Source organism: Blautia sp. CGZ-1-C1, from assembly GCF_056504575.1.
Genome location: NZ_JBWLUT010000080.1, coordinates 1 through 54582, shown reverse-complemented (window position 1 = coordinate 54582; position 54582 = coordinate 1). Strand labels below are relative to the sequence as shown.

The window sequence follows — 54582 nt, the reverse complement described above, 5'->3', positions numbered from 1 at the left end:
AAGGCTGCCGCCATGTCAGGTCAGTTGACAGAAGCGCAGAAAGCTGTCAGAAGCGATAAGATGCTTGCACTAAATGAAGAACATGCAAGAGAATATGAGGAATCCATGATTGGCAGTGAACTGAAAGTTCTTCTTGAGGAAGAAGTAGAGATTAATGGAGAACAGTGGTATATCGGTCACAGCAAGGAATATATTAAAACAGCAGTAAGAAAACAGGATGCTTATGGAGTAAATGACATAATTACTGTAAAAGCTGAGAGATTTCTGAAAAATCATACATTGACCGGAGGAGTACTGTGTACGGAATAGGGTACAAAGCGAACAGTAACTGTTAACTTGCTAATGACTGCAACAAATTTGCGGTTGCAGAATAGATGGAATTATATTAAAATATAGAAGAATATATGTGTATTGTATACGAAATTTGCAATACATAGCAGAAACGATGAATTATTGCGAAGTGCGTGAAGGTACGAGATAATGCGATAACTGAAAGGTTCTGCGAAAATAAATCAGGTAAGGACGTGAAAAAAATGGCAGAGAACAATCTGGGTAATACCCAATATTTCAGAACAAAACCAGACCAGGAGCTTCAGGTAAAAGAGGTACTGGACCTCGTTTACACAGCAATGGATGAGAAAGGATATAATCCGGTCAATCAGATCGTTGGATATATTATGTCCGGAGATCCTACTTATATTACCAGCCATAAGGGCGCAAGAAGCATGATCATGAAAGTAGAGCGTGATGAACTGGTAGAGGAACTTTTAAACGAGTATATTAAGAATAAATCCTGGGAACGCTGATATGAGAATCTTGGGATTAGATTATGGCTCAAAAACAGTCGGTGTGGCAATCAGTGATCCGCTGGGAATCACCGCGCAGGGAGTGGAGACAATCTGGCGCAAGCAGGAGAATCACCTGCGCCAGACACTTGCCCGTATAGAAGAACTTATTTCGGAGTATCAGGTGGAACGGATCGTACTTGGATATCCGAAGAATATGAATAATACGATTGGAGAACGTGCCCAGAAATCACTGGAGTTTAAGGAAATGTTGGAGAGACGGACAGGTCTGGAAGTGATCATGTGGGACGAGCGTCTGACTACAGTAGAAGCCAATCGTACTTTAATGGAAGCCAGTGTGCGCAGAGAGAATCGTAAACAGTATCTGGATCAGCTGGCAGCTGTTTTTATTTTGCAGGGATATCTGGATTCCCTGTCCTGTTAGGAGATTGATAAAATGGATAAGATTAAATTTCAGCTCGAGGACGGAACAGAAGCGGAGTTTTATGTAGAAGAGCAGACCAGAATCGGAGGAATCGCATATCTTCTGGTATCTGACTCTATGGATGATGAGGCGACTGCCTATATTTTTAAAGATGTGTCAGAGGATGACAGTCAGGAAGCCTGCTATGAGATGGTCGAGGACGAGGACGAACTGCAGGCAGTTTTTAAAGTATTTGAACAGATGTTAGATGACGTAGACCTTGAAATGTAGCCGGGAGGTGTAATGCTTGAATAACGAAAATAACAACCAATATAATAACGAAGCACGTGAAAATCATGAAGGACAGTCCGGTCATGGTCAGAGAAGACCATATAACCGACCGAAGAATTATAAATATAAACCGCAGCACAGAAACACTCATGGAAGAAAACCGATACAGGATCGTAAAGCTGTAACGGATAAAGAGAAGAGCGGAAAGCCGGTACCATTTAAGAATCCGGTAAAGAGTGTTCCACGTAAACCAAAGAAACCGACATCCAGATTAAAGATCATTCCACTTGGCGGTCTGGAACAGATCGGAATGAATATCACAGCATTTGAATATGAGGACAGCATTGTGGTAGTAGACTGCGGACTTGCTTTCCCGGAAGATGATATGCTGGGAATTGATCTTGTCATTCCGGATGTGACTTATCTGAAAGAAAATATTTCCAAGGTAAAAGGCTTTGTGATCACACATGGACATGAGGATCATATCGGTGCGCTGCCGTATGTTCTTAAAGATGTAAACGTTCCGGTTTACTCTACAAAGCTTACCATTGCCCTGATTGCAAATAAGCTGAAAGAACACAATATGACCCGCACCACCAAATTAAAAGAAGTAAAACATGGACAGGTCATCAATCTTGGAGATTTTTCTATTGAATTTATAAAGACAAACCATAGTATCCAGGATGCATCTGCACTGGCAATCTATTCACCGGCAGGTATCGTAGTGCATACAGGTGACTTTAAAGTGGATTACACACCTGTATTTGGAGATGCTATTGATCTGCAGCGTTTTGCCGAGATCGGCAAGAAAGGTGTACTGGCACTGATGTGCGACAGTACAAATGCTGAGAGAAGTGGATTTACGATGTCTGAGCGTTCTGTTGGACATGTATTCGATAATCTCTTTAATGAATATAAAACAAACAGAATCATTATCGCGACTTTTGCGTCTAATGTAGACCGTGTACAGCAGATCATCAATACAGCATATCGATTTGGCCGTAAGGTTGCAGTGGAAGGCCGCAGCATGGTAAATGTTATTACTACTGCAGCAGAACTTGGATATCTCCGCATTCCGGATCAGACCTTGATTGAGATCGATCAGGTTAAGAATTATCCGGATGAGCAGGTAGTGCTGATCACAACAGGAAGCCAGGGTGAATCTATGGCTGCGCTTTCCCGTATGGCAGCGAATATCCACAAGAAAATCGTGATTAAACCGAATGATACGATTATTTTCAGTTCCAATCCGATTCCTGGAAATGAGAAAGCGGTATCCAAGGTTATCAATGAACTTTCCATGAAGGGTGCAAAAGTTATCTTCCAGGATGTTCATGTTTCCGGACATGCATGCCAGGAGGAAATCAAACTGATCTATTCTCTGGTTAAACCGAAATATGCAATTCCGGTTCATGGTGAATACAGACATCTGACAGCCCAGAAGAATGTAGTAGAAGAACTGGGAATTCCGAAAGAAAATATCTTTGTTCTTGCATCCGGAAATATTCTGGAGCTTGACAACCAGAGCGCACAGATAACAGGAACCGTACACACAGGTGCGATCCTGGTTGACGGACTTGGAGTAGGAGATGTAGGCAATATCGTTCTTCGTGACCGTCAGCATCTTGCAGAAGACGGAATCATGATTGTTGTGGTAACCTTAGAGCGTCACAGCAATGTAATTCTTGCAGGACCGGACATTGTTTCCCGAGGTTTCGTATATGTAAGAGAGTCCGAGGATCTGATGGATCACGCAAGAGAGGTAGTAGAGAATGCACTGGATTCTTGTCTGGAATGTAATATTACAGATTGGGGCAAGATCAAAACTGTTGTAAAAGATGCGCTCAGCGAATTCTTATGGAAACGTACCAAGAGAAGTCCGATGATCCTGCCGATCATTATGGAGGCATAAAATGAAACCAAATACAATAGATGAAAATATCAGCAGCCTTCTGGAAGCCTTTAAGGAGAGTCCTGAATATGTGGAGTTTCAGAAGCAGAATGAGATTTTGAAGCAAAAACCTGAACTGAAGAAAAGAGTGGATGCTTTCAGAGGAGATAACTACAGAGTTCAGAATGAATGTGGCTCAGATAATCTGTTCGATGTTGTAGAACAGATGGGAAAGGAATCTGCAGAGCTTCGCAGACATCCGGAAGTAAATGCATATCTGGATGCAGAGCTTGCTCTCTGCAAAATGATGCAGAAGATTTGCGTAAAACTGGCAGAAGGCATCGACATGGATATCCCTGGTGCACTGTAAATTACAGGAAATCATCCGACAGGTGGTATCCTGCACAGTAGCGTAAGTAGTAACTGTCTGTCAATCTGGATTTGTGAGAGTACGGAACAGTTGCTGTAAACATTAGAATTGCAGAAAGGAAATAGTTTATGAGTGATACCAAAGAACGTGCAGGTGCGGCTGGCGTTGTTGTAGCCGGCGTGTTTTTTAAAATCGCGCTTTATGTTTGTGTGGTAGTGTTGCTTTTCTGGATCGGGAAGTCTTCTTTTCAGTTTGGGCATAATGTATTTAATCAGCATGCAATGAGTCCTGGAGAGGGACAGGAAGTTACCGTGGTAATTAAGGAAGATGATTCTTTATACAAAATTGCCAAAACTCTTCAGAAAAAAGGACTGATCGAGAGTGCTCCTGTATTTTATGTGCAGGAGAGGCTTTCTACCTATCATGGTCAGCTTCAGCCGGGAACTTATCTCTTGAGTACAGCATATACACCGAACCGTATCATGGGAATTCTGGCAGGAGATGATGAACAGGAAGGGGTAAGTGATTCGTGATAGTTGACGAGCGAATGCGTACCTATATCAATTCACTGGATATGGGAAATACACCGTTCCTTGAGAATCTGGAACAGTATGCCATAAAGGAACGTGTACCGATCATCCGGAGAGAAATGCAGAGTTTTATGAAAATGTTTCTGGCTTTAAACCAGCCGAAGCGTATTCTGGAGGTGGGGACAGCCATTGGCTTCTCCACACTTCTTATGTGTGAATATGGAACAAAGGATCTGGAAATTGTGACAATAGAGAATTATGAGAAAAGGATTCCTATTGCAAAAGCGAACTTCAAAGAAGCCGGTCGTGAATCACAGATTACTCTGCTGGAGGGAGATGCCGGACAGATATTAAAAGAACTGGATGGTTCTTTTGACATGATTTTTATGGATGCTGCAAAAGGACAGTATATTAACTGGCTTCCGGATGTAATGCGTCTTATGCGAAAGGGCAGTGTTCTTATTTCTGACAATGTGCTTCAGGAGGGGGATATTATAGAATCCCATTATCTGGTGGAGCGCAGAAACAGAACTATATATAAACGGATGCGGGAGTATCTGTATGAACTGAAACATAATCCAGCCCTGATAACTTCGATCATTCCTCTGGGAGACGGAGTTACGGTCAGTGTGAAACAGGAGTAAACAATATGAGAAAAATAGAATTGCTGGTTCCGGCAAGCAGCCTTGAGGTGTTAAAGATTGCTGTTATTTTCGGAGCAGATGCTGTATATATCGGTGGAGAAGCCTTTGGACTGAGAGCTAAAGCCAAGAATTTTTCCCATGATGATATGAAAGAGGGAATTGCCTTTGCCCATGAACATGGAGTAAAGGTTTATGTAACTGTAAATATTCTGGCTCATAATTATGATCTGGCGGGAGTCAGAGAATATCTGACAGAGCTGAAAGAACTGAAACCGGATGCCCTGATCATTGCTGATCCGGGAATCTATATGTATGCAAAGGAAATCTGTCCGGAGATTGAGCGACATATCAGTACACAGGCAAATAATACAAACTATGAAACCTATCGTTTCTGGTATAATCTGGGTGCGAAACGTGTAGTAACAGCCAGGGAACTTTCCCTTGCGGAGATCAGAGAAATCAGAGAACATATTCCTGATGATATGGAAATTGAGACATTTATTCATGGTGCTATGTGTATTTCCTATTCAGGAAGATGCCTGCTCAGCAATTATCTGGCTGGTCGTGATGCAAATCAGGGTGCCTGTACCCATCCATGCCGCTGGAAATATTCCATCGTTGAGGAGAAACGCCCGGGAGAATATATGCCGGTATTTGAGAATGAGAGAGGAACCTACATTTTCAATTCAAAGGATCTCTGCATGATTGAGCATATGGATGATGTGATCAACAGCGGAATTGACAGCCTGAAGATAGAGGGACGTATGAAAACTGCTCTTTATGTTGCGACAGTTGCCAGAACCTACCGCAAGGCAATTGATGATTATATGGAGAGTCCTGAGAAATATCAGGCAAATATGCCATGGTATCAGGAGCAGATTTCCAACTGTACTTACAGACAGTTCACGACCGGATTTTTCTATGGAAAACCGGATGAGAATACACAGATTTACGATAATAATACTTATCAGAAAGAATATACTTATCTGGGATTTGCAGAAGCTGTTGATGAACGTGGCTATGCGCAGATCACACAGAGAAATAAGTTCTCAGTAGGTGAGACGATTGAGATCATGAAACCGGACGGACAGAATGTATCTGTTACTGTAAAGGGAATTTATGATGAAGATGGCAATCCGATGGAGAGTGCACCTCATGCACAACAGAAGCTGTTCGTAGATCTGGGAACAGAGATTGATGTTTATGATCTGCTTAGAAGAGCTGAATAGAGATAGATACAGTAAACGCAGCCAACAAAATTAACGTTGGCTGCGTTTACTGCATTTGAGGAAAAAGTCCGCGAAGTTTCTGCAAGGCATTTTTTTCGATTCTGGAGACATAGGAACGGCTGATGCAGAGTTTTCGGGCGATTTCGCGTTGCGTTTCTTCTTCCATGCCAAACAAACCGTATCGATAACAGATTACCTGGTATTCTTTTTCTGACAGGATTTTTTTCAGGGATTTCAGAAGATAAGAAGTGTTTTCTCTGATGTAACAATCCTCTACAATATCTACAGGTGTACTCTCTATCACATCAAGCAGATTAATTTCATTTCCTTCTTTGTCTGTGCCAATAGGCTCATATAGAGACACTTCCCTCGAATGCTTTTTCTTAGAACGAAAGAACATCAGAAGCTCATTTTCTATACATCTGGCAGCATAAGTAGACAGGCGTGAAGCTTTCTGTGGATCAAAGGTTGTGACTGCCTTGATCAGCCCAATCGTGCCGATAGAAATCAGGTCGTCTGTATCTTCACCGGTTCCCTGGTACTTTTTTACTACATGAGCCACCAGCCGGAGATTATGTTCAATCAGGATATTCTTAGCCTGAGAATCACCCTCCTGATATTTTTGAAGATAATATTTTTCCTGCGATATGGACAAAGGTTTCAAAAAAGCCTTCAAATTCTTACCTCGAAGGGGATTTCTATATAGTTTATGTAATGGACAGGGGGTCTGTGCTTTTCCCAGAAATGATTTGACGGGAATTGGATAAAACGATAGAATAGAAAACGATAATTGTAGAGAAAACGTATATAGTAATTGTTGATTGTTTACCTTTGTTTGCATGAATGAGCTAAAATGTTGCAGAGTGCAGTAGTCAGCATTATACAGATGAGTATATAAAAATATAATAAACAGGAGAAACACATGAAAATATATTTAGCTCCACTTGAGGGAATCACAGGATACACATACAGACGTGCACTTCATCAGTGCTTTGGAGGATTTGATAAATATTTTATTCCATTTATTCTTCCGAATCAAAAAGGTCATCTCAGCACAAGAGAGAAGAAGGACATTGCGCCTGAGAACAATGAAGGGATGTATGCAGTTCCGCAGATTCTGACAAAGAATGCAGAAGATTTTATTCGGACAGCGGAAACGCTGCAGGAATATGGTTACAATGAAGTAAATCTGAATCTCGGCTGTCCATCAAAGACTGTTGTAACGAAAGGCAGAGGAGCAGGTTTTCTGGACAGACCGGATGAACTGGATAAATTTCTGGATGAGATATTTCGTAAATGCGATGTGAAGATTTCCATAAAAACCCGTCTGGGAATGGATGCGCCGGATGAATTTGAGGACTTGCTGACAATCTATAACAAATATCCTCTGGAGGAATTGATCATTCATCCAAGAGTGCAGAAGGATTATTATAAAAATACACCGCGTCTTGAAACATTTGGGGAGGCACTGGAACATTCAAAGACCCCAGTGTGCTATAATGGAGATATCGTCACAGCAAAGGACTATCTTAGCCTGAAAGAACGTTTTCCAGCGCTAGAATGTATCATGACAGGCAGAGGAACACTAAGAAATCCTGCACTTGCCAGAGAAATACGTGGTGGTGCGCCTGCCTCAAAAGAAGAAATCCGCAGATTTCATGATATTATGTATAATGAATACTGTGAAGATCTGTCCGGGGACAGAAATATTCTATTTCGCATGAAAGAGTTGTGGTCTTATCTGATACCGATGTTTACAAATAATAAAAAGTATGCCAAGAAAATAAAAAAAACTGAGAAATGTGTTGTATATGAAAGTGCAGTCAGGGAATTGTTTAGCTGCGAGCAGTTGATTGATAGCAATGATGATTCAGAAAAAATCACCGGAACATTATAATGAATAGGTAAAATAAGACAGTTATTCGGTGTAGAATCACATAGCGAAAGCAGATTGTGAGTATCCGTTTGATAAACGGTAAAAAAAGCGACTATACAGGAATATTATATTCTTGTATGGTCGCTTTCGATATTATCGTATTCTTTTCTTTATCATCGGTCCAATGATCATAGCAATAATCATTTTTATCAGATCGGCAGGAATAAATGGGATTACACAGACTGCAAGAGCTGCTTTAAAAGTGTAATCTGCAACGATACAGAACCATATTGTTCCGAAAAGATAACATACAATAGTTCCGACAATCATGCCGATAAGCTGTATCCATGGTTTGTGACAGTTATCTATCACCAGTCCGGCAATGACTGCCATGACGATAAATCCAATGATATATCCACCTGTAGGACCTGCCAGCTTCGCAGGACCGCCAGTGAATCCGGAAAATACCGGAAGTCCCACGAACCCCATTAACAGATAGATCAGATAACTGACGGTTCCCTTTTTCCATCCAAGAAGATACAGAGACAGATATATTGCCAGATTAGTGAATGAAATCGGAACTGGACCGATTGGAATAGATAGTGGGGCAAGAATACAGGTAACGGCTGCCATCAGTGCGGTCATGGTTATATCGTAAGTTTTACTATGAGGCACGGTAATATTTTGGGTCTGGTTCATGTCAGAATAATCTCCTTTTATATCGTAAGTTTTTGGCGCGGTCGATTAGTGTATTAAGTTCATCATTCGGGGTGTTTAAAATAGCGATAGCCTCTTCTCTGGAGAGAACAGGTACTTCTTCATAAAATTTAGAATTCATAATAGTGATGTCCTTCCTGCGATTTTTGTGTATGGATATTACTTTAACATATAAAAGGACAAAATGTCAACTGAATATAAAGAAAGGTTTACGATCTGCGCTGGGTACGGAGTGAGCAGTAATTCTACATTTTATGATTTATTTGATAGTATGAGAAGTATGATGTAAGAGCATTCGGAAATACACATATATAGTATTAAAAACTATATTAAATAGTTTTTCTTGACAAGAATGGAATTTATGATATACTTTGAATATCAAAATATTTTAAAGACAAATAAAATATCAAAACAAGAACAGGAGAAAAACAGATGAAGAATTTTAAAATAGGAGATAAAATCACAAGAATTCCACTGATTCAGGGTGGAATGGGAGTTGGCATCAGCCTGGGAAGACTTGCCGGATCTGTTGCGAAAGAAGGCGGTGTTGGTATTATATCTACGGCGCAGATCGGTTACAGAGAAGCAGATTTTGATAAAAATCCGGCAGCAGCTAATGAGAGGGCAATCGGCAGTGAGATGAAAAAAGCCCGTGCAATTTCACCGGATGGAATCATAGGATATAACATTATGGTCGCATTGAAAGAATATTCATCCCACGTAAAAGCAGCTGTAAAGGCAGGCGCAGATATCATCATATCCGGTGCAGGGCTTCCTACAGAGCTTCCGGAACTGGTCAAGGGCAGTCTGACAAAGATTGCTCCTATTGTTTCCACAGATAAATCTGCAAAAGTAATCCTGAAATATTGGGACAGAAAATATAAAAGAACAGCAGATCTGGTAGTTATCGAAGGACCGCAGGCAGGCGGCCATCTTGGTTTTCATAAAGATGAACTGGAAAAATATACAGAAGAATCTTACAGCGAAGAGATAAAGAAAATAATTGCAACGATAAAACTCTATGCAGAGAAATATCAGACAGAAGTTCCCGTAATTGTAGCCGGTGGAATCTGCGATAAAGAAGACGTGCAGAAAGTAGCTGCGTTGGGAGTGGATGGAGTCCAGGTAGCTACCCGTTTTATAACAACAGAAGAATGTGATGCAGATATCCGGTACAAAGAAGCGCACTTAAATGCCAGAAAAGAAGATATTGCCATTGTAAAAAGCCCTGTAGGAATGCCTGGACGTGCAATTATGAACAAATTTATGAAACGTGTGATGAGCGGTGAACAGATATCACACAGCCCATGTCATGGATGCCTGGTAAAATGCAGCCCAAAAGAAATTCCATATTGCATTACAGATGGCCTGATCAATGCAGTAAAAGGAAATGTGGATGATGGATTGTTGTTCTGCGGTGCGAAAGCATGGAAAGCAGACCGGCTGGAGACAGTGCAGGAAGTGATTAGTGAGTTGTTTTAACCGAATCAAGTAAGTCCCCTGCTTCAATTGCGAGAAGCAATAAGCAGTGGGTGGGACTTGCTTGTATCGAGGAGGAGTGCAAGCTCCTTCTGATAAACTGCGGAGCAGTTATTCGGTTATGAGCAAGTAGCGAAGCGGATTGCGAATATCCGCTTGACTCTGTGTTTACGAGTCCGGCAATTACCCATTTGTAATTTTATTTATAAAGACTGACAATAACTTGTTTTGCCTGTTGCTTCATGTTAAACTAAATAAAATGAGTAACGGATAGACGAGAAGTCTGCCTGATACATGGTTTTCAGATGGAGGTGATCACTTTGAGACAGACGGTATCCCTGGGAGCGCAGGATTTTGCATACATCAGAGAAAATAACTGTTTTCTTGTAGATAAAACTGGAATTTAAAGTATGCGAAGCTGGAGAACCTACATTGGAAGACACTGTAAAAGCGGCAAAAAAACAAATACAGGATAAATATTATATTAGTGAACTGGAGGCAAGAGGAATAAAACAGGAGAGAATACGGTGCTACGGTTTTGCTTTTCAGGGGAAAAAGGTATTAATAGGTTAAAAAGAACTCCATGACATGACAGTAGGAATCATAGGAAACCGTAAGATTGGTGAGACAGTAATTTGGAATCTGTCTGGTCTTGGTTGTAAGATATTACCAAAGGAATACAAAAGGAGAAGATGAAGTATGAAAGCGGTAATTGCAATCGATTCTTTAAAAGGAAGCTTAAGCTCTATGGAAGCTGGCTATGCCATTGCTGACGGAATCCGCAGAGTTCATGGACAGGATGCGGAAATCGTAGTAAGACCTCTGGCAGACGGAGGAGAGGGAACTGTCGAGGCATTGGTAAGCGGTATGAGTGGAGTTACACAGAATGTAATGGTAACAGGACCTCTTGGAATTCCGGTAAATTGTGAGTATGGAATCATTGAAAGCAGTCATACAGCAGTAATTGAAATGTCAGGCGCAGCGGGAATCACCCTTGTTCCGGATGAAAAAAGAAATCCGCTTTACACGACGACTTATGGAGTTGGTGAAGTGATCAAAGATGCGATTGCCAAAGGATGCAGACGCTTTATCGTAGGAATTGGCGGCAGTGCGACCAATGATGGTGGAGTTGGAATGCTTCAGGCGTTAGGATATGGATTTCTTGATAAAGAAGGAAAACAGGTTCCTTTTGGGGCGAGAGGACTTGAGGTATTGGAAGAGATTACAGATGAATATGTACTTCCTGAATTGGCAGAATGTGAGTTCCGGGTTGCCTGTGATGTCACCAATATTCTTTGCGGAGAGAATGGCTGCAGTGCTGTGTATGGACCACAGAAAGGTGCAACTCCGTCTATGATCATGCAGATGGATAACTGGCTGAAACACTATGCCAAACTGGCTGAAAAGAAATTTACAAAAGCCAATGCAAATCAGGCGGGAACAGGTGCAGCAGGAGGACTCGGTTTTGCATTCTTAAGTTTTACAAATGCGGTTCTGGAGTCGGGAATTAAGATTGTGTTAGAAGAAACCTGTCTGGAAAAATATATGGAAAATGCAGATATTGTAATTACAGGAGAAGGCAGATTAGACGGACAGACAGCGATGGGAAAAGCCCCTGTCGGAGTAGCGCGTCTTGCAAAAAAACATGATATTCCTGTCATTGCTTTCGCAGGAAGCGTTACAAAAGAAGCAGTTGCATGTAATCAGAACGGAATCGATGCCTTCTTCCCGATTCTCAGAGGGGTGGTAACATTAGAAGAAGCCATGAAACCTGAAAATGCAAAAGCTAATATGACAGATACTGTGGAACAGGTATTTCGTCTGATGAACATGGGGGAGGAAGTAAAGTAAAAAAGTTTCGGAGAACCTGGGCGACAGGTTTGTCCGAAACTTTTTTTGATGCTTAGATTGTAATTACGTAAGCTCTGTTTCCTTTATAATAAGGGCGTCCGTCCACGCCGCTTAGATCATAGCTCATTCGATAATATCTTTCAATATTTCCGGTGCCCTTGGCCCAGTTTGGATCACAGACTGCGCCTTTTATTTCTGCCCATCCATGTCCGCCGGAGGAAATAACTTTGGCTTCGAATCCAACAGCATTTGCAAGGTAAGCGAATGCGGATGCGAAAGCAAAGCAGTCGCCATGTCCTCGATAGAACATATCCTCTGCATAGCTGACATCCCAGTTTGAATAATAATAGCGGAAATCATAGTCGTTGCCGGTTCCGCCGTATCCGTAGCTGACTGCCTTCAGATAGCATCTCCACAATTTTTCCGGTTTGGACATATTTTTCTTTGTCACATGATGCATTACCTGATTGGCGGTAACCATGAGATTTAGTTTTCGTTTTTCTTCACTGTTATAGCGGGCCTTTCCACTTTTTGTAAGATAAATGCCATTAACACGCTGGGAAGTTACCATGGAAGCAGCACTTCCGCTGCGAATCTGGAAGAAATAATAGTCGCCTTTTATTTTCTGCCAGCCATTCTGCTGGATTCCTTTTTCATTAAAGTAGTATTTCTTTCCGCGGATCGTGACGAATCCCTTTACAGTATGTCCGTTTTCATCATAATAGTAGATATTTCCACTGGGCTTGCGGTTGAACTTGTCGCGGTATTTCGATGCTGCAAAAACTGAAGCTGAAAAGAAAAGGGAGCAGCAGATAGCAATAAAAATTGCAGAGATTGAAAATACTTTTAGCTTTTTCATAAGATACCTCCGTTGTCTGAGTGATTAAGTGGACCATTTCGCCCGCCTGTATGAAACAGGTTTTTGACGCGCTTGTTTCTGATAAAACAGATTATTTCAGAAGAATTACTTGTCTCAATTATAAGATATAAACTATTATATAAGACAATTTGGCTTCGTGCAATAATAAATAAAATAACGGCTGCTATTTGCTGTGTATCCGGTAACGAATAAAAATTATTCATGAAAATCCCAAGGTGAGGGCTGTTGCGCGGATACAGTTTGTGGTGTATAATTAAACGCAATAGGCTTTGTGACGTTACTGGTACATCATTTTCAAAATAACTATGTATTGGTCATAAAGCGAACAGCAGCTTAGTAATTTAAGCAAGGATATAAGGTGGACAATTTTGAAAAAGACGATAGAAGAACTATTAAGCGGAAAATTCAGACATGAGCAGCCACAGCTCCTTTTTTCACAGGATAAGATAGAAGTAACGCTGAAAGCGGGAGAAGTGTATAAAGGAGAACTGTATTTCGGAACAGAGGATAACGAAAAGATCAGAGGATATATTACTTCTTCCAACAGGCGTGTTGTACCTGGAACAGAGAAGTTTTCGGGGACGACTGTGAGACTGCAGTATGGGATTGACGGTATGGGAATGCGTCCTGGAGAGAGACACGAAGGATGGATTTGTTTTACTACGAATATTGGAGAATATAAGCTTCCATTTGTGATTCAGGCAGAGAAAACAGAACTTAAGAGCATAGCCGGTGAAATACCGGATATGGATACGTTTGTCAATATTGCGAAAGACGATTTTAAAGAAGCATACCGTATTTTTACAGATCATAAATTTGAACTTCTTTTAAAAGATGCCGGCAGGAAGGAGAAAGCCCTTTATAAAGGACTTTCCAAACAGCCTGTGACATTTCAGAATGTAGAGGAATTTCTTGTTGCGACGGGCAGGAAGGAAGCTGTAAAAATTGAATTAAAGGCAGACCATAACAGCTTTTATGATATTAATGAATCTGTACGTGAATCATTTGCTGTAAGAAAGAACGGATGGGGACATCTCAGACTGGACGTTGAGGCAAAGGGAGATTTTCTGGAAGTTACCAGACATGTGGTTACAGATGAAGATTTCATTGGCAGCTACTATCAGGTAGAATATGTGATACACAAAGAGAAGCTCAAAAAAGGATGCCAGTTTGGTGAGATCATTGTAAAGAGTCCTTATCAGCAGCTGGTCTATCAGATTACCGCATCAATGGAGCCGCAGGTGCAGCTTAAGACAGAGATTCATGTCAAACGCCACAAGCTGGAACTGATGCGGGATCTGTTGGAATATTCCTGTAAGAGAATGGATGGTAAGACCTGGATCGGCAGTAGCAGATTTGTACTTAATCAGCTGAAGGAAGAGGGCTGTGATTATCCGGAATACCAGATGTATGAAGCATATATTCTTCATATGGAAGGAGAGGAAGAACAGGCAAAGGAAATCCTTAAGAAATTTAAACATCAGAATTTTTCCAGGGAGAATCTGGAACTGGCAGGAGTATATCTCTACCTTTGCGTTCTTACCGGATTGCATAAAGACAGAGAACAGGCGGCAAGACGTCTGCGCAGCTTTTTTTTACAGAAAGAGGATAGTTTCCTGCTCTTTAAACTCTGGCAGGAAGTAACTGTTGAAGAGAAAGGTTCTTCATCAAGACTTGTATTTATGATGGAAGAACTTTTTGAGAAGGGATGCAGAAGTCCTTTCCTGTATCTGGAAGCATGGAATTACATCAGCAGTGATACTTCACTTCTCCACAGAATGAGCAGTTTCTGGACACAGGTGTTCTTGTTTGCAGGAGAGAAAGGTCTTCTGACGGAAGAACTTGTGATGAGATTTGCCTATCTTACAGGATATGAGAGAGAGTTTAACACAAGTATGTACAGAGCACTGGCGATGGGTTATGATGCTTTTGAATCAGATGATACCCTGGAAGCTATCTGCAGATATATCATGCTTGGAAACCCAAGAAAACAAGAGTATTTCAGATGGTTTTCACTGGCAGTGGAGAAGGGAATCCGCCTGACGAGATTATATGAGTATTATGTGGAGACTATGGACACTTCCTATCAAAGAGAACTCCCGAAACCTCTTTTGATGTATTTCACATATAATAACACATCACTTGGTGATGATAAAAAAGCATTTATTTATGCAAGTATCGTGGGTAACAGAGGACGTCAGCCACAGACATATGCGGATTACAGCGATCACATGAAGGTCTTTGCCATGCGTAAGGCAAAAGAAGGAAAGATGAATGAGAACTATGCGGTTCTTTATCAGGAATTTTTAAGTAATCCAAAAACAGAGGGACAGGCCTCTCTGATTGCCGGAAAGATGTTTACGAACAGACTTTACTGTGATGACAAGAAAATACGATATGTGATCGTACGTCATGAGCAGCTTCGGACAGAAGAAATCTATCCATGTATGCAGGGTGTGGCATATCCGAGAATTTATACGGATGATGCTGTGATCCTGTTTCAAGACGCAAACCAGAGACGATATGCTTCAACAGTAGATTATAATATCAAGAAACTGTTTGATGAACGGGAATTGATAGATAAGGTTCTTGCCTTTGATATAGAAGAACCGGGACTGGTGCTTCACTGTAGTGAGAATACCGAAGCCAGTCAGGATAATCTGAAAGCATTCCAGAAGATTCCGGATACAGAGGAATTCTCAGACGAATACCAGAGAGCTGTCAGAGAGAAACTACTTTCTTACTATTCAGAACATATCAAAGATGATGTGACGGATGAGTATCTGAGAGAAATGGATTACGAAAAATATGCCCAGGTGGACAGAACAGGGCTTCTGGAAGTGCTGATCGCAAAGGGACTGTATCAGCAGGCAATGGTGGTTGTTTCTAAATTTGGATACGAGGGAATCCGCGTAGAAAGTCAGTTGAAGCTTATCAGCAGAATGCTGACACGATGTGAGATGAAAGAGGATGATGAACTGATTGCACTTGCATCTGATGTTTACAGATATGGAAAATATGACGAAGTGATTCTGAAATATTTGATGGATTACAGATATGGTCCGATAGATGAGCTGATATCTGTCTGGAAAAGTGCACAGGGCTTCGAGATGGATACGTATGAGCTTGAGGAAAAACTCCTTCAGTTACTGATGTTTACAGCTGATTACCGTAAAGAAGGAGAGAAAATCTTTGAAGATTACGTACATCACAGCGGAAAAGAAAACATAGCAGGGGCATATCTTACACAGGTGGCATTTGGAACATTTGTAAGAGAATATCCAATGAGCATTTTCGTGAGAAGTCAGCTGGAGAATGCATATGAACAAAAGAGTCCGGTTGATTTTGTATGCAGTCTTGCACTGTTGGAGGCATATTCAAAGGAGAAGAACCTGAAAGAAAAACAGCTGGAAAATGCCAGAGAAATCCTGCAGGAATGTATAAAAAAAGATATGTGCTTTGCGTTCTTTAAGAAACTTCCGGTATCTATTCTCAGTCCATATCAGCTGGATGACAAGACTTTTGTGGAGTATCATGCAGACCCATCTGCAAAAGTAACCTTATATTATGCATTTGATGCAGGGCTTGGAAATCAGGTGAAATACCAGACAGAGCCGCTCCGCAATCTGTATGAAGGTATTTTTGCGAAGGCGTTCACTTTGTTTTATGGCGAAACTCTGAGATATTATTTCAGATCAGAAGTGGGAGATCAGGTAAATGAAACACAGGAACGCGTGATCACTATGAGTAAGGTTGAGGGTGCTCCTGTGAGCAAGTATCATATGATTAACCAGATGCTTTCTGCACGAAGACTGGATAAGAGTAAGGAAGTGCTTTCTCAGGTAAAGAATTATCTTCGCCAGGAACAGTACGTACAGAATATGTTCGTGATCGAAAAAGAAGAACAGGAACAGATAACCCTGAAACCAGGAGGAACAGATGAACGAAATTCGTGATTTAATCGTTGGAATTGATTTTGGTAAAGAATATTCTCAGATATGTTATTATGACCGCAAGGGAGAAGAGGCAAGATCTCTTTCCATGAAGGCTGGCGGAAATCAGTATGAAGCCCCAAGCTGTGTATGTTACAGACCTGAACAGAAGGATTACTGTGTGGGTTTGGAGGCTGAATACTTTGCCCGCGAAAAGGGCGGAATCATGATTGATGATGTCTATGGAATCTGCGAGAAAAAGGATTTCGTATTGTCAGAAGGAAGAAAGCTTGCACCATGGGAAATTCTTGCACAGTTCTTGCAGGGAATGCTTAAGTTTCTTGGAGTAGCAGATCTGGTCAAGAATATAAAATGTGTGGCAGTGACACTGCCACATCTGACAGAGATTCAGGTAGAGAATTTCCAGAAGGCATTTGAATCGCTGGGATTTCCACATGAGAAATATATGCTTCTGGATTACGGGGAAAGTTTCTATTACTATGTGTTATCCCAGAAAAGAGAAACATGGAACCGCAGTGTTGCCTGGTATGCATTTAAACCGGACAGCGTATCTTTCCGTAAGATGACGATGAATGGTGCGACAAAACCGGTGACTGTAAAGCTGGAAGAGGCTGTGGAAACAACACTTCCTGCTGACGGACAGGAAAGAGATTCTGAATTCTGTAAATTCGTCCAGAAAACACTTGGAAAAGATTTGTTCTCCAGTATTCAGATCACAGGAGAGGGATTTTCCCAGGACTGGGCAGAACAGTCTGTCAGACTGTTATGTTATCAGAAGCGAAAAGTTTTCTATGGAAATAATCTTTTTGCAAAAGGAGCGTGCTCTGCCGGCAAAGAGAGAACGGAGAATAAGGCATTGAAAGGTTATCGTTTCTTAAGTGATAACCTTGTGATGGCCGATGTCGGAATGGAAATGAGAGTAATGGGATCTCCGACATATTATCCGATGATCGAGGCCGGGAATAACTGGTATGACAGTAAATCATCCTGTGAAATTATTCTTGATGATACAGAGGAACTGGTGTTTACGGTAAGCACTTATGACAGACCGGAGAAGAGAAAAGTAGGTATGATGCTGCCTGGTATTCCTCTGCGCCCGAATAAAACGACCAGACTTTTACTGGAATTACAGTATATTTCAGCAACAGAATGTAAAGTGACAGTAACCGATCTGGGATTTGGAGAATTGTTCCCTTCCAGCGGTAAGACCTGGACAGAGACAGTGGAATGGTAAAGGAGATGGACGAATGAGCGGATATATTTTATGCCAGACAAAAAAAGCAGAACGTCCTTATTATATAGAGAACATCAGTATGAATATCTATTCTATAGAGGAACTGTGCTATTATCTTTATCATAATCTTTACCTGGCTGACCATACGATATTTAATGAAGAATTATGCAGCTGGATCCGGGACGAACTGGAACTTCCACATCTGGCAGCGAAACTGAAACAGAATCTGGAGAGAAATGTAAGTATAGAAGATATGGTTTATCCGATTTTCAAAGAAATCAATTATCTGACATACGAAGAGATGAAGAGTTTTAACATCTGTCTTGCAGATTTTGGAAAAGAACGCCAGGCAGTCCGGCAGAAGAGAAAAGGAGATGCTCTGGTAGAGAATGGAATGTATGTAAATGCAATCCAGGTGTACCAGAAGATTCTGGAAAGAGATGACCTGAATCAGCAGAGAAAAGGTTTTGCGGCTGCAGTGAGATATAACCTTGGCTGTGCGTACAGCTACCTTTTCCAGATGGAGAAGGCACAGGAATGTTTTTTGCAGGCATATAAAGAGAGCCAGTCGGCAGAAGCGCTGAAGGCGTATGTGACAACGTATGCCAGCATTCACGATAAGACGGACTATGATAAAGTCATGGAAGAACTTGGCGTGGATGATAAAGTAAAGAAAGATATCAAAGAGGAAATCCAGGAGTCTATGAAGACGTTTGCAAGTGTACCCGAGAAGAAGATAGATGAAGAAAATCTGGATGCACTTCTGGAGAAACTTATGAAAGAATATCACAGAAGTACGGGATCGTGACAGGCAGTGCTTTCAATGACTGAGAATCATCCTTTGTACAATAATGATGTAAGGTGAGATAATGAAAAGTGCCAGTAACGTTACTGTTCACAGGTAGTATCCCGCGAGGTGTTTTTTGTGAGCGAAGGTCACAGAAAACCCGAGACATACCGCGCGAATTTATGCGAATAGCATAAATTCTGTGCATCGCGAAGCGTGTTACTGAGAACACAGTGAACAGTAACCCAGTAACTTGCGCTTGACAGGAGTGGATGGGTGTGTTAGGATTAAAACATACTTTCACATGGTAGAGTGGCTGTGTGGTAAATAACAAAACAGATGAAGAGGAGATATTTATCATGAAAAAGAGATCTTTAGCAGTACTCATGGCAGGAGTTATGGCAGCTTCTATGATGACAGGTGTTGTTTCTGTATATGCAGATGCTGACAGCAAGACATTAACTGTAGGATTTGACGCAGAGTATCCTCCTTTCGGATATAAAGACGATAATGGAGATTATGTTGGTTTCGACCTCGATCTTGCACAGGAAGTATGTGACAATCTCGGATGGGAACTTGTAAAGAAACCAATCAACTGGGATTCTAAGGATATGGAGCTGAATTCTGGTTCTATCGACTGTATCTGGAATGGATTCACAATCAATGGACGTGAAGATGATTATACATGGTCTGATCCATATCTGAATAATGAGCAGGTTATGGTTGTAGCTGCTGATTCTAAGATTGAGAAATTAGACGATCTGGCAGGCAAGAATGTTGTTGTTCAGGCAGCTTCCGCAGCACTGGATGCTTTAAACAGCGATGATAATAAAGATCTGACAGCAAGCTTTGGATCACTGACAGAGAACCCTGATTATAATACAGCATTTATGAATCTGGATTCCGGTGCGGCAGATGCGATTGCAGTTGACATCGGTGTTGCCAAATATCAGCTTTCTCAGAGAGAAGAAGGTAAATACTTAATCCTTGATGAGCCAATCCAGAGCGAGCAGTACGGAATCGGCTTCAAGAAAGGCAATGATGAACTGAAAGACACTGTATGGGCTGAAGTTCTTAAACTTTATGACGCTGGCGAAGTTGACAAACTGGCAGAGAAATACGAAGTTGCAGATATGCTTTGCATTGGAAGTGATGATGAAGAATCCGCAGACAAGAAAGATGATGCAGCAGAGGAAGATACTTCTGAGGCTGAGACTTCTGAAGAAGATACAGCAGAAGATGCGGAATAAAAAATATTGTTCATGAAGTGAATGATAAAGGTGATTGTTTACGGAGTGAATGGTAGCTGATAAAGATACAAGAGGACAGACTTGTACAGAGCTGTCTGTATTATAAAAGGAATGGAGGGTACATTTTGTGCACCCTCTTTTCTTACTGTACATGAGAAATTTCTTAGGAGGAAAAGATATGTCTTTAAGTGTAATGCTGCAGCAGCTTGCCAGTGGTATGGTAGTTTCTGTGGAGATCTTTGTAGTGACATTGATTTTTTCACTTCCACTGGGACTTCTGATCTGCTTTGGCAGAATGGCTAAGAATCCGGTGATTCGTGGAATCGTGTCTGCCTACATATCTGTTATGAGAGGAACGCCGTTAATGCTGCAGTTGATGGTTGTATATTTCGGACCGTATTTTATTTTTGGAATCCGTATTTCTATGGGATACAGCCTGATCGCTGTATTTATCGCGTTTAGTATTAACTATGCTGCATATTTTGCAGAAATCTACAGAGGTGGAATCGAATCTGTCTCGGCAGGACAGTATGAGGCTGCGAAGATTCTTGGATACAGTAAGGTACAGACTTTCTTCAGAATTATTCTGCCGCAGGTGATAAAGAGAATTCTTCCGTCTGTGACAAATGAGGTTATCACATTGGTAAAGGATACGTCCTTAGCTTTCGTTGTGGCGGTCGCCGAAATGTTTACGATTGCAAAGCAGATCGCAAGTGCGCAGACAACGATGATGCCATTTGTGATCGCGGCAGTTTTCTATTTTATCTTTAATCTTCTGGTTGCAATCGTGATGGATAAGATTGAGAAGAAGTTAAACTATTATCGCTGATCAGAAAGCTTACCTGTTCATAGGAAACCTTTCTGAATCACCGGGCGCGGAGTGAACGTTACTGTTCACTCCGTTCTCAGTAACGTAGCCAAAATTCATTCCAAATTGCCTGCGGCAATGGAATTTTGGCTTGTATGTCTCGGGATTTTGGCATTTTCATGCCAAAACACCTCGCGGGATAGTAGCGTGTGAACAGTTACGAGTGAACAGTAATGAAGTATCATATTTGAGAGGAATACTTGACATGGTATTATTTGAAATGAAACACATAAAAAAGAGTTTTGGAAGTCTTGAAGTGTTAAAGGATATTTCGCTTCAGGTAGAAGAGGGAGAAGTATTAAGTATTATCGGTCCGTCAGGTTCCGGTAAATCTACACTTCTTCGCTGTGCAACAGGACTCGAAACACCGGATAGTGGTGAGATCGTCAAGCAGGGAGATGTGGGACTGGTATTCCAGAATTTCAATCTTTTTCCACACTTTTCCGTATTAAAAAATATTACAGATGCGCCGATCAGAGTACAGAAGAGAAAGAAAGAAGAAGTATATGCGCAGGCAAGAGTGCTGCTGAAACAGATGGGACTTGCCGACAGAGAAAATGCATATCCATTCCAGCTTTCCGGTGGACAGCAGCAGCGAGTTTCCATTGCGCGTGCATTATGCATGAATCCAAAGATTCTGTTTTTTGATGAGCCTACATCGGCGCTTGATCCGGAGCTTACAGGAGAGATTCTTAAAGTTATCAAGGATCTGGCGGCAGAGCACATTACTATGGTAATCGTTACCCATGAGATGACATTTGCGAGAGATATTTCCGATCATATTATTTTCATGGATAAAGGACTGATCGCTGTTGAAGGAAGTTCGCAGGAGGTATTTGCGTCAGAACATGCCCGAATGAAAGAATTTCTTGGCAAATTCCATCAGGGATGAGTTTTTTGTGGTTGCTTTTAGAAGAATGATGTTATATAATTTCAACGTACGCAGTGAAAAAACTTAAAGCTGTGTATTGAAGCGAAATAAAAAGGATAAAAATCCTATTAAGAAACAGGAGAGTGAAGATGAGTACAGACAGATATGTAAGTCCTTTATCAGAACGTTATGCCAGCAAAGAAATGCAGTATATTTTTTCTCCGGATATGAAATTCCGCACATGGAGAAAACTCTGGATCGCACTTGCCGAGACAGAGAAAGAGCTTGGTCTTAACATTACACAGGAGCAGATCGATGAACTGAAAGCACATGCAGAGGATATCAATTATGACGTTGCCAAAGAACGAGAACGTCAGGTACGTCATGATGTTATGTCTCACGTATATGCATACGGTGTACAGTGCCCTAAGGCAAAAGGAATCATCCATCTGGGAGCAACCTCCTGTTATGTAGGTGATAATACAGATATTATTGTAATGACAGAGGCATTAAAGCTTGTTCGCAAGAAACTGGTCAATGTTATTGCTGAACTTTCTGCTTTCGCTGATAAATATAAAGAACAGCCGACTCTGGCTTTCACACATTTCCAGCCTGCACAGCCGACAACAGTTGGTAAACGTGCAACACTCTGGACACAGGAATTTCTTCTTGACCTGGAGGATCTGGAGTATGTTCTTGGAACAATGAAACTTCTCGGATCTAAGGGAACAACCGGAACACAGGCAAGTTTCCTGGAACTCTTTGACGGAGATCAGGAGACTATCGATAAGATTGATCCGATGATCGCGAAGAAGATGGGATTCAAGGAATGCTATCCGGTATCCGGACAGACATATTCCCGTAAGGTAGACACTCGTGTGGCTAATATTCTTGCAGGAATCGCAGCAAGTGCGCACAAGATGTCAAATGATATCCGTCTTCTCCAGCATCTGAAAGAAGTAGAAGAACCATTTGAAAAATCCCAGATCGGATCTTCTGCAATGGCTTATAAGAGAAATCCGATGAGAAGTGAGCGTATTGCGTCCCTTTCACGTTATGTGATGGTAGATGCCCTTAATCCGGCTATCACATCCGCTACTCAGTGGTTTGAGAGAACTCTGGATGACTCTGCAAACAAGCGCCTGAGTATTCCAGAAGGATTCCTTGCAATTGACGGAATTCTGGATCTCTGTCTGAATGTTGTAGATGGACTGGTTGTTTATCCGAAGGTTATCGAGAAACACATGATGGCTGAGCTTCCGTTTATGGCTACAGAGAATATCATGATGGACGCTGTAAAAGCAGGTGGTGACCGTCAGGAACTTCATGAGCGTATCCGTGAGCTTTCTATGGAAGCAGGTAAGACTGTAAAAGTAGAGGGTAAGGATAACAATCTGCTCGAACTGATCGCGGCAGATCCTGCATTCAACCTTTCTCTGGAAGATCTTCAGAAGTCCATGGATCCTAAGAAATACATCGGACGTGCCAAAGAGCAGACTGAGAGATTTGTGAATGAAGTAGTTCAGCCGATTCTGGATTCCCATAAAGAACTTCTGGGAGTTAAAGCTGAGATTAATGTCTGATATATAGACACGATCGTAATAAAAAAGATAAAATGTTGCTGTGCCGGGATCTTTATGACCCCGGTGCTGTTATGCAAAAAACAGGAGGAAAATATATAATGGTAAAAGCAGTTGTTGGTGCTAACTGGGGAGACGAAGGTAAAGGTAAGATTACCGATATGCTCGCTGAAAAAGCTGATATTATCGTAAGATTTCAGGGTGGTGCAAACGCAGGCCATACAATCGTAAATAACTATGGTAAATTTGCTCTTCATACTCTGCCATCAGGTGTATTCTACAATCACACTACAAGCGTGATCGGAAACGGTGTTGCACTGAATATTCCGGTATTTTTTAAAGAGTACAATGAAGTAGTAAGCAGAGGTGTTCCGGCTCCGAAGATTCTTATCTCCGAGAGAGCGCAGATGGTTATGCCATATCATATCCTTTTTGACCAGTATGAAGAAGAGCGTCTGGGTGGTAAATCTTTCGGATCTACTAAATCCGGTATTGCTCCTTTCTATTCTGACAAATATGCAAAAATCGGTTTCCAGGTAAGCGAACTTTTTGATGAAGAACATCTGAAAGAAAAACTTACAAGTGTATGCGAAACAAAGAATATTCTTCTTGAGCATTTATATCACAAACCACTCCTTAAGGTGGATGAACTGTTTGCAGAACTGATGGAATATAAGAAAATGGTTGAGCCATATGTATGTGATGTTTCCCTGTATCTGTGGAACGCATTAAAAGAAGGTAAGGAAGTGCTTCTTGAGGGACAGCTTGGTTCTCTGAAAGACCCGGATCACGGAATTTATCCGATGGTTACTTCTTCCTCCACCCTGGCAGGATACGGTGCAGTAGGAGCTGGTCTTCCACCATACGAGATCAAACAGATCGTTACTGTATGTAAAGCATACTCAAGTGCAGTAGGAGCAGGTGCATTCGTTTCTGAGATCTTTGGTGAAGAAGCAGATGAACTGAGAAGACGCGGTGGTGACGGCGGTGAATTCGGCGCTACTACAGGTCGTCCGAGACGTATGGGATGGTTTGACTGTGTTGCTTCTAAATACGGCTGCCGTCTTCAGGGAACAACAGATGTTGCTTTCACAGTTCTGGATGTTCTTGGATACCTTGATGAGATTCCGGTATGCACAGGATATGAGATCGACGGTAAAGTAACTACAGATTTCCCGACTACTACACTGCTTGAGAAAGCAAAACCGGTTCTGGAAACTCTTCCGGGATGGAAATGCGATATCCGTGGAATCAAGAAATATGAAGATCTCCCGGAGAACTGCAGAAAATATGTTGAGTTCGTAGAGGAACATATCGGATTCCCGATTACAATGATTTCTAATGGTCCGGGACGTGACGATATTATTTACAGAAATAAATAAAAATGACTATACGCCGGGGAGTTTCTCCGGCGTGTATTTTATACAGAGATATGTGGCAAAGAGGATTGCCAGTATTTGTTTGAGATAAATCAGGAGGATTATGAAGAAAGATAATAACAAATTAAAGAAAGCAGGTGCATGGATTGCAATCGTAATCCTGCTTCTTGCCTGCTGTTTACCAATGTTTTTTGCATTTGGAAGCGGGGAGAATTCCCAGAACTATTTTAAAGCCTCTCTTGCAGTGGCTATCATGGTTCCCATACTTGCCTATGCAATATGGATGGTGTATAAGCTATTGAATAAAAATAAGAAAGTGGTGGAATCTGATATGGAAAATATTATTTTTGATGTAGGTAAAGTTCTTGTAAAATTTGAATGGGAAAAATATCTGGACAGTTTTGGATTCCCGAAAGAGAAAAGAGACAAGATTGCGAAGGCGGTTTTTGAGAGTGAAACCTGGAATGAAAGAGACAGAAGCAGTGAAGATGAGCAGTATTACGTGGATAAGATGATAAAAGATGCACCGGAATATGCAGATGATATCCGTGAAGTAATGCGCCGCTCCGGTGAAACAATTGAGAGAATGGATTATGCGGAAACCTGGGTACGATATCTGAAAGATAAGGGATATCATGTCTATATTCTTTCAAACTATGCAACTTATACACTGGAAAAAACAGAGGAAGAACTTACATTTCTCAAATATGTAGACGGAGCAGTATTCTCCTGCCAGGTGAAACAGATCAAACCGGAGCCGGATATCTATCAGACACTCATCAAACGTTATAATCTTGATCCGCAGAAATCTGTATTTCTGGATGACAGAAAAGAAAACTGTGAAGCAGCACGTAAACAGGGAATTCATGCGATTCAGTTTGAGTCTTTCAAACAGGCAGCAGCAGAACTGGAGAAGCTGGGCGTGAAATAAAATTCACCAAAAATACAAAGAATATGGTTTGTATTTTTATGAAAAAGATGGTATAATAATAAAGCTTGTGAGAGGAAAATTTTCCACATGTTTCCACACAGGCATAATACCTATGAAATATTGGAAAAGAGGATTAAAGGAAATGAGCGATAAAACAATCTTAGAGCAGTGGCGTTCCATCGCCTATGATCAGCAGGCAGACCGTAATAAACTTCAGAGATTTTGGGCAAATTATTTTAATATTGAAAAAGGAATTTATGAGCAGCTTCTTACTAATCCGGACGAGGTAGTAACCGGTACAGTTAAAGAACTGGCTGAGAAATATGGACAGGAAGTTCTGACAATGGTTGGTTTCCTTGATGGAATCAATGACAGTTTAAAGATTCCGAACCCGATCGAGACAATGGATGAGAACACAAAAGTTTCTCTGTGTTTCGACAAAGAACTTCTTTACAAGAACATGGTAGATGCAAGAGCTGACTGGCTGTATGAACTGCCACAGTGGGATGCAATTTTCACACCTGAGAAGAGAAAAGAACTGTATCTTGAACAGAAGAAATCAGGAACAGTTGTAAAAGCTAAGAAAATCGGACGTAACGATCCGTGTCCATGCGGAAGCGGTAAGAAATATAAATACTGCTGCGGAAAGAATGCGTAAGCATCCGAATCTGGAATATATTATCGTGCTTGGTGCCCATGTAGAAGGCACTCGGCTTACATTAGCCCTTCTGGAACGCACCAGGAGGGCTTTGCAATATCTGGAAGAGAATCCTGATACGAAAGCTGTATTATCAGGTGGAAAAGGTGAGGGAGAAGCAATTACGGAAGCTCAGGCAATGTGTAATTATCTGACAGAGCATGGAATTACCAGAGACCGTCTGATCTTAGAAGAAAAATCCACCAGTACGACAGAGAACCTGAGATTCAGTCTGGCATTGATCGGTCTGGATCATTCAGTGGGAGTTGTCACGAATAACTTTCATGTATTTCGCGGAACAGCTATCGGCAGAAAATGTGGATGCAAAGAAATTTATCCGATTCCTTCCAGATACCGTTCCTGGAGACTACTGATATATATTCCAAGGGAAATTCTTGCAATTATAAAAGATAAAATAATGGGAAATATGTGAATTTAGAAAATTCAGAGGTAAAATAATACGGAAAAAACAGTGTAATAGTTAATTGAAAAACGTCATAAAATGATATTATCCCTAATCGGAGTTTATATCATTTTATGACGTTTTTTATCTTTAAAAACTGCTATATTTCAAAACAAAATGAAATATATAAGAATCATGTTTCTATTAGACGATTTTTATAGCCTATAATAAAAAGGATTATTTTACAGAAAAATATTTTTCTTTAATGATGGAAACAGGCATATCCTGTCCTGTCCAGATTTTAAATGCTTTTGCACCCTGGTGAAGAAGCATATACATTCCGTTGAAAGTTTGGCAGCCGGCAGCCTTGGCCTCCCTGAGAAGTCGGGTTTCCTGCGGCTCATAGACAACATCAGCTACTACAAGTCCCGGACGGAACAAAGATGTGTCTTTGATGATTGTATCGTCAATATCAGGAACCATACCCACAGAAGTTGCATTGATCAGCAGATAACTCTGTGCGATGGAATCCTTCAGAGCTGTATGATCGTCATTGTCGAAAAGACAGACCTGGCATCCGGTTTTGGCTGTGAGATTCTCAGCAAATTTCTGAGTACGGTTCCAGTATCTGCTGGTACGGCGTGCGAAGATATGTACGGAACTGGCACCATCCAGAGCAGACTGAGCACAGATTGCCATAGAAGCTCCACCTACGCCCATAACTGTGATATTTTTATTTGTTACATCATGCCCTGCATCACGTACAGACTGCATGAATCCATAGCCATCTGTATTATATCCGATCAGCTTCCCGTTATCGTTTAATACAGTATTTACAGCCCCGATCAGCTGAGCTTCAGGGGAGAGTTCATCAAGAAGTTCTACAATCTTATTCTTATTCGGCATGGTAAGGTTAAAGCCTCGAATGCCGCAAGTCCTTAATCCTGCAACTGCCGCAGGAAGTGTCTCTTCATTTACATCAAAACACAGATATACATAGTCAAGCTCGAGAAGTCTAAATGCCTCATTGTGCATTAAGGGCGAAATACTGTGTGCCACAGGGCTTCCTAAAAGCGCAGTAAGACCTGTATGACCTGTAATTGTACTCATGTTAAAATCCTCCGTTTTATTTTAATATCATAAAAATCACCCATGTAATACATAGAAATTATCTATCATTTTATTCTAAGTTAAATCATATGTCAAGAAAACCAAAGAGAAAATTTCGTCGATTTAATGCGATAAATTATAAGCCTCAGATACACTCTTTTGACAAAATTCGCACAGATGATTCCGTATAATGAGTAGTACTTACCGAAGTAAAGGAGAAGCCGGAAAATGAAAATAGACAGATTGCATTAGACAGCAGGGGAATGTGGCTGGCGCGAGAAAGAAACAGTATCGGACGGAGGCAGGAAATGCGTTACGAAATATACATAGATGTGGTTTTCTTTACAAATCTCCTGATAGATTACATATTGCTCAGATTTATAGGAACGTTATTCAAATGCGCGGGAAACAGAAAGCGTGCATTTGCAGGTGCTGTTATGGGGGCGTTATTTTCCTGTGGTATCATATATCTTCGTTTTTATCTGAAGTCTGAAATTTACCTTCCGGCGTTGGTACTGCTGCATGGTGGCTGTGCTGCGGGGATGCTGGTGATCGGATGTAATCTGAAAAAAGGTGGTTTGCTGCTAAAGGCGATTCTTACATTATACTTTGCTGCATTTTTATGCGGAGGATTTTGGGAAGTGATTGCCGGAGAGAATCTGACACCTAAACTGTTTCTGATTCTTGGCACAGCTACATGGTTTGGAAGCGCAGCATGGTCATATCTGGCTGATTCTATAAGAATACGGACAAAGAATATCTACCCGATAACAATATTTTACAGCGGAAAAGGATATTCCTTCTATGGATTTTATGATTCCGGAAATCTTCTCATAGATTCTGTGAGCGGAAAACCGGTATCTGTAGGTACGACAGAGATTTTGTCTGAAATATGTTCAGAAGAAACAGTAAACTGTTTAAAACATCTGAAAGAAAATCCGGAGGAATTAAAAGAAGCCGAAACTGTCGGCCTGAATCCTCATTTTCTATTTTTTTCACAGTATAGGCAGGGAACATGGGATGATGCTGGCTGTCACATTGGAAAAGCTTTGTATTCAGACTCCGACGGAAGTTATCTGTGTGGACAGACCAGTATTTGCGTTTTCATTTGAAACATCCGCTTTTGGTAAGGAATATGACGTACTTTTGAATTCCAGATTACTTTAACGGGAGGGGTTGTGACTATGGGCTGTTATCCATTTCAGGTAGTGTCAAGAATGGTAATGAACCGTTCAGGAGATGTTTTTTATACTGGCGGGAATGATGTGTTACCTGCACCGCTGGAGCCACAGCGTGAGGCATTTGTACTTCAGAAACTTGGAACAGGGCAGGAGGAAGAAGCCAAGTCTGTTCTGATCGAGCATAATTTAAGACTTGTCGTATATATCGCACGAAAATTTGACAATACCGGGGTTGGGGTAGAAGATCTGATTTCAATTGGGACGATTGGACTGATCAAAGCAATCAATACGTTTAATCCTGTTAAGAATATTAAGCTTGCTACCTATGCTTCCAGATGCATTGAAAATGAAATTCTGATGTACCTTCGGCGCAACAGCAAGACTAAGATGGAAGTATCTATAGATGAGCCGTTAAATGTTGACTGGGACGGAAATGAATTGCTGCTTTCTGATATTCTGGGAACAGACGAAGATGTAATTTCCAAACGTCTTGAGGATGAGGTAGAAATCACTTTGCTTGCGAAAGCCATTGGTAAGCTCTCTCCAAGGGAACAGACTATCATACGTCTGAGATTTGGACTGGGAAAGGATAATGGCATGGAGAAAACGCAAAAAGAAGTTGCGGAATATTTTGGGAATCTCTCAGTCGTATATTTCACGACTGGAAAAAAGAATCATGAAAAGATTGAAAAAAGAAATCGTAAAATATGAATGAAACCGCATTGCATATTTTGACACCTGACATTGTCTGTTTGATGTAGTATACTTATTACGAGTATCATTACACAAAGGACGAGAGAATATGGAAATATTAAAAGATTGCTGCCTGTGTCCAAGAAAGTGTCATGCGGATCGGACAGCAGGAAAAACAGGATATTGCGGTATGGATCAGACTGTGCGCGTGGCAAGGGCTGCTCTGCATATGTGGGAAGAGCCTTGTATTTCTGGCAGAAGAGGTTCCGGGGCAGTCTTTTTTACAGGATGTAATCTGCGCTGCTGCTTTTGTCAGAATCGTGATATTGCCATTGGTGACAGTGGTCTTGAGATCACAATAAACAGACTGGCAGAGATATTTCTGGAACTTCAGGAGAAAGGAGCAGCCAATATAAATCTGGTGACAGGAACACATTATATTCCACAGATTATTGCCGCATTGAAAATTGCAAAGGAAAAGGGAATGAATCTTCCTGCTGTTTATAATTGCGGTGGATACGAGAGTGTAGAAGCATTGAAAATGCTGGAGGGATACATAGATGTATATCTGCCAGATTATAAATACGCGCAAAGTGAACTGGCACGAAAATATTCCCATGCGTCGGATTATCCACAAACAGCATTGCGTGCAATTGGTGAAATGCTACGACAGACAGGAAGTGCGCAGTTTGATGAGAATGGTTATATCCGGCGGGGAACGATTGTCCGACACCTTATATTGCCGGGACATACGAAGAATTCAAAAGAAGCGTTGACAGTTCTGCACCAGACATATGGAAACCAGATTTACATCAGTATCATGAATCAATATACACCAATTTTCAAACAAAAGGAGTATACGGAATTAAACAGGCGTGTGACAAAAAGAGAGTATGAAAAAGTTCTGGATTATGCGTTTGAAATTGGAATTGAAAACGGATTCTTTCAGGATGGGGAAACTGCCAGAGAGAGTTTCATTCCGGCATTTGATTATGAGGGAGTCGAAAAAAAACTGTAAAATAAAAAAACTCCCATAAATGGAAGGAGGCCGGTACTTTCGTACCGGCGCGTATGAAAAAGAAAAATATTTATAAGAAAGACTCATCGTCTTTCTAAACATTATTATATCTAATAAATGTGAAAAAAATGTGAACATAATGTAAAAAGAAAAAATATTTTCTCGATATAACTCGCACATCATAAAAAACAATGTATTAAAATTTCCTCCAAGTATCTCTTACAAATAATAACAGCAGTGGGAAGATCTCCAGACGTCCGGCAAGCATATCAAAAGTAAGGATAAGCTTTGAAAACCAGGAGAACATACAGAAGTTTCCGGTAGGTCCGACAAGCTCAAGACCAGGTCCGATGTTGTTAAAGGTTGCTGCGACTGCTGTAAAATTTGTGATCAGTTCAAAGTCATCAAAAGCAATCAGAAAAACAGATGATGAGAAGATCAGCACATACACAATAAAGAAAATATTCGTAGAACGAACGACTTCGTGAGGGATGGCTTTGCCATCCATTTTTATTTTCTTTACGGCGTTAGGATGCAGGAAAATATGCAGTTCCTTTCTGACAGTCTTGCACAGAATCAGGATTCTGGAAACTTTGAAACCACCACCTGTACTTCCGGCACAGGCACCGATAAACATCAGTATCACCAGAATCGTTCGTGAGATTTCCGGCCACATATTGAAATCAGTAGTTGCATATCCGGTCGTTGTGATAATAGAACCAACCTGGAAAGCTGCCTGCTGGAAGGCCCTGGTTGCACTGCCGAAAATATGGTAGATATTGCAGGTGATGATCAGAGTTGCAACGCCGATGATTCCAAAGTAATATCGTACTTCTTCCATTTTGAAAGCCTGGGCAAATTTTTTGGTGATAATAAAAAAGTATGCATTAAAGTTAACACCAAATAAGATCATGAATACAGTAATAACAACCTGCAGATAGGTGCTGTAACTTGCCATACTGTCATTCTTGATACCAAATCCACCGGTACCTGCTGTACCAAAAGCAGTACATATTGTATCAAAGAGCGGCATACCTCCGATCAGAAGTAAAACGATTTGAATAACAGTCATTACAAAGTAGATCGTGTACAGAATCTTAGCGGTTGACTGTACTTTCGGCGCAAGCTTGCTTACGGAAGGTCCAGGACTCTCTGCTTTCATCAGATTCATGTGATATCCACCGGTAAGTGGCAGAAGAGAGAGGATAAAAACAAGAACCCCCATTCCACCGATCCAGTGAGTGAAGCTTCGCCACATCAGCATACAATGAGGAAGTGCTTCCACATTACTCAGAATACTGGCTCCTGTTGTGGTAAATCCGGAAACAGTCTCAAATAAAGCATCCACAGGATTCGGAATACTGTGGCTGATCACAAAAGGAATCGCACCCATAATACTCAGAACGATCCAGCTTAACGCTACGGTTACGAAGCCTTCTTTTGTGTAAAATGCTTTACGTGTCGGTTTCTTGCGCGTGAGCGGAAATCCGATAGCCAGACAGAGAACGATCGTGATCAGAAAAGCAACTCCGGAAGTTTCTTGATAAATCAGGGCGGTAACTGCCGGAAGAAGCATAAAAGCTGCTTCAATCTTTAAAATCATCCCGATAATATAAATAATAATGGAATAGTTCATAATCCGGCTCCTTTATTTTTCCAGAATATCTGTAATATCACGCAGACCCTTGTGAGTAGTTACTATGATTACGGTATCTCCCACCTGAATTGTATCCTGTCCACGCGGAATCTTGACTTTTCCGTTTCGGTTCAGATATCCGACCAGAAGATTCTTTTTCAGGTTCAGTTCAGATAACGGAATGCCAACTACCGGTGAATTCTCGCGGATTGCAAATTCCAGTGCCTCTGCCTGATTATCAAGAATGTGGTAAAGGGTTTCGATATTACTTCCGATACTGTTCTGCATGGCACGCACATACTGCAGGATGTAATCAGCGGTAATATATTTAGGATAAATAACACTTCCAATATCAAGGTTATCAATCACATCATCAAAGGAAAGTCTGTTTACCTTTGCAACCAGTTTTGCCTTTGAAATTGTTTTGGCAAAAAGAGCCAGGAAAACATTTTCCTCATCCATGTTGGTGAGTGATACAAAAGCTTCTGCGCGTGCAAGACCTTCTTCCATAAGAAGAGAACGGTCAGTACCATCACCGTTGATGATCGTTGCCTCTGGAAGCAGGTCACTTAAGGTTTCGCAGCGAGCCTCATTCTTTTCGATAATCTTAACAGAAATGTTCATATCTAACAGAGCTTTTGTAAGGTAATAGGAAATAGTTCCTCCGCCAACGATGATCGCGTTCTTTACCTGATTGGTCTTAAGTCCTATTTTTTTGAAAAAAGCTGCGGCATTTACCGGTGATGCCAGAATAGAGACCATATCTCCATCATGGACAACATAATTACCACCCGGAATAGAAACGCGGTCGCGGCTCTCTACCGCACAGAACAGAACATCACATCTCAGAGTTTCGGTAATCCGTGAAATGGCCATGCCATCCAGATCGAATTCCGGAAGAACCTTGAATTTCAGCATTTCCACACGACCTCTGGCAAAGGTGTCGATCTTGATCGCAGATGGGAAACGCAGAAGACGGGAAATCTCCTGAGCAGCTGCGAGTTCCGGGTTGATGATCATAGTGACACCCAGACGTTTCTTAATAAAACTGATTTCCTTAGCATAAATAGGATTACGGACGCGGGCAATTGTGTGGCAGTGACCTGTTTTCTGCGCAATCAGACAGCACAGCAGATTCATCTCATCAGAGCCGGTTACTGCGATCAGAATATCGGCATTCTCAATTCCTGCTTCCATCAGAGTATTAATGCTGGCACCATTTCCGACGATTCCCATGGCATCAATATCATCCTGAAGAGAGTTGATTACGTTAGAAGAAATGTCTATCAGGGTAATATCAGATTCTTCTTCCTGAAGCTGTTCAGCCAGGGTACGCCCAACCTTACCGCACCCAACAATAATTATTTGCATAATTCCTCCAATAAGGGGGCTGTCACATAAACATTTATATGTGAAACAGCCCCGTTTATATCATATTTTTGTTCTTTTGTTGTTGCTAAAGCAAAGATACTATAGCACTGTTAGGGGTATTTGTAAATATGAAATTTTTGTGATTTATTGGTTACAGTTTATTCTGCAAAGATTGTTATTGTGAATGCAGCGAGCAACAATATTTGTTGTAATTACAAATTGTAATGGAGAACGGGTCACGAATTCAGAAATATGACATAAAATATAGAGTAAACAGACTTATAATTAATGAAAGGAAATGTTTATGGAGAATTATCACATGGGACGTTCATGCGGCCGGCCGTATAACAGAACCTGTGGCATGAACAGACCTCAGCCAGTAGACAGAAAAATGAATGATCAGGGATGTTCCTGTGAAAATAGAGAAAATGAAACCAGAGAGAGCTGTAATTGTATAATGCCTGGAAGTAACGGAAAAAGTCATGAAATGTTTTCTCATTTACAGCATCTGGAATCGGCAATGGCCTATGTACCATGTCAGAAATTTACTGAAAATTATCCTTTAAAATATGCACTGAGTGTGGGAACTGTTTTTCCACAGTTATGTAAGCCATTTTGCGGAAAGAGAGGTGCACGCAGATGAGGCAGAATTGTTCAAGACGGCAGATGCTGGAACGAATCGATCAGGTCAGCTTTGCTGTAAATGATATGCACTTATATCTCGATACACATCCCTGTGATGAAAAAGCACTTGTTTATTGCAGAGAACTTGTGCAGGAACGGAAAAAACTCTTAAAAGAATATGCTGAAATGTTTGGACCTCTCACTATTGACAGTACAGACCAAAGCGAAGAAACCATCTGGAAATGGATGGAACAGCCATTCCCATGGGAAAAGGAAGGAGCGTGCAGATAGTTTATGTGGAATTATGAAAAAAGACTTCAATATCCGGTAAATATCACACAGCCGAATGCAAAAATCGCACAGTATATCATGAGCCAGTATGGTGGTCCTGATGGCGAGATTGGTGCTTCTATGAGATATCTTTCCCAACGATTCACCATGCCAAACCGTATGGCGGCGGCAGTTCTTAATGATGTTGGCACGGAGGAATTGGCCCATTTGGAAATGGTATCTACTATCGTACACCAGCTTACCCGAGATCTCTCTATGGAAGAAATTGAGAAATCTGGATTCGGTCCGTATTATATTGATCATACTGTAGGAGTCTGGCCGCAGGCCGCAGGTGGAGTTCCATTTAATGCCTGTGAATTTCAGAGTAAAGGAGACCCTATTACTGATTTATTTGAGAATCTTGCAGCAGAACAGAAAGCCCGCTCTACTTATGATAATATTCTTCGGGTAGTACGGGATATGCCGGAAATTGCTGATCCGATTAAATTCTTACGTGCGCGCGAGGTGGTACATTTCCAGCGATTTGGTGAAGCACTTCGTTCTATTCAGGAAGAATTGGATGCAAAGAATTTCTACGCATTTAATCCTAGTTTTGATAATCCATGTGCTACATCTTGCGATGGATGCAAATAATCATATAAAAATTGCTATATACAAAGAAGAAAAGTGTTCCGTTTTTGAATGGAACACTTTTCTTTTATATGTTATACTACATGAGAAACAGAATTCAGATGAATAGCCAGGAGGTACTATATAAGATGAAGCTTACAATACTGGGAACCGGAAATGCAAAAGTAACGAAATGTTATAATACCTGTTTTACATTAAACGAGGATAAAGAATATTTTATGATAGATGGCGGCGGTGGAAGCACCATTTTGAAACAGTTGGAAGATGCCGGAATCAGCTGGAAGGATATCCGTACGATTTTTGTTACGCATAAACATATCGACCATCTGCTGGGAATTATCTGGATGCTCCGTATGTATTGCCAGGGAATGGCAAGAGGACAGTTTGATGGTGAAGTAGTAATCTACGGACATGACGAAGTGATCTGCCTTCTGAAGCAGATGTCCCAGATGCTTCTGACTGCAAAAGAAACCAAATACATTGGTGAGAAAGTACATCTGGAAGAAGTAAAAGATGGAGAAGAAAGAATGATTCTGGGACACAAGGTAATATTCTTTGATATTCTTTCTACAAAAGCAAAACAGTTCGGATTTTGCATGGAATATGCAGACGGAAAGAAACTGACCTGCTGTGGAGATGAGCCATATAATGAATGTGAACATAAATATGCAGTGAATAGTACCTGGCTTCTCCATGAGGCATTTTGTCTCTTTTCACAGGCAGATAAATTTAAACCTTATGAGAAACATCATTCCACAGTAAAGGATGCCTGTCAGCTCGCACAGGAACTGAATGTTGACAATCTGATTTTGTATCATACAGAAGATAAAAATATCTCCAGACGAAAAGAACTCTACACAGAGGAAGGAAAACCATATTATAAAGGAAATCTTTTTATCCCGGATGATCTGGAAACCTTTGAATTGTAATATAAACGGATAGTGAATTACAGCCCATACATTGCTGCATATTAAAAATGAAGTGATAATGCTACTAAGAAATACATCCCGCTGTTACTCGCAACGATCACAGGAAACATCATGTCAATGCCATTTCTGAAACTCCTTGACATCGACTTCCCGGAAAGTTTTGTAAAAGACTTCCAGGGACCGAAATTCGGTATCGAAGGAATCCGTAAATATCTTGGAGCAGAGAACAGACCGCTGTTAAACAACATGATCAAACCATGTACAGGATATACTCCTGAAGTTGGTACAAAACTGTTCTTCGAGGCGGCAGCAGGCGGACTTGAACCGATTTTTGACGGAGATGTGAGTAACAGGTATGAGGTGACTGATTTCTGCTGTGAAACGGTAAAAGAGTATTTTGATAACAGAACTTTATAATAGGCTGTAGCCTGTATGAGATGAAAAAATCCCCAGAACATAAGCTCTGAGGATTTTTTATTTAGCGGTTGTCTATTTATCTGCCCCATAATATCTGTCATCGCCGAAGCCAAGGATCAGCATGAAGATTGGCGGTAAGAAGATAAGGCCAATGGCGAATCCTGTGCCTCTGCCGAAGGCTCTTGCAAGCTTAATGCTGTACATAATACTGATGATGACAAGTATGATTTTGATCAGTATGACAAGCATGTAGACTGTTAAGCTTTCGCTTATTTCCAGAGTTCCCTGCAGATAAGAAGATATGATTCCCAGGATGAGAGTCAGCCAGAAATATGCGGGCTGCCATGCGATTTTATAAGAAATATAATCGCCATATATTGGAATAATACTTTTCCATCCGGCCTCTCCTGCTTTGGTAAAGATTCTCCAGTTGGCAATGATCTGCAGAAGCCACCATGCGAATGCAATCATCAGATACATACCGCCCAAGAGCATCAGACTACTGATAGCTATAAGTCCCATTTGTGTGTTCCCCCATTTCTTTTTGTGAGATATGATACATGTATCGTTGGTGTAGAAGCATAGTTGAGAACTATGTTTGTTCTCCTAAAGTATTTATGCTAAATCCATTAAAGCATATTCTCAGTAGTTCGTCAATTATCAAAGAAGATTGTAAATTTTATATTTGATAGCTGACTGTAAAGACCAAAGCTAATGTTCGGCTATAAGTGGGAAAACTATTGTTGCTGTGGCATAAAACATATACTGCCAGTGAATGAAAAGCTGATGAGAAAAGGGTATAATGAGTGTAATAAAGGATGAGTGAATTATAACAATCCTCTAAATGAATTACTGAAGATTGTACATAAGCGAGGTGAAAACTATGGCAGCAATACTTATGAACTACAAAATACCGGGATATTATATATTTTTCATTTGTCTGGCAGTGATTTCCTGTTTTTCTAATCCTGGAATGGTTGTATTAGCGGGCTGTAGGGTTGATAATATTGATCAGGCAGAGTAAAATTTTATCAATGAAGTGAGTCTCCTGCTTTAATATTACAAATATTCGCCTGACTTATGAAAAGTGCCTGATGAGATGAAAAGCTTCTCAGGGAGGGGGTTGCGAGAACAGAGAAAAAAGAATGGTTTCGGAAAAAATAATGACAAGTTAAACAAGAGCCGTAAAGTGGGAATTTCCAGCTTTGCGGCTTTTGTGGTATCATGAATTGAAAGACATCTCAACAACTTTTCCATTGGTTACCTTAATGCACAGACCTAATCCATTCATGCTTCTCATGGTAGACATGAAAGCGGACTTTGAGCAATATTCGTTGGGAGCTTCACCTCCGGAAAAATAGTATTTGGTCTTGGAAGTAAGTTTAAATGTATGTTTTCCGTATTTTATATATGCTTTTTTGTTTTGGCTGTTTAATACTCCGTTTTTGGAAGTATTAAATGACGCATACATTGTCAGAGTGTTCCCCTTACATATAGCCTTTCTTGTGCCTGACATATAGTATTTTGTGCCATTGGTTGTTATTGTTCCGCCTTTTTTTCCATTTATGCAGGTATTATAGTAGGTTGTACCTGACTTTCCGGTAGCTGCCTGCACATTTGAGAATCCCATGCAGCCGGTAACGAGGCAGATGGCAAGTATCAGTGTTAACATTTTCTGGAACTTCTTTGTCCATGTTTTCATATTGAAAACCTCCTTTCGTTTTCTGGATTTATTATAATAGCCTGGAAAAGCAAAGTCAATAGAGAAGCGTAATGGAATAGTTGTATTGACAATAGATATCTGTATGTAGTATAATCAGACGCAGATAAAAGAAAATTCTTCGGGGTTGTGGTGATCAGCATCAGCTGAGATTCCCTACCGGCGGTTATAGTCCGCGACCCGCTCAGGCGGCTGATCTGGTGGAATTCCAGGACCGACAGTATAGTCTGGATGAGAGAAGAACACGCGATATTTACCATACGTGCTCATTACCCCGGACATATAATCCGGGGTTTTTTATATGTTGAAGAAAATCTTCATTATATAAAAAGCTTGTGGAATTTTCTTTTAACAGGATATGAGACAGATCCATAAAGAATAATTTCAAAGGAGAGAAACAGTATGAGTGAACAGGTATTAAGAAATGGAAATGTGATGGCAAGGAGTAAGACGAGAACCATCACACAGATAGCCATGCTTGGTGCTATCGCAGGAATTTTAATGAATCTGGAGTTTCCGCTTCCTTTCCTGGCACCGAGTTTTTATCAGCTGGACTTTTCAGAAATCCCGGTACTGGTTGGCTCATTCGCAATGGGACCGATCGCAGGTGTACTGATCGAGCTGGTAAAGATTCTTGTGCATCTGGTAACAAAGGGATCTATGACAGCAGGTGTAGGCGATGTGGCAAACTTCATCTTTGGATGTACATTTGCAGTTCCGGCAGGTCTGATCTACCGTTACAAATCTGTTAAGAGCAGAAAACATGCAGTGATCGGAATGGCAACTGGAACCGTACTTACAGCAGTAGTTGCATGCTTTATCAATGCATTCGTGTTACTTCCGGCATACGGAAAGGCTTTTGGAATGCCGGTAGAAGCATTTATTGAAATGGGTAGCGCAGTACACAGCTCTGTAAATAATCTTCTTACATTTGCAGCAATGATCATTTTCCCATTCAATATATTTAAATATACACTGACATCTCTGATCGTATTCTTTATTTATAAGAGAATCCGTGTAGTTCTTAAGGGAGATTGATTTTATATCTGATAAAGAATAAATTGGCAGTCCAATAAAAAAGAAGAACAGTCGTATGATGAAAAATCTACGGCTGTTTTTCTTTTTGGCGGGTAAAAAATAATTACAGAAATTGTCAGACTGACTTAAAAAAGATACGATAATATGGTAAGATAAAGCAGACAATATAAACACCTGAATGTGAGGTTTATGAATAGCGAAAGGAAGTATCCATTATGGGACAGATACACAATATTGAGAAATTGACAGACTGTAAATTTTTAAACTTATATCATTTAAATGCAACAAGTGTCCATAACACTCCTGTGTCATATTTTGTGGCATCACGCGCGAAGAGTATTAACGAATTAAAAATAAAAACAGGTAAAAATACTCCGGATGGTGTAATTATTTACAGTCTTTACGGAGAGAAAAAAGACAGGGTTGTATTGGTACGTCAGTACAGATATGCAATCGGCGGATACATCTATGAATTCCCGGCAGGTCTGGTAGAACCGAACGAAGAATTCCATGAAGGTGCAGTAAGAGAAATGTATGAGGAAACAGGACTGAAATTCACACCTCTGAAAGTAAATCCTGCATTTGAGAAACCTTATTTCACAACGGTTGGCATGACAGATGAATCCTGCGCAAATGTTTACGGTTACGCGGAAGGTGAGATCAGTAAAGCGGCACAGGAGGATTCCGAAGAAATCGAAGTTGTGCTTGCTGACAGAGAAGAAGTAAAGAGAATCCTGAAAGAGGAAAATGTAGCGATCATGTGTGCATATCAGCTTATGCATTTCCTTCAGGATGAAGAACCTTTTGCATTTTTGAAGGAAGAACTTTAACCAAATCAAGCAAATAGCGAAGAGGATGATTTTATCTGCTTGATTAAGGAGAATTAAAGGATTAAACTAGAATCCTGAATATGATTCTGAAAATTGACTGATGAGTATCATTAATATTTTATACAGGAGCAAAAAAGATAATGGACGAGTGTAAACGAAGTTTACGAAAAGAAATAGTCAGGCTGGCACTTCCAATTGCACTTCAGCAGTTCATGACAGCCCTGGTCGGAGCATGTGATGCGATCATGCTGGGAAAGTTAAGTCAGGATGCCATGTCAGCTGTATCACTGGCCACACAGGTTACTTTTGTATTTAATCTGTTTATGTTTGCATTTATGGCAGGCGAGAATATGTTTGTGGCACAATATTATGGAAAAGGGGACTACAAAGGTATTTCCCAGGTGTTCAGCCTTGTAACAAAGATTTGCGGATGTATTGCAGTGGTATTTCTGGCAGGAGCCCTTTTCTTTCCGGAACAGATCATGAGAATCCTGACAAATGAGGAAACTCTGATCGTTCTGGGAAGTGAGTATTTAAGGGTGATTGGCATTTCCTATGTGTTTTCGGGAATTGCACAGACTTTTCTGGCAATCATGAAGAACTGTGGTGCAGTAAATATGAGTACCCTGATCAATGGGGTTATGGTAATTCTCAATATCGTATTGAATGCTGTTTTAATTTTTGGACTGTCCGGCTTCCCGAAAATGGGAATTAAAGGTGCTGCACTGGCAACCGTACTTGCAACAGTTGTGCAGTTCCTGTGGAGTGTTGGTTATGTATTGTGCAGGATCAGAGCTGTGAAATTCAGTCTCAGAAGCTGTGAAAAAAAGTTATTTGGCCGTTTCTGGCAGAAAGCCGTTCCGTTACTGATCAATAATCTTGCATGGGGAATAGGGTTTTCCATGTATTCTGTGATCATGGGACATCTGGGAACGGATGCCGTTGCCGCCAATGGAATAGCGAATATTTCCAAAAATCTTGTTGTATGCTTCTGCCTCGGACTTGGAAATGCAGGCAGTATCATAGTGGGAAACCGTCTTGGTGCAGACCGCCTGCAGGAAGCAAAGGAGGCAGGCGGAACACTTACCAGAACTGCGATTATTGCAGGAATTGTATCAGGCCTTGTCCTGATCGCCTTGTCCCCATTTATCACAAAAATGGTAGATCTCACCCCGACAGCCCGCGGATATCTGCAAAAAATGCTGCTGATCTGTTCCTATTATATTGCAGGAAAATCAGTAAACTGTATGACAATAGGCGGAATTTTCGCAGCAGGCGGAGACTCCAAATTTGGAATGTTGTGTGATTCCGTAACTTTGTGGTGCATCACCGTTCCTCTGGGATGCATCTGCGCATTTATCCTGAAACTGCCGGTTATGGTTGTCTACTTTGTACTCAATCTGGACGAGATTATTAAACTGCCGGTGGTTTATAAACATTATAAGAAATATAAATGGATTAAGAATCTTACATAATTTTACACGTTTCACAGGCACATATACCGGATATCCGGGACTATGTGCCTGTTTTGTTTTAATGATATTTATGCATCCGTGCATAATAACTGATGCATAAGATCACAGTGGCTCCGCTCCATGCTGCAATCTCTGCAAAGAAAATACCGTCCTGTCCGATGAAATGGGGAAGGATCAGTGCAGCACTGATACGCATGACAAATTCAGCCATACCACTTACCATAGGCATTAAGGTATCTCCCAGCCCCTGAAGTGCAGATCTGTACACGTACAGGAAGTACAAAACCCAAAGCATGGCAGCCATAATAGAGAGGTATTTAAAAGCAATTGCAAGTACCTGCTGTGTCTGCTGCGGTTCACCTGAGATGAAAAGTGAGAGAATATTTTTTCCAAATAAAAACATGGCAGCAGAAATGATCAGTGAGGTAAGCAGGGAAAGCAGCATACTGCTGCGGACGCCTTTTCTGATCCTGTCAATCTTTCTGGCTCCCAGATTCTGACCCACATAGGTAACGATGGCATATCCATAGGAAATAGCAGCCATTTCCAGCAGACCATAAAGTTTGTTTGTAGCTGTAAATCCTGCTACAAAAAGGAAACCGTAGCCATTGATCACATACTGGACTACCAGACCGCCCACACCGATGATGATATTCTGGAATACAACAGGAATACCAAGTTTCATCAGGCGGGCATTCATGCCGGAGGCAGGCATAAAATCTGCTCTGGTCAGATGAACGATATCAATTCTGCGTAAAATCAGGAAACAGTAAACAGCGGAGAAGCTCTGTGCGATCACAGTTGCGATTGCTGCTCCTGCCACACCCCATCCGAAGCCTGCCACAAAAAGGATGTCCAGTGAGACATTCAGCACAGATGCGATAATCATTGCGGTCAGCGGTGTTTTACTGTTTCCCATAGCCCTTAGGGCAGAGGCAAACATATTATAGGCTGCTGTGGCGGGGATTCCACAGAAAATGATGCGCAGATATAACAGAGACATTCCGATAATATTGGAAGGTGTATGCAGCCCTGTTAATACCAGCGAAGCAAATGACTGGCTGAGAATCAATACTCCGGCTGCGATGAATGTGGTTAGCCGGTAACTGTGAGCCAGAGATTTACGCAGATTTTCGAAATCCTTTGCCCCATAATACTGGGAGAGTTGAATAGAAAATCCCTGAGTGAGTCCTGTGGATATTCCTGTGACAACCCACATCAGAAAGTCAACAGCACCCAGTGCGGCAAGAGCCTCCACACCTGCAACCTGGCCAACAACCATGGTATCCACCATTGTATAAAGCTGCTGACAGATATTTCCCAGCATCAGGGGAATTGCAAAAAGAATGATCAACCGTCCCGGTGAACCGGAGGTCATATCCTGAATCTTGGTTTTCATTAGTATAAAAGTTCCTTTCCGGAGCATATTTGAAAAAGTTTAGAAATGATTATTCGAATATGCCCTGATATTTACATTAATAATTTGTAACTATTCAGTAGTCTGCTATCCCGCGAGGTGTTTTGGCACGTAAGTACCAAAATCCCGAGACATACAAGCCAAAATGCCATCACCGCAGGTGATTTTTAATGCATTTTGGCTCGTAACTGTGAAGGTACTGAACAGTTACGATAATTTTATATCATTAACATGAAAAATGAAATATAATATTTCATCAGGATGATATAAATTTATCTGTTATTGTAAGTCCCCCTGCTTCAATTGCAAAAAGCAACATACTCTGCAGAGACAATGGCTATTTACAAATATGACAATAACAGGTATCATTCTTTTATAAATACATTAATAAAAGAAGGTAGAAACAGAATGAGCGGACTGGAAAAGAAATTTGCCACGAAATCAAAAATCGTAAATTATATTATAAATAGAGAATCCACATCAAAAGTGGAAATATCCAAAGAACTGAATCTGAGTATGCCAACAGTTCTGTCTAATGTAAAAGATTTATTGGAAAAAGGTATCATAATAGAAATTGGAGAATATGAATCCACAGGAGGAAGAAAGGCTAAAAGTATTGGAATCAATCCATCCTATCGTTATGCAATGGGAATTGTGATCACTGCAAATCATCTGGGAATGGTGCTGGTAAATCTGAAGTATGAGATTGTGAAATCAGAGCGGATCCGTCTGAAATTTGTATCTGATATGTCATATTGCAGTCAGGTGGCAGATTATGCGGCGAAATTTCTGGATCATATGAATGATGCAGAACAGAAAGAAAAGCTTCTGGGTGTTGGAATCTCTATTCCGGGAATCATTAATCAGGAGCAGAAACTGGTGATAAAATCCCACGCACTGAAACTTGAAAACTATAGTCTCAGTTTCCTGGAACAGGCATTTTCTGTCCCGGTTTATTTTTCAAATGATGCCAATGCGGCAATGATGGCAGAAGATATGAACATCTATCAGAATGCAATTTACCTTTCGTTGAATCAGACTCTTGGCGGTGCATTTTGCATAGGGGGAAATTTGTTTTCCGGAGAAAATCAGAAGGCCGGAGAATTTGGACATATGATACTTGTACCTCAGGGTCGCAAGTGTTATTGTGGAAAATCAGGTTGTGCAGATGCTTATTGCGCTGCAGGCGCACTTGTTGGTGAGTCAAAGGATTCTGTGGAACAGTTTATGCAGCTGCTTCAAAACAATGATGAAAAGGCAGAGAAAAAATGGGAAGAGTATCTTGATTATCTTGCAGTTCTGATTTCAAATCTGCGCATGGCATATGATATGGATATCATTCTTGGAGGTGAAATGGGTGGATATCTCTCAGATTATATGATACCTCTTGGGGAAAAAGTAATGAAGTATAATGGATTTGATCATGATCTGAGATATCTGAAAAACTGTTCTTATAAGAAAGAAGCCTCAGCTGTAGGTGCAGCAAAGCATTTCTTGCAGGATTTTATCGGAAAGATATAGCCGATAGCATTCTTGAATCACTGATGATCTGCTGATATACCATATTAAACAAATATCTGAATATAAAAAATACCCTGATTACAACAAAGAAAGGTTGTGATCAGGGTATTTTGTTATTGTGCGGGAATTCAGCAGATAATTATGAGGAGTGTTATAGTAACATCTGCATAAAAATAAAATCTTTACTTTGTGCAACTGGTAGAAATGAGAAATATTTTTAAATGTTTATTGACAAATTTAGCGATTTGAATAATAATGTAATTACTTTAATAAAACATTTAATAAAAGTTAATAAATAACTAGAGGTTCAAAGTACATTCAACAAATAAGGAGGAAAATATTATGTTACAGCAGGTTATGACAAATCCAGGAGAAATTATTTTCAGAGAGGTTCCCGTACCAGAGATTAAAGACAACCAGGTTTTGGTTAAGATTATGAATATTGGTATCTGTGGTTCTGATATCCATGTATATCACGGAAAACATCCTTTTACAAAATATCCGGTAACCCAGGGACATGAAGTATCAGGAGAAGTGGTAAAAACAGGTGATGCAGTAACAGAATTTCATGTGGGACAGAAAGTAACAATTGAGCCACAGGTATATTGTGGACATTGTTATCCATGCCGTCACGGAAAATACAATCTCTGCGAAGAGCTGAAAGTAATGGGATTCCAGACAACAGGAACTGCATCCGAGTATTTTGCAGTTGATGCATCAAAAGTAACACCGATACCGGAAGATATGTCTTATGAAGAGGGCGCAATGATCGAGCCTCTGGCAGTAGCTGTTCATGGTGTTAAACAGATGGGCGATGTAACAGGAATGAATATTGTGGTGATAGGAGCCGGTCCGATCGGAAATCTGGTAGCGCAGTCTGCAAAAGGGATGGGAGCAGCTAAAGTTATGATCACAGATGTCAGTGATCTTCGTCTGGAAAAAGCAAAAGAGTGTGGAATTGACGTATGTGTCAACACAAGGAATAAAAATTTCGGGGAAGCAATGGTAGAAGCCTTTGGACCGGATAAGGCAGATGTTATCTATGACTGTGCAGGAAATAACATTACAATGGGACAGGCAATCAAGTATGCAAGAAAAGGAAGCGTGATTGTGCTGGTTGCAGTTTTTGCAGGAATGGCTGAGATCGATCTGGCAGTTGCAAATGATCATGAGCTTGATATCAAGAGCACAATGATGTACAGACATGATGATTATGTAGACGGAATCAGACTGGTGAATGAAGGAAAAGTGCATTTAAGACCGCTGATCTCTAAGACATTTGCATTTAAAGATTATCTGAAAGCATACCAGTACATTGACGATAACCGTGAGACTACAATGAAAGTGATTATCAATGTGCAGGAAAAATAAAATACCCTGCTGATCATACATAAGCATTATGTAAGACAAAGATATAATAAAAAAGACTGCTGTAGAGAAGACATGAGTAAACGGAAAGACGGAGGATGGCAGCAGTCTCTGCCCTGATGCTGTTTTCGAGATTTTGGGATGCGATCATTCCTGACTGCGTAGAATACGGCTGTACTCAGTATTATGAGACATTCCTTTACTACAATTCCGGGAATTTTATGGATAGTGACAGCAATTGTACTGTTTTTCTACCGTCTGAACAAAAAACGTTACAATGAAATTATAGAAGACCTGAAAAAAAACAGGATAAAATAAAGAGTGTCGTGAAGTGAATTGCGAATATCAACGGGTCTCCTTGAGCAGTGCTAGAAAATCTGCTTAAGGAGATTTTTATGTCTGGAGTTTTTGTGGTTGCATTTTTATTTTATATCAGTATAATGGTGGGATAAGTCTGCAGATGAAAGGAAGACAATGCTGACAATATAACGAAGGAGCGAAGTATTATGCTGAAAAGATTCACCAGATATGTAACCCAGAGTGTTGCCGGAATGATCGGGATTTCCGTTTATATTCTGGCAGATACTTTCTTTATATCTGTATATTCAGGTGCTGACGGACTGGCAATCCTGAACCTGATCCTGCCGGTTTATGGGCTGATCTATGCGATTGGGGCTATGATCGGGATTGGTTCCGCTACCAGGTATGCCATAAGCAGGGCAAAAGGAGAAAATACAGATTATTATTTCATACAGTCAGTAACCTGGAGCATACTGGCTGCAGTTCCATTTATGCTGATCGGAATTTTCATTCCGGACAAAGCATTGGCCTTGCTGGGTGCAGATGCCGGACTGATCGGACTTGGGCGAAACTACATGAGAATTATTCTGATCGCAACACCATTCTTCATGTCAAACTATACATTTACTGCATTTGCCAGAAATGATGGAGCGCCTTCTATTGCAATGATCGGTTCCATCAGTGGAAGTATTTTTAACATTATATTTGATTATATATTCATGTTTCCTGTCGGTCTGGGATTTTCCGGAGCAGGACTGGCTACTGCAATCTGTCCGATCGTAACAATGAGTGTCTGTACCACACACTACAGAAGCAGCAGAAACCATGTGGGATTTCATTGGAAAAAACCGTCATTCAGACACCTGATTTCCTGCTGCCAGCTGGGAGTTTCCGCATTCGTCGGTGAACTGTCTTACGGTGTGATCGCCATTGTATTTAACTTTCTAATCCTGGGAATCGCGGGAAATGTGGGTGTAGCAGCCTATGGAGTTGTGGCAAACCTTTCTATCGTGGCATTTGCAATTTTCAACGGTCTGGCTCAGGGAGCACAGCCCCTGATCAGTGAAAGCTACGGAAAAGTTCAGCTCACTCAGGTAAAAAAACTTCTGAAATGGAGCCTGCTCGTATGCCTTGCAGTAGAAGTAATGATCCAATTGATTATCTGGACAGCAACTGACTCGCTGATTGGCATTTTCAACAGTGAAAACAATGTTCAGTTATTAAATTATGCACACACAGGACTGCGTCTGTACTTCCTTGGATTTATAGTGGCAGGAATCAACATTGTACTGGTGGCATATTTCTCAGCAGTGGATGAACCGAAAATTGCGATTGTCGGTTCATTCCTGAGAGGAATTGTTGCCATTGTTATCTGCGCAGTTATACTTGCGAAATTATTTGGATTAAATGGAATCTGGCTCTCTCTGCTTGCAGCGGAGACAGTTACTTTTCTGACGATTCTGTTTCTGGCATATAAAGACAGAAGAAAAAGAATGGCAGTTGTCTGAATTTATAGCAAGTAAAGCAGAGAGCAGGATTTGGTTAAAATTCAGGAATTGTCCGGATAAAATCAGGCTGTTCAATATCAAGCAGTCTGATTTTCCGTTCAATCCCTCCGGCATAACCGGTAAGGCTTCCGTCTGAACCTATAACTCTGTGGCAGGGGACGATTACGGAAACCCGGTTATGTCCAACTGCACTGCCAACTGCCTGAGCAGACATAGTTTTCAGTCCACGTTTATCAGCTATTTTGCGGGCAATCTCGCCGTAAGTAACTGTCTGACCATAAGGGATCTCCAGTAAAATGTCCCACACTTCTCTCTGAAAATCTGTTCCGATCAAATGAAGCTTCGGCAGGAAATCCGGCTTCTGCCCACTAAAATAAATATCCAGCCAGCGCAGAGCATCTTTCAAAATACAGTTTTCTTTTTCCTCAAAAACAAAATCCCTGTGTCCTGGAAATTCTCCAAAATACTTCTGTCCCTCAAACCAGGCTCCCACAAGCCCAATATCATCAGCTTCCAACAGCATTTTTCCAAGTGGAGACAGATAATAAGTTCTGTAAATCATAATATTCACCCTCATAGAAAAATAAGTAATAATAGATAGCACTTGGCTTCTTATTGGTACAATTCATTATAAAATTTTCGCATGACAAAAGCAATAAAATCTCAGTTTATAAGTCTTGAGATTTTAACCGAATCAAATAAGTTACCTGATTCAACTGTGGAAAGAATTCTTGTATAAACTTCAAAACTGATGTAAGATAAGATTACTCAGTTTGGAGGTTTTATTTTTATGTGGAATGAAATAAAAGATTTCGCTGTGCCGGAACTGGATGTATATGCCAGAACATCTGAGGTGCAGCTTTTACGATATTATGAACCGGAACCGGGAATTTTTATTGCGGAGAGTCCGAAAGTAATTGAGCGAGCTCTGAAAGCAGGATATCAGCCAATCTCTTTTCTGGTGGAGCATAAAGACCTGGAAGGAGAGGCACAGGAAATCCTGAAACAATATCCGGATGTGCCGGTCTATACTGCGGAATATGAACTGTTGGTCAAGCTGACCGGGTTTGCTCTTACTCGGGGAATGCTCTGCGCAATGCGCAGAAATCCACTGCCATCTGTAGAGGAAATCTGCAGAAATGCCAGCCGCATAGCAGTTCTTGAAAATGTTGTAAATCCTACAAACATCGGAGCTATTTTCCGGTCAGCAGCAGCTCTCCATATGGATGCAGTACTTCTGACCAGCGGATGCAGTGATCCGCTTTACCGACGTGCAGCCAGAGTAAGCATGGGAACCGTATTCCAGATTCCCTGGACATACTTTAATAAAAAAAATGTATGGCCACAGGATGGAATGCAGACTCTGCAAAATTTGGGATTCAAAACAGCTGCAATGGCTTTGCGTGATGATTCTGTAGGAATTGATGACAAAGCACTCCGTTCAGAAGAAAAACTGGCAGTCATTCTCGGAACAGAAGGTGACGGCCTTGCATCACAGACCATCGCAGACTGCGATTATACAGTAAAGATACCAATGTCCCACGGAGTAGATTCGTTGAATGTGGCAGCGGCAAGTGCAGTGGCATTCTGGGAGCTGGGACACAGGTAAAGCTCATAATTCCGGAAAAGGAACAGTTTATTGAGAGTATACAGAATTTAACACGAGTTCTGTATACTTTTTTTTATAAAAAATGAAACTTTTTGTTCTTTGACAGGATATATAAGAATGTAAAGGTTAAAAGCTTTTAATTTTTGAAAGTATTAAAAAGAAAGTAGGATTGATATGACAGATGAAGCAGAGCTTTTGCAACGTCTCAGGAACAGAGAAAAAAACTCAATAGATGAAGCAATCCAAATTTATACGCCATATTTGAGTACTGTTTTGTATCATATGGCCGGCAATTCACTGCCGAAAGAGGATATTGAAGAAATTGTGGCAGATGTGTTTGTTATACTCTGGAAGAATGCTGAAAGGATAGATTTGCAGAAAGGTACATTACGGTCATATCTTGCTGCTGTTGCCCGAAATTTTGCTCTGAAACGGATAAACAGAAAAACGGATCATATAGTTCTTGAAGATATTGAACTGTCAGATGGCAAAGATTTCATTGAAGAGAATTTTCACAATAATTATGTATGGGAAACAGTTATGAGCCTTGGCGAACCTGACAGCGAGATTTTTGTAAGGTGGTATAAATTTGATGAAAAAATCAAGGACATTTCAAAAGCAATGGGGCTTAATATTTCTACAGTGGAACAAATATGTATTATGTACATTATATAAATAAATTGGTATCGGATGATTACGAATTGACAGAACAAGATAAAAAAGACCAGGCCAGTGGAAAAGTTGTATTCAGTTACGATGACAGCGCTTCTCAGATTGTAGTCAGTCAGGTTCAAAGCGTTAACTGGAATAAAGATGGCATCCAGTATGATTTGCTTCAAATAGATGGAAAATTATCTGCCGGTGAACTTGCAGATATGGCGAAAGAAGTTATTAATAACGGAAGATAAAGAAAAAAGATGGTGAATTCAGTCCGGTTCACCATCTTTTTGTAATTGTTGTGAAAATACCTGTATCGCAGCTGATGTATAATATGTTATAATTAATAGAAAAAGATGCAGGTAAAATTATATTTTATTCAGACATCAAGATGTATAATCCACACGGAATGGAAAGGAGCGGTAAATATATGAAATATGAAATTAAAGGTGATACACTCCCAGTTGTAATCTGCTATCTGGACAATGGTGAAAAGGTTGTGACAGAGGGCGGCGGAATGTCCTGGATGTCACCAAATATGAAGATGGAGACAACCTCCAATGGCGGAATCGGAAAGATGTTTGGGCGTATGTTCTCCGGGGAAAAAATGTTCCAGAATATCTATACAGCAGTCGGTGGAAATGGAATGATCGCATTTGCATCCTGTTTCCCAGGATCTATCCGTGCGTTTGATATTACACCGGGAAATGAGATCATCGCACAGAAATCAGCTTTTCTTGCCAGCGAAGCCAGCGTAGACTGTTCTGTACATTTCAGTAAAAAATTCAGTGCAGGTCTTTTTGGTGGTGAGGGATTTATCATGCAGAAATTTTCCGGAAACGGAACACTGTTTGCCGAGTTTGATGGACATGTTGTAGAATATGAATTAAAAGAAGGTCAGAAGATCGTAGTTGATACCGGACATCTTGCCGCAATGAGTGCCGGCTGTAAGATGGAAATCGTGACAGTTCCGGGAGTAAAGAATATGCTTTTCGGTGGAGAAGGGGTATTTAATACAGAAATTACAGGTCCTGGTCATGTATGGCTTCAGACCATGCCAATCAGTAATGTGGCAGGAGTTCTCAGACAGTATATGCCGTCGAGTAATAACTAAAAAACAAAAAACATTAGTGTGCCGACAAGTTGATTCTTGAAACAATCTTGCAGATGAAGAAATAAAAGTAAAACCTCCGAATATTCAGAGAAAAAATCTGAATATTCGGAGGTTTTTATATTGTGATGTCAGAGTCAAAAGACTCTGAGCTCCTGGATTCACGGTTTTATAGTTATTATGCAGTATGATCAACAGAAGCCACAGGTGGTAAAGTAGAGCATAAAGTATTATCCTGGGAAAAGGTTTTCATGATGCCTGAGATTGTCTTATGCAGATATGGACGATATTCTGTCATGGATACTGGCTGCTGATACAGAATACAACTATAACAGGTAGACCCTACCAGTTCAATAATTGTAAATAGAAGCAACTCCGGATTCTTATAATGAAGCCCATTCTGAGCCAGCATATCCAGATATGACTGATAGAAATTGTATTCGTCATCCGGCATCTTCTCTTCAAAAGCACCCTTAAATACACCCCAGGCAAGATTCTTCGAAATAAAAAGCAGAAGAGTGCGGTCCTGATCAAGTGCTGTCAGGATAAAATCTACAATAAAATGTACCTGCTCGTCAAACTGTGTGATATGCGCATCCTGCAAAGCTTCATGTGCGCGGAAAAACAGTTCTCCTGTTTTATGGGAAACGAGCTTATTGCGAATATCATATTTATCTTTAAAATAGAGATAAAAAGTACCCTTGGCTACACCTGCCTGATTTACGATATCTGAAATCGTAGTCTTTGTGAGTCCCTTTGTAGTAAATAACTCAAAAGCGGTGTTAAACAGAGCATCCTTTTTCTTCTTTTTATTTAGCTCCAGTTTTCCCATTACAGTTTTTCCTTCTTTCTTCAAAGAGTTCATACTTTTATTTTAAACAAAAATGACTAAAAGTCAATATTGGATTTTGGATAATGAAAGCAAAAAAATGATAGAACCATAATCGGGCAATAGAAAGAAAAATACTGTCTATTTATTTGTCGAAAAAATTTAGACAAATTGTGAAGAATGATTATTGACTACCAGTCATTTTTGGTATATAACATTCCATGAAATAAAAAATGACTGTTGGTCATAGAATGATTAAACAGTATCAATAAGAAATAAAAAGGAAAAGGAGAATAAAATGATTAAGGTAGGAAAGTGGATTGCAAAACACAAAATACTGATCATTATCATCGGGATTATCTTACTGATTCCGGCATATCTCGGTATGGCTGCAACCAAAATCAATTACGATGTATTAAGTTATCTGCCAGACACCCTTGAGACCGTTGAGGGACAGGATATCATGGTAGACCAGTTTGGAATGGGAGCGTTCTCCATGATAGTTGTGGAGGACATGGAGCTTAAGGACGTAGCTGCTTTAAAAGAAAAGGTTGAAGCAGTTGATCATGTCAAGAAAGTATTATGGTATGACAGTGTTCTGGATGTTTCCGTTCCTGTTGAAATGCTTCCGAAAGATTTAAGAGAGGCATTCTTTAATGGAAATGCGACAATGATGATCGCATTGTTTGACAATACAACATCATCTGAAACTTCCATGGATGCTGTAACAGAGATCCGTAAGATTACTTCAAAGGATTGTTTCGTCAGTGGAATGACAGGTATTGTTACTGATATCAAACAGATTGCACTGAAAGAAATGCCAATCTATGTTGTGATTGCATCCTGTCTTTCTCTGGTAGTCCTGCTTCTTGCAATGGATTCCCTGGTTGTGCCGGTGCTTTTCCTGCTTTGCATAGGTGTAGCAGTTTTATATAACCTCGGAAGTAATATTTTCCTGGGCCAGATTTCCTATATCACACAGGCTCTGACAGCGGTTCTTCAGTTAGGCGTTACAATGGACTATTCTATTTTCCTGCTGAACAGTTATGAGGAAAATAAGAAACGATTTGAAGGGGATAAAGAGAGAGCGATGGCGCATGCCATCAATGCAACTTTCAAATCTGTAATCGGAAGTTCCATTACCACAGTGGCCGGATTTATTGCACTTTGTTTTATGACTTTCTCACTTGGACGAGATATGGGTATCGTTATGGCAAAAGGTGTTGTGATCGGTGTTTTCTGTTGTGTAACATTGCTTCCGGCATTAGTACTCACTTTTGATAAAGCAATTGAGAAGACAACACATAAGCCATTACTTCCAAGCTTCGATAAAGCATCTGCATTTATCACAAAGCATTATAAAATATGGCTGATCATTTTTCTGGTAATGCTCTTCCCGGCAATCCATGGAAATAATAATTTAAAGAACTACTATAACATTGATAAGTCACTTCCGGCTACTCTGGACAGTAACGTGGCGAATGCAAAGCTTCAGGAAACTTTTGATATGAACAATGTTCATATGGTCTTATTAAAGAAAGGACTTACATCAAAAGAAAAAACAGAAATGCTCAACCAGATCAAAGATGTTGACGGAGTAAAATGGGCCCTTGGAATGGATTCCTTCGTAGGTGCTGCATTCCCGGATACCATGATTCCGAGTGATTTGAAGAAGATGCTCGAGAGTGATGAATATGAGATGGAGTTCATCTGTTCCCAGTATAAGACAGCGACAGACGAGGTAAATAATCAGATTGATGAGATTCAGAAGATTGTAAAGAGCTACAGTCCGGAATCTATGGTAATCGGTGAGGCACCTCTGACAAAAGATCTGCAGGATGTTACAGATGTAGACTTAAAGACAGTAAATACAATCTCAATCCTGGCAATCTTTATCATTATTATGGTTGTGTTTAAATCTATTTCACTTCCATTTATCCTGGTTGCAGTTATTGAATTTGCAATTTTCGTCAATATGTCTGTTCCATATTATCAGGGAAAAGAAGTTGTATTCGTAGCAAGTATCGTTATCGGATGTATCCAGCTGGGCGCAACAGTTGACTATGCAATCCTGATGACCAGCAGGTATCAGAAAGAACGTGGACTTGGAAAGAATAAAAAAGAAGCGATTGCCATTGCGCATAAGACATCCATGAAGTCAATCGTAATCAGTGGATGCAGTTTCTTTGCAGCGACCTTTGGCGTTGGTCTTTATACACAGGTCGATATGATCGGAAGTATCACAAACCTGCTTTCACGAGGAGCGGTTATCAGTACACTGGTTGTATTGTTGATCCTGCCGGCTATGTTTATGATATTTGATCCACTCATCTGCCACACATCCATTGGATTTGTCAAGAAGAAAAACGCAGAAGAGAA

General features: G+C 40.6%; 52 protein-coding genes, 4 pseudogenes and 1 riboswitch. Of the genes and pseudogenes, 45 read left to right on the top strand and 11 right to left on the bottom strand.

Annotation, left to right across the window (positions count from 1 at the left end):
• The 9 genes and pseudogenes from AC058W_RS06315 to AC058W_RS06275 form a co-directional block, all read left to right on the top strand.
• Positions 1 to 309: pseudogene (locus AC058W_RS06315) on the top strand (tRNA (N(6)-L-threonylcarbamoyladenosine(37)-C(2))-methylthiotransferase MtaB); the annotation flags it as partial.
• Positions 310 to 533: 224 nt separating this feature from the next.
• Positions 534 to 806, top strand: coding sequence for an IreB family regulatory phosphoprotein (locus AC058W_RS06310; protein WP_020994102.1), 273 nt, complete (start codon positions 534 to 536; stop codon positions 804 to 806).
• A gap of 1 nt (position 807) precedes the next feature.
• A complete protein-coding gene (gene ruvX, locus AC058W_RS06305) occupies positions 808 to 1230 on the top strand; it encodes a Holliday junction resolvase RuvX (protein WP_117675110.1) in 423 nt (140 codons plus the stop codon).
• Positions 1231 to 1242: 12 nt separating this feature from the next.
• Positions 1243 to 1500: a DUF1292 domain-containing protein gene (locus AC058W_RS06300; RefSeq protein WP_117675108.1), complete on the top strand. Its 258-nt coding sequence runs from the start codon at positions 1243 to 1245 to the stop codon at positions 1498 to 1500.
• A gap of 277 nt (positions 1501 to 1777) precedes the next feature.
• Complete coding sequence (locus tag AC058W_RS06295; protein ID WP_479389835.1) at positions 1778 to 3412, top strand: ribonuclease J; 1635 nt, start codon at positions 1778 to 1780, stop codon at positions 3410 to 3412.
• A gap of 1 nt (position 3413) precedes the next feature.
• Entirely contained in the window at positions 3414 to 3761 is a 348-nt protein-coding gene (locus AC058W_RS06290; protein ID WP_117675106.1) for a YlbF/YmcA family competence regulator, read from the top strand.
• A gap of 128 nt (positions 3762 to 3889) precedes the next feature.
• Entirely contained in the window at positions 3890 to 4294 is a 405-nt protein-coding gene (locus tag AC058W_RS06285) for an endolytic transglycosylase MltG (RefSeq protein WP_479389834.1), read from the top strand.
• On the top strand, positions 4291 to 4935 hold the full coding sequence (locus AC058W_RS06280) for an O-methyltransferase (RefSeq protein WP_117675102.1): 645 nt from the start codon (positions 4291 to 4293) through the stop codon (positions 4933 to 4935). Before AC058W_RS06285 ends, AC058W_RS06280 begins: the two co-directional genes overlap by 4 nt.
• A 5-nt stretch (positions 4936 to 4940) precedes the next feature.
• Positions 4941 to 6164: a peptidase U32 family protein gene (locus tag AC058W_RS06275; protein ID WP_340281620.1), complete on the top strand. Its 1224-nt coding sequence runs from the start codon at positions 4941 to 4943 to the stop codon at positions 6162 to 6164.
• Positions 6165 to 6210: 46 nt separating this feature from the next.
• Here AC058W_RS06275 and sigK read toward each other — a convergent pair whose 3' ends face one another.
• A complete protein-coding gene (gene sigK, locus AC058W_RS06270; protein WP_117675098.1) occupies positions 6211 to 6840 on the bottom strand; it encodes an RNA polymerase sporulation sigma factor SigK in 630 nt (209 codons plus the stop codon).
• A gap of 246 nt (positions 6841 to 7086) precedes the next feature.
• On the opposite strand from sigK, the gene AC058W_RS06265 reads away from it, so the two are divergent.
• Positions 7087 to 8061: a tRNA dihydrouridine synthase gene (locus AC058W_RS06265; protein WP_117675096.1), complete on the top strand. Its 975-nt coding sequence runs from the start codon at positions 7087 to 7089 to the stop codon at positions 8059 to 8061.
• 132 nt (positions 8062 to 8193) lie between these two features.
• Here AC058W_RS06265 and AC058W_RS06260 read toward each other — a convergent pair whose 3' ends face one another.
• On the bottom strand, positions 8194 to 8739 hold the full coding sequence (locus tag AC058W_RS06260; protein WP_117675094.1) for a biotin transporter BioY: 546 nt from the start codon (positions 8737 to 8739) through the stop codon (positions 8194 to 8196).
• 450 nt (positions 8740 to 9189) lie between these two features.
• Here AC058W_RS06260 and AC058W_RS06255 point away from each other — a divergent pair, with 450 nt between their 5' ends.
• Together AC058W_RS06255 and AC058W_RS06250 are read left to right on the top strand one after the other, a co-directional pair.
• Entirely contained in the window at positions 9190 to 10239 is a 1050-nt protein-coding gene (locus tag AC058W_RS06255) for an NAD(P)H-dependent flavin oxidoreductase (protein ID WP_479389833.1), read from the top strand.
• A 696-nt stretch (positions 10240 to 10935) separates the two neighbouring features.
• On the top strand, positions 10936 to 12087 hold the full coding sequence (locus AC058W_RS06250) for a glycerate kinase family protein (RefSeq protein ID WP_479389832.1): 1152 nt from the start codon (positions 10936 to 10938) through the stop codon (positions 12085 to 12087).
• Between the two features lie 52 nt (positions 12088 to 12139).
• On the opposite strand, the gene AC058W_RS06245 is transcribed toward AC058W_RS06250, so the two are convergent.
• A complete protein-coding gene (locus AC058W_RS06245; protein ID WP_117675088.1) occupies positions 12140 to 12946 on the bottom strand; it encodes a transglutaminase domain-containing protein in 807 nt (268 codons plus the stop codon).
• 389 nt (positions 12947 to 13335) lie between these two features.
• On the opposite strand from AC058W_RS06245, the gene AC058W_RS06240 reads away from it, so the two are divergent.
• The 11 genes from AC058W_RS06240 (at position 13336) to AC058W_RS06190 (ending at position 26950) form a co-directional block, all read left to right on the top strand.
• Positions 13336 to 16923, top strand: a complete 3588-nt coding sequence (locus AC058W_RS06240; protein WP_479389831.1) for a DUF5717 family protein — start codon at positions 13336 to 13338, stop codon at positions 16921 to 16923.
• On the top strand, positions 16907 to 18154 hold the full coding sequence (locus tag AC058W_RS06235) for a DUF5716 family protein (RefSeq protein WP_118247259.1): 1248 nt from the start codon (positions 16907 to 16909) through the stop codon (positions 18152 to 18154). The genes AC058W_RS06240 and AC058W_RS06235 overlap by 17 nt, the downstream gene beginning before the upstream one ends.
• Before the next feature lie 13 nt (positions 18155 to 18167).
• Entirely contained in the window at positions 18168 to 18962 is a 795-nt protein-coding gene (locus AC058W_RS06230; RefSeq protein ID WP_119242217.1) for a Snf7 family protein, read from the top strand.
• 338 nt (positions 18963 to 19300) lie between these two features.
• Entirely contained in the window at positions 19301 to 20191 is an 891-nt protein-coding gene (locus AC058W_RS06225; RefSeq protein ID WP_118630119.1) for an amino acid ABC transporter substrate-binding protein, read from the top strand.
• A gap of 178 nt (positions 20192 to 20369) precedes the next feature.
• Positions 20370 to 21020, top strand: coding sequence for an amino acid ABC transporter permease (locus tag AC058W_RS06220; protein WP_479389830.1), 651 nt, complete (start codon positions 20370 to 20372; stop codon positions 21018 to 21020).
• 244 nt (positions 21021 to 21264) lie between these two features.
• Positions 21265 to 21951 carry an amino acid ABC transporter ATP-binding protein gene (locus AC058W_RS06215; protein WP_117675078.1) on the top strand — a complete coding sequence of 229 codons (687 nt, stop codon included), beginning with the start codon at positions 21265 to 21267 and terminating at the stop codon, positions 21949 to 21951.
• Positions 21952 to 22079: 128 nt separating this feature from the next.
• A complete protein-coding gene (purB, locus tag AC058W_RS06210) occupies positions 22080 to 23513 on the top strand; it encodes an adenylosuccinate lyase (RefSeq protein ID WP_117675076.1) in 1434 nt (477 codons plus the stop codon).
• 98 nt (positions 23514 to 23611) lie between these two features.
• A complete protein-coding gene (locus AC058W_RS06205) occupies positions 23612 to 24892 on the top strand; it encodes an adenylosuccinate synthase (RefSeq protein ID WP_117675074.1) in 1281 nt (426 codons plus the stop codon).
• A gap of 100 nt (positions 24893 to 24992) precedes the next feature.
• Complete coding sequence (locus AC058W_RS06200; RefSeq protein ID WP_242986737.1) at positions 24993 to 25820, top strand: HAD family hydrolase; 828 nt, start codon at positions 24993 to 24995, stop codon at positions 25818 to 25820.
• Between the two features lie 142 nt (positions 25821 to 25962).
• A complete protein-coding gene (locus tag AC058W_RS06195; protein WP_117675072.1) occupies positions 25963 to 26478 on the top strand; it encodes an SEC-C metal-binding domain-containing protein in 516 nt (171 codons plus the stop codon).
• A complete protein-coding gene (locus tag AC058W_RS06190; RefSeq protein ID WP_117675070.1) occupies positions 26471 to 26950 on the top strand; it encodes a YdcF family protein in 480 nt (159 codons plus the stop codon). Before AC058W_RS06195 ends, AC058W_RS06190 begins: the two co-directional genes overlap by 8 nt.
• Positions 26951 to 27157: 207 nt before the next feature.
• On the opposite strand, the gene AC058W_RS06185 is transcribed toward AC058W_RS06190, so the two are convergent.
• Positions 27158 to 28030: a shikimate dehydrogenase gene (locus AC058W_RS06185; RefSeq protein WP_117675068.1), complete on the bottom strand. Its 873-nt coding sequence runs from the start codon at positions 28028 to 28030 to the stop codon at positions 27158 to 27160.
• A gap of 263 nt (positions 28031 to 28293) precedes the next feature.
• Here AC058W_RS06185 and AC058W_RS06180 point away from each other — a divergent pair.
• The 4 genes and pseudogenes from AC058W_RS06180 to AC058W_RS06165 all read left to right on the top strand — a co-directional run.
• A pseudogene (locus AC058W_RS06180) lies at positions 28294 to 28914 on the top strand (sigma-E processing peptidase SpoIIGA); the annotation flags it as partial.
• A 136-nt stretch (positions 28915 to 29050) separates the two neighbouring features.
• The gene (locus AC058W_RS06175) at positions 29051 to 29197 is read left to right on the top strand and encodes a hypothetical protein (RefSeq protein WP_479389829.1); all 147 of its coding nucleotides are present in this window, start codon (positions 29051 to 29053) and stop codon (positions 29195 to 29197) included.
• Between the two features lie 50 nt (positions 29198 to 29247).
• Positions 29248 to 29926: pseudogene (gene sigE / locus AC058W_RS06170) on the top strand (RNA polymerase sporulation sigma factor SigE).
• An 87-nt stretch (positions 29927 to 30013) separates the two neighbouring features.
• The gene (locus AC058W_RS06165) at positions 30014 to 30922 is read left to right on the top strand and encodes a radical SAM protein (RefSeq protein WP_118609283.1); all 909 of its coding nucleotides are present in this window, start codon (positions 30014 to 30016) and stop codon (positions 30920 to 30922) included.
• Between the two features lie 196 nt (positions 30923 to 31118).
• Here AC058W_RS06165 and AC058W_RS06160 read toward each other — a convergent pair whose 3' ends face one another.
• Both AC058W_RS06160 and trkA read right to left on the bottom strand, forming a co-directional pair.
• Positions 31119 to 32558, bottom strand: a complete 1440-nt coding sequence (locus AC058W_RS06160) for a TrkH family potassium uptake protein (protein WP_118609282.1) — start codon at positions 32556 to 32558, stop codon at positions 31119 to 31121.
• Positions 32559 to 32570: 12 nt separating this feature from the next.
• Positions 32571 to 33929, bottom strand: coding sequence for a Trk system potassium transporter TrkA (trkA, locus tag AC058W_RS06155; protein WP_118609281.1), 1359 nt, complete (start codon positions 33927 to 33929; stop codon positions 32571 to 32573).
• 304 nt (positions 33930 to 34233) lie between these two features.
• On the opposite strand from trkA, the gene AC058W_RS06150 reads away from it, so the two are divergent.
• The 5 genes from AC058W_RS06150 (at position 34234) to AC058W_RS06130 (ending at position 36820) form a co-directional block, all read left to right on the top strand.
• Positions 34234 to 34572, top strand: coding sequence for a spore coat associated protein CotJA (locus tag AC058W_RS06150; protein ID WP_479389828.1), 339 nt, complete (start codon positions 34234 to 34236; stop codon positions 34570 to 34572).
• A complete protein-coding gene (locus AC058W_RS06145) occupies positions 34569 to 34844 on the top strand; it encodes a spore coat protein CotJB (protein ID WP_117844079.1) in 276 nt (91 codons plus the stop codon). Before AC058W_RS06150 ends, AC058W_RS06145 begins: the two co-directional genes overlap by 4 nt.
• Positions 34845 to 34847: 3 nt before the next feature.
• Positions 34848 to 35477: a manganese catalase family protein gene (locus AC058W_RS06140; protein WP_119244386.1), complete on the top strand. Its 630-nt coding sequence runs from the start codon at positions 34848 to 34850 to the stop codon at positions 35475 to 35477.
• A gap of 125 nt (positions 35478 to 35602) precedes the next feature.
• Positions 35603 to 36403 (top strand): MBL fold metallo-hydrolase, encoded by an 801-nt coding sequence (locus AC058W_RS06135; RefSeq protein WP_479389827.1) that lies wholly within the window; start codon positions 35603 to 35605, stop codon positions 36401 to 36403.
• A 111-nt stretch (positions 36404 to 36514) separates the two neighbouring features.
• On the top strand, positions 36515 to 36820 hold the full coding sequence (locus tag AC058W_RS06130) for a hypothetical protein (RefSeq protein WP_479389826.1): 306 nt from the start codon (positions 36515 to 36517) through the stop codon (positions 36818 to 36820).
• Positions 36821 to 36892: 72 nt separating this feature from the next.
• Here the strand turns inward: AC058W_RS06130 and AC058W_RS06125 are convergent, their stop codons facing one another.
• Entirely contained in the window at positions 36893 to 37342 is a 450-nt protein-coding gene (locus tag AC058W_RS06125) for a DUF5684 domain-containing protein (protein ID WP_479389825.1), read from the bottom strand.
• 361 nt (positions 37343 to 37703) lie between these two features.
• On the opposite strand from AC058W_RS06125, the gene AC058W_RS06120 reads away from it, so the two are divergent.
• The gene (locus AC058W_RS06120) at positions 37704 to 37844 is read left to right on the top strand and encodes a hypothetical protein (RefSeq protein WP_022380037.1); all 141 of its coding nucleotides are present in this window, start codon (positions 37704 to 37706) and stop codon (positions 37842 to 37844) included.
• Between the two features lie 198 nt (positions 37845 to 38042).
• Here AC058W_RS06120 and AC058W_RS06115 read toward each other — a convergent pair whose 3' ends face one another.
• A complete protein-coding gene (locus AC058W_RS06115) occupies positions 38043 to 38522 on the bottom strand; it encodes a hypothetical protein (RefSeq protein ID WP_118330815.1) in 480 nt (159 codons plus the stop codon).
• A 131-nt stretch (positions 38523 to 38653) separates the two neighbouring features.
• A riboswitch (FMN riboswitch) is annotated at positions 38654 to 38787 on the top strand.
• 155 nt (positions 38788 to 38942) lie between these two features.
• Here AC058W_RS06115 and AC058W_RS06110 point away from each other — a divergent pair.
• The 3 genes from AC058W_RS06110 to AC058W_RS06100 all read left to right on the top strand — a co-directional run bounded on the left by AC058W_RS06110 (position 38943) and on the right by AC058W_RS06100 (position 41883).
• Positions 38943 to 39578 (top strand): ECF transporter S component, encoded by a 636-nt coding sequence (locus AC058W_RS06110; protein WP_118572496.1) that lies wholly within the window; start codon positions 38943 to 38945, stop codon positions 39576 to 39578.
• 215 nt (positions 39579 to 39793) lie between these two features.
• Positions 39794 to 40408, top strand: coding sequence for an NUDIX hydrolase (locus tag AC058W_RS06105; RefSeq protein ID WP_479389824.1), 615 nt, complete (start codon positions 39794 to 39796; stop codon positions 40406 to 40408).
• A 140-nt stretch (positions 40409 to 40548) separates the two neighbouring features.
• Positions 40549 to 41883, top strand: a complete 1335-nt coding sequence (locus tag AC058W_RS06100; protein WP_479389823.1) for an MATE family efflux transporter — start codon at positions 40549 to 40551, stop codon at positions 41881 to 41883.
• 58 nt (positions 41884 to 41941) lie between these two features.
• Here AC058W_RS06100 and AC058W_RS06095 read toward each other — a convergent pair whose 3' ends face one another.
• Complete coding sequence (locus AC058W_RS06095) at positions 41942 to 43282, bottom strand: MATE family efflux transporter (protein WP_479389822.1); 1341 nt, start codon at positions 43280 to 43282, stop codon at positions 41942 to 41944.
• A gap of 426 nt (positions 43283 to 43708) precedes the next feature.
• On the opposite strand from AC058W_RS06095, the gene AC058W_RS06090 reads away from it, so the two are divergent.
• The 4 genes and pseudogenes from AC058W_RS06090 (at position 43709) to AC058W_RS06075 (ending at position 47997) form a co-directional block, all read left to right on the top strand.
• Complete coding sequence (locus AC058W_RS06090) at positions 43709 to 44821, top strand: ROK family transcriptional regulator (RefSeq protein ID WP_119252887.1); 1113 nt, start codon at positions 43709 to 43711, stop codon at positions 44819 to 44821.
• A gap of 342 nt (positions 44822 to 45163) precedes the next feature.
• Positions 45164 to 46192, top strand: a complete 1029-nt coding sequence (locus AC058W_RS06085; RefSeq protein ID WP_008706353.1) for a zinc-dependent alcohol dehydrogenase — start codon at positions 45164 to 45166, stop codon at positions 46190 to 46192.
• A gap of 162 nt (positions 46193 to 46354) precedes the next feature.
• Positions 46355 to 46507: pseudogene (locus tag AC058W_RS06080) on the top strand (MFS transporter); the annotation flags it as partial.
• Between the two features lie 188 nt (positions 46508 to 46695).
• Entirely contained in the window at positions 46696 to 47997 is a 1302-nt protein-coding gene (locus AC058W_RS06075) for an MATE family efflux transporter (protein ID WP_118136556.1), read from the top strand.
• Between the two features lie 34 nt (positions 47998 to 48031).
• Here the strand turns inward: AC058W_RS06075 and AC058W_RS06070 are convergent, their stop codons facing one another.
• A complete protein-coding gene (locus tag AC058W_RS06070; protein WP_479389821.1) occupies positions 48032 to 48559 on the bottom strand; it encodes a methylated-DNA--[protein]-cysteine S-methyltransferase in 528 nt (175 codons plus the stop codon).
• A 228-nt stretch (positions 48560 to 48787) separates the two neighbouring features.
• Between AC058W_RS06070 and AC058W_RS06065 the strand changes: the two genes are divergently transcribed.
• The 4 genes from AC058W_RS06065 to AC058W_RS06050 all read left to right on the top strand — a co-directional run bounded on the left by AC058W_RS06065 (position 48788) and on the right by AC058W_RS06050 (position 51377).
• Positions 48788 to 49606, top strand: a complete 819-nt coding sequence (locus AC058W_RS06065) for a TrmH family RNA methyltransferase (protein WP_117677150.1) — start codon at positions 48788 to 48790, stop codon at positions 49604 to 49606.
• A 174-nt stretch (positions 49607 to 49780) separates the two neighbouring features.
• Entirely contained in the window at positions 49781 to 50281 is a 501-nt protein-coding gene (locus tag AC058W_RS06060; RefSeq protein WP_117845683.1) for an RNA polymerase sigma factor, read from the top strand.
• 26 nt (positions 50282 to 50307) lie between these two features.
• Positions 50308 to 50514: a hypothetical protein gene (locus AC058W_RS06055; protein WP_243009563.1), complete on the top strand. Its 207-nt coding sequence runs from the start codon at positions 50308 to 50310 to the stop codon at positions 50512 to 50514.
• A gap of 179 nt (positions 50515 to 50693) precedes the next feature.
• Positions 50694 to 51377 (top strand): TIGR00266 family protein, encoded by a 684-nt coding sequence (locus AC058W_RS06050; RefSeq protein WP_117845685.1) that lies wholly within the window; start codon positions 50694 to 50696, stop codon positions 51375 to 51377.
• Between the two features lie 175 nt (positions 51378 to 51552).
• On the opposite strand, the gene AC058W_RS06045 is transcribed toward AC058W_RS06050, so the two are convergent.
• Positions 51553 to 52206: a TetR/AcrR family transcriptional regulator gene (locus tag AC058W_RS06045; protein WP_117845687.1), complete on the bottom strand. Its 654-nt coding sequence runs from the start codon at positions 52204 to 52206 to the stop codon at positions 51553 to 51555.
• Positions 52207 to 52501: 295 nt separating this feature from the next.
• Between AC058W_RS06045 and AC058W_RS06040 the strand changes: the two genes are divergently transcribed.
• On the top strand, positions 52502 to 54582 hold a 2081-nt coding region (locus AC058W_RS06040; protein WP_479389820.1), incomplete at its 3' end, for an efflux RND transporter permease subunit.

Bases quoted from the DNA above. Each gene is read 5' to 3' on its own strand.
- AC058W_RS06310 (WP_020994102.1), top strand. From the start codon at position 534: ATGGCAGAGAACAATCTGGGTAATACCCAATATTTCAGAACAAAACCA.
- ruvX (WP_117675110.1), top strand. From the start codon at position 808: ATGAGAATCTTGGGATTAGATTATGGCTCAAAAACAGTCGGTGTGGCA.
- AC058W_RS06300 (WP_117675108.1), top strand. From the start codon at position 1,243: ATGGATAAGATTAAATTTCAGCTCGAGGACGGAACAGAAGCGGAGTTT.
- AC058W_RS06290 (WP_117675106.1), top strand. From the start codon at position 3,414: ATGAAACCAAATACAATAGATGAAAATATCAGCAGCCTTCTGGAAGCC.
- AC058W_RS06285 (WP_479389834.1), top strand. From the start codon at position 3,890: ATGAGTGATACCAAAGAACGTGCAGGTGCGGCTGGCGTTGTTGTAGCC.
- AC058W_RS06275 (WP_340281620.1), top strand. From the start codon at position 4,941: ATGAGAAAAATAGAATTGCTGGTTCCGGCAAGCAGCCTTGAGGTGTTA.
- AC058W_RS06265 (WP_117675096.1), top strand. From the start codon at position 7,087: ATGAAAATATATTTAGCTCCACTTGAGGGAATCACAGGATACACATAC.
- AC058W_RS06260 (WP_117675094.1), bottom strand. From the start codon at position 8,739: ATGAACCAGACCCAAAATATTACCGTGCCTCATAGTAAAACTTACGAT.
- AC058W_RS06255 (WP_479389833.1), top strand. From the start codon at position 9,190: ATGAAGAATTTTAAAATAGGAGATAAAATCACAAGAATTCCACTGATT.
- AC058W_RS06250 (WP_479389832.1), top strand. From the start codon at position 10,936: ATGAAAGCGGTAATTGCAATCGATTCTTTAAAAGGAAGCTTAAGCTCT.
- AC058W_RS06245 (WP_117675088.1), bottom strand. From the start codon at position 12,946: ATGAAAAAGCTAAAAGTATTTTCAATCTCTGCAATTTTTATTGCTATC.
- AC058W_RS06235 (WP_118247259.1), top strand. From the start codon at position 16,907: ATGAACGAAATTCGTGATTTAATCGTTGGAATTGATTTTGGTAAAGAA.
- AC058W_RS06230 (WP_119242217.1), top strand. From the start codon at position 18,168: ATGAGCGGATATATTTTATGCCAGACAAAAAAAGCAGAACGTCCTTAT.
- AC058W_RS06225 (WP_118630119.1), top strand. From the start codon at position 19,301: ATGAAAAAGAGATCTTTAGCAGTACTCATGGCAGGAGTTATGGCAGCT.
- AC058W_RS06220 (WP_479389830.1), top strand. From the start codon at position 20,370: ATGTCTTTAAGTGTAATGCTGCAGCAGCTTGCCAGTGGTATGGTAGTT.
- AC058W_RS06215 (WP_117675078.1), top strand. From the start codon at position 21,265: ATGGTATTATTTGAAATGAAACACATAAAAAAGAGTTTTGGAAGTCTT.
- purB (WP_117675076.1), top strand. From the start codon at position 22,080: ATGAGTACAGACAGATATGTAAGTCCTTTATCAGAACGTTATGCCAGC.
- AC058W_RS06205 (WP_117675074.1), top strand. From the start codon at position 23,612: ATGGTAAAAGCAGTTGTTGGTGCTAACTGGGGAGACGAAGGTAAAGGT.
- AC058W_RS06200 (WP_242986737.1), top strand. From the start codon at position 24,993: ATGAAGAAAGATAATAACAAATTAAAGAAAGCAGGTGCATGGATTGCA.
- AC058W_RS06195 (WP_117675072.1), top strand. From the start codon at position 25,963: ATGAGCGATAAAACAATCTTAGAGCAGTGGCGTTCCATCGCCTATGAT.
- AC058W_RS06190 (WP_117675070.1), top strand. From the start codon at position 26,471: ATGCGTAAGCATCCGAATCTGGAATATATTATCGTGCTTGGTGCCCAT.
- AC058W_RS06185 (WP_117675068.1), bottom strand. From the start codon at position 28,030: ATGAGTACAATTACAGGTCATACAGGTCTTACTGCGCTTTTAGGAAGC.
- AC058W_RS06175 (WP_479389829.1), top strand. From the start codon at position 29,051: ATGATGCTGGCTGTCACATTGGAAAAGCTTTGTATTCAGACTCCGACG.
- AC058W_RS06165 (WP_118609283.1), top strand. From the start codon at position 30,014: ATGGAAATATTAAAAGATTGCTGCCTGTGTCCAAGAAAGTGTCATGCG.
- AC058W_RS06160 (WP_118609282.1), bottom strand. From the start codon at position 32,558: ATGAACTATTCCATTATTATTTATATTATCGGGATGATTTTAAAGATT.
- trkA (WP_118609281.1), bottom strand. From the start codon at position 33,929: ATGCAAATAATTATTGTTGGGTGCGGTAAGGTTGGGCGTACCCTGGCT.
- AC058W_RS06150 (WP_479389828.1), top strand. From the start codon at position 34,234: ATGGAGAATTATCACATGGGACGTTCATGCGGCCGGCCGTATAACAGA.
- AC058W_RS06145 (WP_117844079.1), top strand. From the start codon at position 34,569: ATGAGGCAGAATTGTTCAAGACGGCAGATGCTGGAACGAATCGATCAG.
- AC058W_RS06140 (WP_119244386.1), top strand. From the start codon at position 34,848: ATGTGGAATTATGAAAAAAGACTTCAATATCCGGTAAATATCACACAG.
- AC058W_RS06135 (WP_479389827.1), top strand. From the start codon at position 35,603: ATGAAGCTTACAATACTGGGAACCGGAAATGCAAAAGTAACGAAATGT.
- AC058W_RS06130 (WP_479389826.1), top strand. From the start codon at position 36,515: ATGTCAATGCCATTTCTGAAACTCCTTGACATCGACTTCCCGGAAAGT.
- AC058W_RS06125 (WP_479389825.1), bottom strand. From the start codon at position 37,342: ATGGGACTTATAGCTATCAGTAGTCTGATGCTCTTGGGCGGTATGTAT.
- AC058W_RS06120 (WP_022380037.1), top strand. From the start codon at position 37,704: ATGGCAGCAATACTTATGAACTACAAAATACCGGGATATTATATATTT.
- AC058W_RS06115 (WP_118330815.1), bottom strand. From the start codon at position 38,522: ATGAAAACATGGACAAAGAAGTTCCAGAAAATGTTAACACTGATACTT.
- AC058W_RS06110 (WP_118572496.1), top strand. From the start codon at position 38,943: ATGAGTGAACAGGTATTAAGAAATGGAAATGTGATGGCAAGGAGTAAG.
- AC058W_RS06105 (WP_479389824.1), top strand. From the start codon at position 39,794: ATGGGACAGATACACAATATTGAGAAATTGACAGACTGTAAATTTTTA.
- AC058W_RS06100 (WP_479389823.1), top strand. From the start codon at position 40,549: ATGGACGAGTGTAAACGAAGTTTACGAAAAGAAATAGTCAGGCTGGCA.
- AC058W_RS06095 (WP_479389822.1), bottom strand. From the start codon at position 43,282: ATGAAAACCAAGATTCAGGATATGACCTCCGGTTCACCGGGACGGTTG.
- AC058W_RS06090 (WP_119252887.1), top strand. From the start codon at position 43,709: ATGAGCGGACTGGAAAAGAAATTTGCCACGAAATCAAAAATCGTAAAT.
- AC058W_RS06085 (WP_008706353.1), top strand. From the start codon at position 45,164: ATGTTACAGCAGGTTATGACAAATCCAGGAGAAATTATTTTCAGAGAG.
- AC058W_RS06075 (WP_118136556.1), top strand. From the start codon at position 46,696: ATGCTGAAAAGATTCACCAGATATGTAACCCAGAGTGTTGCCGGAATG.
- AC058W_RS06070 (WP_479389821.1), bottom strand. From the start codon at position 48,559: ATGATTTACAGAACTTATTATCTGTCTCCACTTGGAAAAATGCTGTTG.
- AC058W_RS06065 (WP_117677150.1), top strand. From the start codon at position 48,788: ATGTGGAATGAAATAAAAGATTTCGCTGTGCCGGAACTGGATGTATAT.
- AC058W_RS06060 (WP_117845683.1), top strand. From the start codon at position 49,781: ATGACAGATGAAGCAGAGCTTTTGCAACGTCTCAGGAACAGAGAAAAA.
- AC058W_RS06050 (WP_117845685.1), top strand. From the start codon at position 50,694: ATGAAATATGAAATTAAAGGTGATACACTCCCAGTTGTAATCTGCTAT.
- AC058W_RS06045 (WP_117845687.1), bottom strand. From the start codon at position 52,206: ATGGGAAAACTGGAGCTAAATAAAAAGAAGAAAAAGGATGCTCTGTTT.